At 67.6% G+C, this 54,635-nt stretch carries 53 protein-coding genes (1 of these 53 running past the window's edge); 32 read left to right on the top strand and 21 right to left on the bottom strand.

Annotated elements, in window-relative coordinates:
- Nucleotides 1-697: the 5' portion of a Tim44 domain-containing protein gene (locus tag FSV73_RS12640; RefSeq protein ID WP_145008215.1), read on the bottom strand. The gene continues 161 nt to the left of window position 1, outside the view; only the first 697 of its 858 coding nucleotides appear in the window; the start codon lies at nt 695-697; its stop codon lies off the left edge, out of view.
- Nucleotides 698-967: 270 nt separating this feature from the next.
- Between FSV73_RS12640 and FSV73_RS12635 the strand changes: the two genes are divergently transcribed.
- Nucleotides 968-2,728, top strand: coding sequence for a cation:proton antiporter (locus FSV73_RS12635; RefSeq protein WP_145008214.1), 1,761 nt, complete (start codon nt 968-970; stop codon nt 2,726-2,728).
- 381 nt (nt 2,729-3,109) lie between these two features.
- Here FSV73_RS12635 and FSV73_RS12630 read toward each other — a convergent pair whose 3' ends face one another.
- Together FSV73_RS12630 and uvrD are read right to left on the bottom strand one after the other, a co-directional pair.
- Nucleotides 3,110-3,538 carry an EamA family transporter gene (locus FSV73_RS12630; RefSeq protein ID WP_145008213.1) on the bottom strand — a complete coding sequence of 143 codons (429 nt, stop codon included), beginning with the start codon at nt 3,536-3,538 and terminating at the stop codon, nt 3,110-3,112.
- 2 nt (nt 3,539-3,540) lie between these two features.
- Entirely contained in the window at nt 3,541-5,709 is a 2,169-nt protein-coding gene (gene uvrD / locus FSV73_RS12625) for a DNA helicase II (RefSeq protein WP_145008212.1), read from the bottom strand.
- Between the two features lie 272 nt (nt 5,710-5,981).
- Between uvrD and hexR the strand changes: the two genes are divergently transcribed.
- Together hexR and FSV73_RS12615 are read left to right on the top strand one after the other, a co-directional pair.
- Nucleotides 5,982-6,851: a transcriptional regulator HexR gene (gene hexR, locus FSV73_RS12620; RefSeq protein ID WP_145008211.1), complete on the top strand. Its 870-nt coding sequence runs from the start codon at nt 5,982-5,984 to the stop codon at nt 6,849-6,851.
- Between the two features lie 74 nt (nt 6,852-6,925).
- Nucleotides 6,926-7,147, top strand: coding sequence for a PA3496 family putative envelope integrity protein (locus FSV73_RS12615; RefSeq protein WP_145008210.1), 222 nt, complete (start codon nt 6,926-6,928; stop codon nt 7,145-7,147).
- Here the strand turns inward: FSV73_RS12615 and FSV73_RS12610 are convergent.
- On the bottom strand, nt 7,077-8,051 hold the full coding sequence (locus FSV73_RS12610; RefSeq protein WP_186309222.1) for a LysR family transcriptional regulator: 975 nt from the start codon (nt 8,049-8,051) through the stop codon (nt 7,077-7,079). The genes FSV73_RS12615 and FSV73_RS12610 overlap by 71 nt on opposite strands.
- A gap of 138 nt (nt 8,052-8,189) precedes the next feature.
- On the opposite strand from FSV73_RS12610, the gene FSV73_RS12605 reads away from it, so the two are divergent.
- The 8 genes from FSV73_RS12605 (at nt 8,190) to FSV73_RS12575 (ending at nt 15,776) form a co-directional block, all read left to right on the top strand.
- Nucleotides 8,190-9,605, top strand: coding sequence for an acetyl-CoA carboxylase biotin carboxylase subunit (locus tag FSV73_RS12605; RefSeq protein WP_145008208.1), 1,416 nt, complete (start codon nt 8,190-8,192; stop codon nt 9,603-9,605).
- Between the two features lie 13 nt (nt 9,606-9,618).
- The gene (gene oadA / locus FSV73_RS12600) at nt 9,619-11,424 is read left to right on the top strand and encodes a sodium-extruding oxaloacetate decarboxylase subunit alpha (RefSeq protein ID WP_145008207.1); all 1,806 of its coding nucleotides are present in this window, start codon (nt 9,619-9,621) and stop codon (nt 11,422-11,424) included.
- A 159-nt stretch (nt 11,425-11,583) separates the two neighbouring features.
- Nucleotides 11,584-11,706 (top strand): hypothetical protein, encoded by a 123-nt coding sequence (locus tag FSV73_RS25790; protein ID WP_260856068.1) that lies wholly within the window; start codon nt 11,584-11,586, stop codon nt 11,704-11,706.
- Between the two features lie 206 nt (nt 11,707-11,912).
- Complete coding sequence (locus FSV73_RS12595) at nt 11,913-12,809, top strand: metal ABC transporter substrate-binding protein (RefSeq protein ID WP_145008206.1); 897 nt, start codon at nt 11,913-11,915, stop codon at nt 12,807-12,809.
- Complete coding sequence (locus tag FSV73_RS12590; protein WP_145008205.1) at nt 12,806-13,576, top strand: metal ABC transporter ATP-binding protein; 771 nt, start codon at nt 12,806-12,808, stop codon at nt 13,574-13,576. The genes FSV73_RS12595 and FSV73_RS12590 overlap by 4 nt, the downstream gene beginning before the upstream one ends.
- Entirely contained in the window at nt 13,576-14,430 is an 855-nt protein-coding gene (locus FSV73_RS12585; protein WP_145008204.1) for a metal ABC transporter permease, read from the top strand. The genes FSV73_RS12590 and FSV73_RS12585 overlap by 1 nt, the downstream gene beginning before the upstream one ends.
- Nucleotides 14,430-15,275, top strand: coding sequence for a metal ABC transporter permease (locus FSV73_RS12580; RefSeq protein WP_145008203.1), 846 nt, complete (start codon nt 14,430-14,432; stop codon nt 15,273-15,275). The genes FSV73_RS12585 and FSV73_RS12580 overlap by 1 nt, the downstream gene beginning before the upstream one ends.
- A 66-nt stretch (nt 15,276-15,341) precedes the next feature.
- The gene (locus tag FSV73_RS12575) at nt 15,342-15,776 is read left to right on the top strand and encodes a CBS domain-containing protein (protein ID WP_145008202.1); all 435 of its coding nucleotides are present in this window, start codon (nt 15,342-15,344) and stop codon (nt 15,774-15,776) included.
- A gap of 66 nt (nt 15,777-15,842) precedes the next feature.
- On the opposite strand, the gene FSV73_RS12570 is transcribed toward FSV73_RS12575, so the two are convergent.
- Genes FSV73_RS12570 through FSV73_RS12555 form a run of 4 tightly spaced genes read right to left on the bottom strand, consistent with a single transcriptional unit; the run spans nt 15,843 to nt 18,096 of the window.
- Nucleotides 15,843-16,523, bottom strand: coding sequence for a GNAT family N-acetyltransferase (locus FSV73_RS12570; protein ID WP_145008201.1), 681 nt, complete (start codon nt 16,521-16,523; stop codon nt 15,843-15,845).
- Nucleotides 16,520-16,969 carry a GNAT family N-acetyltransferase gene (locus FSV73_RS12565; RefSeq protein ID WP_145008200.1) on the bottom strand — a complete coding sequence of 150 codons (450 nt, stop codon included), beginning with the start codon at nt 16,967-16,969 and terminating at the stop codon, nt 16,520-16,522. Before FSV73_RS12565 ends, FSV73_RS12570 begins: the two co-directional genes overlap by 4 nt.
- A gap of 18 nt (nt 16,970-16,987) precedes the next feature.
- Entirely contained in the window at nt 16,988-17,449 is a 462-nt protein-coding gene (locus FSV73_RS12560; RefSeq protein ID WP_186309221.1) for a GNAT family N-acetyltransferase, read from the bottom strand.
- Nucleotides 17,450-17,463: 14 nt separating this feature from the next.
- Complete coding sequence (locus FSV73_RS12555; RefSeq protein WP_145008411.1) at nt 17,464-18,096, bottom strand: FMN-binding negative transcriptional regulator; 633 nt, start codon at nt 18,094-18,096, stop codon at nt 17,464-17,466.
- A gap of 91 nt (nt 18,097-18,187) precedes the next feature.
- Here FSV73_RS12555 and FSV73_RS12550 point away from each other — a divergent pair, with 91 nt between their 5' ends.
- Entirely contained in the window at nt 18,188-19,603 is a 1,416-nt protein-coding gene (locus FSV73_RS12550; RefSeq protein ID WP_145008198.1) for a PLP-dependent aminotransferase family protein, read from the top strand.
- On the opposite strand, the gene FSV73_RS12545 is transcribed toward FSV73_RS12550, so the two are convergent.
- The gene (locus tag FSV73_RS12545) at nt 19,600-20,406 is read right to left on the bottom strand and encodes an amino acid ABC transporter permease (RefSeq protein WP_145008197.1); all 807 of its coding nucleotides are present in this window, start codon (nt 20,404-20,406) and stop codon (nt 19,600-19,602) included. The two genes, FSV73_RS12550 and FSV73_RS12545, sit on opposite strands and share 4 nt — an antisense overlap.
- The gene (locus FSV73_RS12540; protein ID WP_145008196.1) at nt 20,403-21,224 is read right to left on the bottom strand and encodes an ABC transporter substrate-binding protein; all 822 of its coding nucleotides are present in this window, start codon (nt 21,222-21,224) and stop codon (nt 20,403-20,405) included. The genes FSV73_RS12545 and FSV73_RS12540 overlap by 4 nt, the downstream gene beginning before the upstream one ends.
- A 100-nt stretch (nt 21,225-21,324) precedes the next feature.
- On the opposite strand from FSV73_RS12540, the gene FSV73_RS12535 reads away from it, so the two are divergent.
- The 4 genes from FSV73_RS12535 (at nt 21,325) to FSV73_RS12520 (ending at nt 26,676) form a co-directional block, all read left to right on the top strand.
- Nucleotides 21,325-22,227, top strand: coding sequence for a homocysteine S-methyltransferase family protein (locus FSV73_RS12535; protein WP_145008195.1), 903 nt, complete (start codon nt 21,325-21,327; stop codon nt 22,225-22,227).
- Nucleotides 22,228-22,639: 412 nt separating this feature from the next.
- Nucleotides 22,640-23,974 (top strand): CitMHS family transporter, encoded by a 1,335-nt coding sequence (locus tag FSV73_RS12530; RefSeq protein WP_145008194.1) that lies wholly within the window; start codon nt 22,640-22,642, stop codon nt 23,972-23,974.
- Nucleotides 23,975-24,087: 113 nt separating this feature from the next.
- Nucleotides 24,088-24,840, top strand: coding sequence for a TerC family protein (locus FSV73_RS12525; protein WP_145008193.1), 753 nt, complete (start codon nt 24,088-24,090; stop codon nt 24,838-24,840).
- Nucleotides 24,841-25,005: 165 nt separating this feature from the next.
- Complete coding sequence (locus FSV73_RS12520; RefSeq protein ID WP_145008192.1) at nt 25,006-26,676, top strand: Na/Pi cotransporter family protein; 1,671 nt, start codon at nt 25,006-25,008, stop codon at nt 26,674-26,676.
- 218 nt (nt 26,677-26,894) lie between these two features.
- Here the strand turns inward: FSV73_RS12520 and ampC are convergent, their stop codons facing one another.
- Nucleotides 26,895-28,055 (bottom strand): class C beta-lactamase, encoded by a 1,161-nt coding sequence (gene ampC / locus FSV73_RS12515; protein WP_145008191.1) that lies wholly within the window; start codon nt 28,053-28,055, stop codon nt 26,895-26,897.
- Between the two features lie 169 nt (nt 28,056-28,224).
- On the opposite strand from ampC, the gene FSV73_RS12510 reads away from it, so the two are divergent.
- A complete protein-coding gene (locus FSV73_RS12510) occupies nt 28,225-29,127 on the top strand; it encodes a D-hexose-6-phosphate mutarotase (RefSeq protein ID WP_145008190.1) in 903 nt (300 codons plus the stop codon).
- A 588-nt stretch (nt 29,128-29,715) separates the two neighbouring features.
- Here FSV73_RS12510 and FSV73_RS12505 read toward each other — a convergent pair.
- Both FSV73_RS12505 and FSV73_RS12500 read right to left on the bottom strand, forming a co-directional pair.
- On the bottom strand, nt 29,716-30,699 hold the full coding sequence (locus tag FSV73_RS12505; protein ID WP_145008189.1) for an asparaginase: 984 nt from the start codon (nt 30,697-30,699) through the stop codon (nt 29,716-29,718).
- A 161-nt stretch (nt 30,700-30,860) separates the two neighbouring features.
- A complete protein-coding gene (locus tag FSV73_RS12500; protein ID WP_145008188.1) occupies nt 30,861-32,315 on the bottom strand; it encodes an alanine/glycine:cation symporter family protein in 1,455 nt (484 codons plus the stop codon).
- A 271-nt stretch (nt 32,316-32,586) separates the two neighbouring features.
- Here FSV73_RS12500 and FSV73_RS12495 point away from each other — a divergent pair, with 271 nt between their 5' ends.
- Complete coding sequence (locus FSV73_RS12495) at nt 32,587-33,375, top strand: helix-turn-helix domain-containing protein (RefSeq protein WP_145008187.1); 789 nt, start codon at nt 32,587-32,589, stop codon at nt 33,373-33,375.
- Here FSV73_RS12495 and FSV73_RS12490 read toward each other — a convergent pair.
- The 6 genes from FSV73_RS12490 to FSV73_RS12465 all read right to left on the bottom strand — a co-directional run bounded on the left by FSV73_RS12490 (nt 33,372) and on the right by FSV73_RS12465 (nt 39,933).
- Nucleotides 33,372-34,580 carry a GGDEF domain-containing protein gene (locus FSV73_RS12490; protein WP_145008186.1) on the bottom strand — a complete coding sequence of 403 codons (1,209 nt, stop codon included), beginning with the start codon at nt 34,578-34,580 and terminating at the stop codon, nt 33,372-33,374. The two genes, FSV73_RS12495 and FSV73_RS12490, sit on opposite strands and share 4 nt — an antisense overlap.
- 143 nt (nt 34,581-34,723) lie before the next feature.
- Nucleotides 34,724-35,824, bottom strand: a complete 1,101-nt coding sequence (locus FSV73_RS12485) for a polyamine ABC transporter substrate-binding protein (RefSeq protein WP_145008185.1) — start codon at nt 35,822-35,824, stop codon at nt 34,724-34,726.
- Nucleotides 35,825-35,847: 23 nt separating this feature from the next.
- The gene (locus FSV73_RS12480) at nt 35,848-36,879 is read right to left on the bottom strand and encodes a histone deacetylase family protein (RefSeq protein WP_145008183.1); all 1,032 of its coding nucleotides are present in this window, start codon (nt 36,877-36,879) and stop codon (nt 35,848-35,850) included.
- Between the two features lie 114 nt (nt 36,880-36,993).
- Nucleotides 36,994-37,353: a cupin domain-containing protein gene (locus tag FSV73_RS12475; RefSeq protein WP_145008181.1), complete on the bottom strand. Its 360-nt coding sequence runs from the start codon at nt 37,351-37,353 to the stop codon at nt 36,994-36,996.
- A 45-nt stretch (nt 37,354-37,398) separates the two neighbouring features.
- On the bottom strand, nt 37,399-38,400 hold the full coding sequence (locus FSV73_RS12470) for an AraC family transcriptional regulator (RefSeq protein ID WP_145008179.1): 1,002 nt from the start codon (nt 38,398-38,400) through the stop codon (nt 37,399-37,401).
- Nucleotides 38,401-38,499: 99 nt separating this feature from the next.
- Nucleotides 38,500-39,933, bottom strand: coding sequence for an aspartate ammonia-lyase (locus FSV73_RS12465; protein ID WP_145008177.1), 1,434 nt, complete (start codon nt 39,931-39,933; stop codon nt 38,500-38,502).
- A 154-nt stretch (nt 39,934-40,087) separates the two neighbouring features.
- Between FSV73_RS12465 and FSV73_RS12460 the strand changes: the two genes are divergently transcribed.
- The 11 genes from FSV73_RS12460 (at nt 40,088) to FSV73_RS12410 (ending at nt 49,659) form a co-directional block, all read left to right on the top strand.
- Complete coding sequence (locus FSV73_RS12460; protein ID WP_145008175.1) at nt 40,088-40,990, top strand: LysR substrate-binding domain-containing protein; 903 nt, start codon at nt 40,088-40,090, stop codon at nt 40,988-40,990.
- Between the two features lie 110 nt (nt 40,991-41,100).
- Complete coding sequence (locus tag FSV73_RS12455; RefSeq protein WP_145008173.1) at nt 41,101-42,039, top strand: 4-hydroxyproline epimerase; 939 nt, start codon at nt 41,101-41,103, stop codon at nt 42,037-42,039.
- Nucleotides 42,036-43,151, top strand: a complete 1,116-nt coding sequence (locus tag FSV73_RS12450; protein WP_145008171.1) for an NAD(P)/FAD-dependent oxidoreductase — start codon at nt 42,036-42,038, stop codon at nt 43,149-43,151. Before FSV73_RS12455 ends, FSV73_RS12450 begins: the two co-directional genes overlap by 4 nt.
- On the top strand, nt 43,145-43,381 hold the full coding sequence (locus FSV73_RS12445) for a (2Fe-2S)-binding protein (RefSeq protein WP_145008169.1): 237 nt from the start codon (nt 43,145-43,147) through the stop codon (nt 43,379-43,381). The genes FSV73_RS12450 and FSV73_RS12445 overlap by 7 nt, the downstream gene beginning before the upstream one ends.
- Nucleotides 43,378-44,613: an NAD(P)/FAD-dependent oxidoreductase gene (locus FSV73_RS12440; protein WP_145008167.1), complete on the top strand. Its 1,236-nt coding sequence runs from the start codon at nt 43,378-43,380 to the stop codon at nt 44,611-44,613. The genes FSV73_RS12445 and FSV73_RS12440 overlap by 4 nt, the downstream gene beginning before the upstream one ends.
- A complete protein-coding gene (locus FSV73_RS12435; RefSeq protein WP_145008166.1) occupies nt 44,610-45,401 on the top strand; it encodes an AraC family transcriptional regulator in 792 nt (263 codons plus the stop codon). Before FSV73_RS12440 ends, FSV73_RS12435 begins: the two co-directional genes overlap by 4 nt.
- A complete protein-coding gene (locus FSV73_RS12430) occupies nt 45,398-46,318 on the top strand; it encodes a dihydrodipicolinate synthase family protein (RefSeq protein ID WP_145008164.1) in 921 nt (306 codons plus the stop codon). The genes FSV73_RS12435 and FSV73_RS12430 overlap by 4 nt, the downstream gene beginning before the upstream one ends.
- A 676-nt stretch (nt 46,319-46,994) precedes the next feature.
- Nucleotides 46,995-47,489, top strand: a complete 495-nt coding sequence (gene purE / locus FSV73_RS12425) for a 5-(carboxyamino)imidazole ribonucleotide mutase (RefSeq protein ID WP_145008162.1) — start codon at nt 46,995-46,997, stop codon at nt 47,487-47,489.
- Complete coding sequence (locus FSV73_RS12420; RefSeq protein WP_145008160.1) at nt 47,486-48,568, top strand: 5-(carboxyamino)imidazole ribonucleotide synthase; 1,083 nt, start codon at nt 47,486-47,488, stop codon at nt 48,566-48,568. The genes purE and FSV73_RS12420 overlap by 4 nt, the downstream gene beginning before the upstream one ends.
- A 129-nt stretch (nt 48,569-48,697) precedes the next feature.
- Nucleotides 48,698-48,946: a GlsB/YeaQ/YmgE family stress response membrane protein gene (locus FSV73_RS12415; protein WP_058762286.1), complete on the top strand. Its 249-nt coding sequence runs from the start codon at nt 48,698-48,700 to the stop codon at nt 48,944-48,946.
- A gap of 164 nt (nt 48,947-49,110) precedes the next feature.
- On the top strand, nt 49,111-49,659 hold the full coding sequence (locus FSV73_RS12410) for a DUF3299 domain-containing protein (RefSeq protein ID WP_145008158.1): 549 nt from the start codon (nt 49,111-49,113) through the stop codon (nt 49,657-49,659).
- A 117-nt stretch (nt 49,660-49,776) separates the two neighbouring features.
- Here the strand turns inward: FSV73_RS12410 and FSV73_RS12405 are convergent, their stop codons facing one another.
- On the bottom strand, nt 49,777-50,154 hold the full coding sequence (locus FSV73_RS12405; RefSeq protein ID WP_145008156.1) for a glutaredoxin family protein: 378 nt from the start codon (nt 50,152-50,154) through the stop codon (nt 49,777-49,779).
- 140 nt (nt 50,155-50,294) lie between these two features.
- Here FSV73_RS12405 and FSV73_RS12400 point away from each other — a divergent pair, with 140 nt between their 5' ends.
- Nucleotides 50,295-50,978 carry a uracil-DNA glycosylase family protein gene (locus tag FSV73_RS12400; protein WP_145008154.1) on the top strand — a complete coding sequence of 228 codons (684 nt, stop codon included), beginning with the start codon at nt 50,295-50,297 and terminating at the stop codon, nt 50,976-50,978.
- A 20-nt stretch (nt 50,979-50,998) separates the two neighbouring features.
- On the opposite strand, the gene radC is transcribed toward FSV73_RS12400, so the two are convergent.
- Nucleotides 50,999-51,673: a RadC family protein gene (radC, locus tag FSV73_RS12395; RefSeq protein WP_145008152.1), complete on the bottom strand. Its 675-nt coding sequence runs from the start codon at nt 51,671-51,673 to the stop codon at nt 50,999-51,001.
- A 137-nt stretch (nt 51,674-51,810) separates the two neighbouring features.
- Here radC and coaBC point away from each other — a divergent pair, with 137 nt between their 5' ends.
- Entirely contained in the window at nt 51,811-53,034 is a 1,224-nt protein-coding gene (coaBC, locus tag FSV73_RS12390) for a bifunctional phosphopantothenoylcysteine decarboxylase/phosphopantothenate--cysteine ligase CoaBC (protein WP_145008150.1), read from the top strand.
- Nucleotides 53,027-53,482, top strand: a complete 456-nt coding sequence (gene dut / locus FSV73_RS12385) for a dUTP diphosphatase (protein WP_145008148.1) — start codon at nt 53,027-53,029, stop codon at nt 53,480-53,482. Before coaBC ends, dut begins: the two co-directional genes overlap by 8 nt.
- Nucleotides 53,483-54,635 lie beyond the last annotated feature (1,153 nt).

Genomic DNA, 54,635 nt, shown 5'->3' with positions numbered 1-54,635 from the left:
CGACCCCATCCAGGCTGGCGTTCAGGTTCTCGATGTAGGTGGACTGGAAGCCTTCACCCAGGGCGGCGCGCTCGTCACGCAGCCACTGCAGCATCTGCGGGGTGACGAACTCGGCGATCTTGTCCATCTCGTTGGCATCCCAGTGCTGCTGGAGGCTCATGAAATGGTCGCGACCAGCGGCGACGAAGCGCTCGGCATTGAACCAGCTCGGTGCGTTGATCACCGGTGCCGCGCCTGCGGCGGCACCGCCGAACAGACCGCCGTTGCTGGGCTGGTTCGGCATCTCGCGTTGCATCGGCGCATGACCGGCGACGGCGGGTTGCGGACCGGCTTGCTGCTTGCGACGGGCGATGAGGCGGAAGATCACGAAGGCGATGAGCGCCAGGATCAGGAAGTCGAAGAACTGGAAGCCTTCGAAGCCGTCACCCATGAACATGGAGGCCAGCAGGCCACCGGCGGCGATACCGGCCAGCGGGCCGAGCCAGCGCGAGGCGCCACTGGGACGGGCAGCGGCAGCGGCGCCAGCACCGGCGGCGGGTGCGGCCATGCCCGGCTGCTGCGTCGGCGCAGCCTGGCGGGTCTGGTGGATGGGCGCGGCGCCAGCGGACTTGCCGGCGCCCATGCGTTTGGCATTGGCATCCAGGCTGAGCGTGAGGCCCAGGCACAGGATCATGAAGATGCTCATCAGGCGTTGCATGTGGTGTTCTCTCTGTGAAGAGTCTGGTGTTGGATACATCTTGCGCTGCCCGGTCAAGTACAGCCAGCGTGAATTGTTTCGGTATTTTGCCCTGTCACGACCCCGGCGAAACGCTGGAAGAGTCTGCCAAGCGCTGGAAATTTTCCAAGCACATCAATCTATTACAGATTTTTGCAAAATCCGTCACAAGAGTGTGCAGCTGCTAGTCTTGGACTCCAGTCAGCGCAGGTGTCGGGAGAGTGCCCGGCCCGTCATAGGAGGGCCCGGCCGATGCATGCTCTAGCTTTCATCCAGGACATGGCGGTCATCATGCTGGTGGCCGGGGTGGTGACCATCCTCTTCCACCGCCTCAAGCAGCCCGTGGTCCTGGGTTACATCCTCGCCGGCTTCATCATCGGACCCCACACCCCGCCCTTCGGTCTGATCCACGACGAAGAAAGCATCAAGACTCTCGCCGAGGTGGGGGTCATCTTCCTGATGTTCAGCCTCGGCCTGGAGTTCTCCCTGCGCAAGCTGTTCCGGGTCGGCGCCACGGCTTTCATCGCCGCCTTCCTGGAAATCAGCCTGATGCTCTGGCTGGGCTATCAGGTGGGCCAGCTGTTCGGCTGGTCGCACATGGATTCGCTGTTCCTCGGCGCCATCCTGGCCATCTCCTCGACCACCATCATCGTCAAGGCGCTCAACGAGCTGAAGATGAAGCACGAGCGCTTCGCCCAGCAGATCTTCGGCGTGCTGATCGTCGAGGACATCCTCGGCATCGGCATCATTGCCCTGCTGTCGGGCCTGGCGGTGAGCGGCTCGGTGGAGCCGGGCGCGGTGGCCGCGACCCTGGGCAAGCTGAGCCTGTTCATGATCGTCGCGCTGGTCATCGGCATCCTGCTGGTGCCGCGGCTGCTGGCCTACGTGGCGACCTTCGAGAGCAACGAGATGCTGCTGATCACGGTGCTGGGACTGTGCTTCGGCTTCTGCCTGCTGGTGGCCAAGCTGGAGTACAGCGTGGTGCTGGGCGCCTTCCTGATCGGCGCCATCATGGCCGAGTCGCGCCAGCTGCTGAAGATCGAGAAGCTGGTCGAGCCGCTGCGCGACATGTTCAGCGCCATCTTCTTCGTCGCCATCGGCCTGCTGCTCGATCCCAAGGTGCTGATCGAGTACGCCTGGCCGATCACGGTGATCAGCGTTGCCGTGGTGCTGGGCAAGATCCTCGCCTGCAGCCTGGGTACCCTGATCGCCGGCAACGACGGTCGCACCTCGCTAAGGGTCGGCATGGGCCTGGCGCAGATCGGCGAGTTCTCCTTCATCATCGCCACCCTGGGTATCACCCTGGGGGTCACCAGCCACTTCCTCTATCCGGTGGCGGTGGCCGTCTCGGCGATCACCACCCTGCTGACGCCCTACCTGATCAAGGCGGCCGATCCCCTGGCCCTGTGGATCGGTCGCTGGCTACCGCAGCCCCTGCAGCGGGTGCTGGGCATCTATGGCGAATGGCTGCGCAGCATCCAGCCCCAGGGCGAGAAGGCGGTGCTGGCGGGCATGATGAGGCGCATCCTGCTGCAGGTCGGCATCAACCTGTCGCTGGTCATCGCCATCTTCCTCGGCGGCGCCTACTTCGCCAGCGGCCTGGCGAGCTGGCTCAGTACCTGGATCGCCGACCCCGACCAGCAGAAGGCCTGCATCTGGGGCGGGGCGCTGCTGCTGTCGCTGCCCTGCCTGATCGCCGCCTATCGCAAGCTCAAGGCGCTGGCCATGCTGATGGCCGAGCTCAGCGTGCGGCAGAACCAGGCCGGTCGCTATACCCAGCCGGTGCGGCGCCTGGTCAGCGAACTGATCCCGCTATTGTCGCTGGCCGGCATCCTGGTACTGCTCGCCGCCCTGAGCAGCAGCATCCTGCCGCGCGGGGAATGGCTGCTGCTGATCGGGCTGGTCGCGGTGGGGGTGATCGCGGTGCTGTGGCGCTGGTTCATCCGGGTGCATTCGCGGTTGCAGATCGCCTTCATCGAGACCCTGGAGCAGGACAAGGGCGGACAGCACTAGGCCGCGTTTCCGGGATCCGAACATTGCCGTGCCGGGGTCGACACGGCAGAATCGCTCTAAGTCGGCCGTTTGCATCAGACGGGTCGATGGCAAGGGACTGCACTATGCAGGAAATGGGCTTGGCCGCTTTCTGCCGTCCGGCAATCTCCCACCGGTGGCCAGGCCCGTTTCCTGCGCCCTTTTCAGAGTCTATTCAACGTTTCGCGAGCTAGAGCAAAACAAGGCGAAACGACCAGCGGGAGTAACAGCCAACGGCTGGCCCAAAGGGTGAGCGCTAGCGAATCAAAGACCCGAAGAAGCGGAGTTTACGAGTGGTAAATGAGCATCCGAGGGGCTTTTCAACGCAGTTTGGCCGACGCGCAGCAAACTTTGTATAGGCTCTCAGGGCTTCCAGGCCAACAGCAGCACGCCCCCGCCGATGGCGGCGATGCCGCACCATTGGCGCAGGTCCAGACGCTCGCCCAGCAACGCCACGCCGAAGATCGCCACCAGCACCACGCTGAGCTTGTCCACGGGCGCCACCAGCGAGGCCGGGCCCAGCTTGAGCGCCCGGTAATAGCACAGCCAGGACAGGCCGGTGGCCACGCCCGACAGCAGCAGGAACAGGTAGGTACGGCCACCGATGCTGGCGAGGGGTTGTGCCTGGCCGGTGGCCGCGACGATGGCAGCGAGCACCACGACCACCACCAGGGTACGCAGCAGCGTGGCGAAGTCGGCGTTGACGTGCGCCACGCCCAGCTTGCCGAAGATGGCGGTGAGGGCGGCGAAGCCCGCCGCCAGTAGCGCCCAGAACAGCCAGGAGGTGGTCATGGCTAGAGCGGTTCGAGCTTGGCGTAGCTCACCATCAGCCACTTGCTGCCTTCGGACTTGAAGTTCACCTGCACCCGCGCATGGGCACCGGAGCCCTCGTAGTTGAGGATGACGCCCTCGCCGAACAGGGCATGCCGCACCGGCTGGCCGAGGCTGAAGGTGGTTTCCGGGACCGGCGCCTGGGCGAAGGGGCTGGGGCGGCTGCCGGCGAAGGGTTGCTTGACCGCATTGGACAGCCGCACCTCCTGGATCAGGCCGTCCGGTACCTCGCGCACGAAGCGCGAGACCTTGTTGTAGGTCTCGCTGCCGTAGAGCCGACGGGTCTCGGCATAGCTCATCACCAGGCGGCGCATGGCGCGGGTGATGCCCACGTAGGCCAGGCGGCGCTCCTCTTCCAGGCGGCCAGGTTCTTCCAGGCTCATCTTGTGCGGGAACAGGCCTTCTTCCAGGCCGGCGAGGAACACCAGCGGGAATTCCAGGCCCTTGGCGCTGTGCAGGGTCATCAGCTGGACGCTGTCTTCATGGCTGTCGGCCTGGGTGTCGCCGGATTCCAGGGCGGCATGGTCGAGGAAGGCCGCCAGGGGCGTCATCTCCTCGTCGCCGCTGAAGTCGAAGGAGCGCGCAGCGCTGACCAGTTCCTCCAGGTTTTCCACCCGGGCCTGGCCCTTCTCGCCCTTTTCTTCCTTGTGGAAGGTGACCAGGCCGGTCTGCTCGATGATCTGCTGCACCAGGTTGTGCAGGGACAGGTCCTCGGCCTTGAGCGCCAGGGTATCGACCAGCTCGACGAAGGCGTTGAGCGCCGAGGCGGCGCGACCGGAGACCGCGCGGGCGCCGACCAGGTCGTGCAGGGCCTGCCACAGCGAGGTGTTCTGGGCGCGCGCGGCGCTGCGCAGCGCTTCCACGGTCTTTTCGCCGATGCCGCGCGGCGGCACGTTGATCACTCGCTCCAGGGCGGCATCGTCGTGGCGATGCTGGATCAGCCGCAGGTAGGCCATGGCGTTCTTGATCTCGGCGCGCTCGAAGAATCTCAGGCCGCCATAGATGCGATAGGGGATCTTCTCGCGCAGCAGGGCCTCTTCCAGCACCCGCGACTGGGCGTTGGAGCGGTAGAGGATGGCCATCTCGCTGCGCCGGATGCCCTTCTTGAATTCACTCTCGATGGTCTCGACGATATAGCGCGCCTCATCGTGCTCGTTGAAGCCGGCATAGAGGGTGATGGCGTCGCCTTCGCCGGTGTCGGTCCACAGCTCCTTGCCGAGCCGGCCGAAGTTGTGGGCGATCAGGCCGTTGGCGGCCTTGAGGATGGTGTCGGTGGAGCGGTAGTTCTGCTCCAGGCGGATGATCTCGGCCGAGAAATCCTCGTTGAACTGCTGGATGTTCTCGATCTTGGCGCCGCGCCAGCCGTAGATGGACTGGTCGTCGTCGCCCACCACCATGAGGCTGGCGCCGTTCTGGGCGAGGTGCTTGAGCCAGGCGTACTGGACGGCGTTGGTGTCCTGGAATTCGTCCACCAGCAGGTGCTGGAAGCGCCGCTGGTAGTGCTCCAGCAGGCTGGGGTTGTTGCGCCAGAGGTCCAGGGCGCGCAGCAGCAGCTCGGAGAAGTCGATCACCCCGGCCCGGGCGCAGGCCGCCTCGTAGGCTTCGTAGATGCTGCGCATGGTGCTGAGGAAGAGGTCACCGACCGCCTGGATGTGCTGCGGGCGCAGGCCCTCGTCCTTCTGGCCGTTGATGAACCACTGCGCCTGGCGCGCCGGCCAGCGCTGCTCGTCGAGGCCCAGCTCGCGGATCACCCGCTTGACGATGCGCTGCTGGTCGTCGCTGTCGAGGATCTGGAAATTCTGCGCCAGCCCCGCTTCCTGCCAGTGGGCGCGCAACAGCCGGTGGGCCAGGCCGTGGAAGGTGCCGACCCACATGCCCTGCGGACTCATGCCCAGCAACTGCTCGATGCGGTGGCGCATCTCGGCGGCGGCCTTGTTGGTGAAGGTCACCGAGAGGATGGAGTGCGGCGAGGCGCGCTCGACCTGGATCAGCCAGGCGATGCGGTGCACCAGCACCCGGGTCTTGCCCGAGCCGGCACCGGCCAGGACCAGTTGGCGACCCAGGGGCGCGGCCACGGCCTGGCGCTGGGCATCGTTGAGGGAATTGAGCAGCAGGGAGATGTCGTCGTTCATCACCGCATTCTACCGATGCGGCGAAAGGAGCGCCAAACCAGACGGATAGGAGGCGAGGGCGGGACGGGACGGCTGGGCGCCACCGCCCAGGACCTTGCGCACCTTGGCCAGGCGCTATTCCTGGCCCGGGTAGTCGGTGGTGTGGACGACTACCGAAAAGCCTTGGAAAAGGTCGAAAAAGCCGTGCTGAATCGTAATGACCAAGAGCCTAGCCAACCGTTATGTAGTATAAGTACGACGCACTACATCCGCCCGCTAGCCGAGATACGCCTGTGAACCTCATGCAACACATTGCTCAATCCCGCCACCTGCTGCGCAAGTCGGAGCTCAAGGTCGCCGAGCAGGTCATGGTGGATCCGGCAGCGGTCATGCACAGCTCCATGGCCGATCTCGCCCACAACGTCGGGGTGAGCGAGCCCACCATCGTGCGGTTCTGCCGGGCGATCGGCTGCGATGGCTTCCAGGATCTCAAGCTGCGCCTGGCGCAGAGCCTGGCGGCGGGCGCCAGTTTCGGCCAGTTCGCCATCCATGAGAACGATGCCGTGGAGGACTTCAGCCTGAAGATCTTCGACACCACCCTGCATACGCTGATGGACGTGCGCGAGCGGCTGGACATGCGGGCGCTGGAGACGGCCATCGAGGCGATCGCCAAGGCGCAGCGGGTGATGTTCTACGGCTTCGGCGCCTCGGGCTCGGTGGCCAACGATGCCCAGCACAAGTTCTTTCGCCTGCAGCTGAGTGCCACGGCCTATTCCGATCCGCACATGCAGGCCATGTCGGCGGCGACCCTGACGCCTTCCGACGCCGCCATCTGCATCTCCCAGTCGGGGCGCTCCAAGGACCTGCTGATCACTGCCAACCTGGTGCGCGACAATGGCGCCGCCCTCATCACCATCTGTCCGGGACAGACGCCCCTGGCCGATCTGTCCACGGTGAACATCGCCATCGACGTCCACGAGGACACCGACATCTATGTGCCCCTGACCTCGCGCATCGCCCACCTGGTGGTGATCGATGTCCTGGCCATGGGCGTGGCCATGTCGCGCGGGCCGGCGTTGGTCGAGCACCTCAAGAGCGTCAAGCGCAGCTTGCGCAGTCTGCGGCTGTCGTCGAAGTCGACCAAGCACAACGACACCCAATAGTCGTCGGGCTGTCGCCAAACCGTCACCTGTTAGGGGGAAGCTGCCCATTCCGATCCCAGCCCGGAGGAATAGGCATGACCGCTCTCGTCCAGGAATCCAGCGCCCGTCTCGACAGCAAGACCCGCAGAAAGCTACAGGATCAGCGGCGGATGAAATTCCGTCGCGCCATCGAGGCCCGTGCCGAGGAGCAGCGGCTCGCCGTGGAACTCGATGAACTGCTGTTCCTCAACCAGTTGCTGGACGAGCGCCAGGCGCAGCGCCTGCAGCAGGTTCCAGGGCGATACCTAACGCATTGATCAGGCTGCGCTGGCTACGCAGGTAGTCGACGAAGGCCTGGGCCACCGGCGACAGCGGCTTGCCGCGCGGGTGGACCACGCACCAGGAGCGGCGCAGCGGCAGCTCGGCGACGTCCAGTTCGACCAGGCTCCCGGCGACGAGCTCGCTGCGAATGGCCTGGCGTGGCAGCAGGGCCAGGCCCAGGCCGGCACGGACCGCCTCGCGCTGCGCCTCGAAGGCGCCGATCTCCAGCTGCTCGGCGAAGTGTGCCCGCTTCTGCTTGAGATAGTCCTCGCAGGCCTGGCGGGTACCGGAGCCCACCTCGCGTACCAGCAGCGGATAGCGGGTCAGGTCGCGCAGGCTCAGGCCGCTGCATCCCGCCAGGGCATGACCGGGGCGCGCCACGGCGACGATGGCGTTGTCCAGCAGGGGCAGGAACTCCAGGTCCGCGTTGCCCGGCACCCCGGACATCAAGGCCACGTCTTCGCGACTCTCCGTCAGCCGCCGCAGCATCCGGGCATGGTTGCCCACGGTCAGTGCCAGATCGACCTGGGGGTGACTGCCACGGAACTGGCTGAAGAGGTGCGGCGCCAGGTACTGGGCGCTGCTCTCCACTCCCAGGCGCAACTGGCCGTGCAGGGCGCCGCGCAGATTCGACAGCTGCATGTCCAGGCTGCCCAGGCGGGCGAAGAGATCGCGCCCGGTCTGGCGCAACGCCTCGCCGGCCTCGGTGAGGTAGAGGGTGCGATTGAGGTAGTTGAACAGCGGGGCACCTACCACCTCTTCCAGCTGGCGCACCTGCAGGCTCACCGCGGGTTGGGTCAGCGCCATGATGTCGGCGGCACGGCTGTAGGAGCGGGCTTCGCAGACGGCCTCGAATACCTGCAGTTGGCGAAAGGTGAGCCGCATCAAGGGCTTGCGCATGGGTATCGACCGCGTCCATAAGTGATTACTTATGGAGTATCCAACAATTATTTATTTTCCATAAGGGAGACCCTGGCGTAGCGTCGAGACACCGGCAATAACAAGCGGCTGCGGGCTGCAACAGACAAGGAGCCAGGTGTGATCAAGAAGATACTCATCGCCAACCGCGGCGAAATCGCCGTGCGTATCGTCCGGGCCTGTGCCGAGATGGGCATTCGTTCGGTGGCGGTCTATTCCGATGCCGATCGCCAAGCGCTCCACGTGAAACGTGCCGACGAGGCCCATGGCATCGGCAGCGATCCGCTGGAGGGCTATCTCAACCCGCGCAAGCTGGTGAACCTCGCCGTGGAGACCGGTTGCGACGCCCTCCATCCCGGCTATGGCTTCCTCTCGGAGAACGCCGAGCTGGCGGAGATCTGCGCCCAGCGCGGTATCCGCTTCATCGGGCCGTCCGCCGACGTCATCCGGCGCATGGGTGACAAGACCGAGGCCCGGCGCAGCATGATCGCTGCCGGCGTGCCCTGCACCCCGGGCACCGAAGGCAACGTGGCGGATCTCGCCGAGGCCCTGCAGGAAGGCGACCGCCTCGGCTACCCGGTGATGCTCAAGGCCACCTCCGGCGGCGGTGGGCGCGGGATCCGCCGCTGCAACTCGCGCGAGGAGCTGGAACAGGCCTATCCGCGGGTGATCTCCGAGGCGACCAAGGCCTTCGGCTCGGCCGAGGTGTTCCTCGAGAAGTGCATCGTCAATCCCAAGCACATCGAGGCGCAGATCCTCGCCGACAGGCACGGCAACACCGTGCACCTGTTCGAGCGCGACTGCTCCATCCAGCGGCGCAACCAGAAGCTGATCGAGATCGCCCCCAGCCCCCAGCTCACCCCCGAGCAGCGCGCCTACATCGGTGATCTCGCCGTGCGCGCGGCCAAGGCGGTGGGTTACGAGAACGCCGGCACCGTGGAATTCCTGCTCGCCGAGGGCGAGGTGTATTTCATGGAGATGAATACCCGGGTGCAGGTGGAGCACACCATCACCGAGGAAATCACCGGCATCGACATCGTTCGCGAGCAGATCCGCATCGCCTCCGGGCTGCCGCTGTCCTTCGCCCAGGAAGACGTCCAGCACCGCGGCTTCGCCCTGCAATTCCGCATCAACGCCGAAGACCCGAAGAACAACTTCCTGCCGAGCTTCGGCAAGATCACCCGCTACTACGCGCCGGGCGGCCCGGGGGTGCGCACCGACACCGCCATCTACACCGGCTACGTGATCCCGCCGTACTACGACTCCATGTGCCTGAAGCTGATCGTCTGGGCGCTGAGCTGGGAAGAAGCCATGGATCGCGGCCTGCGCGCCCTGGACGACATGCGCGTGCAGGGGGTGAAGACCACCGCGCCCTACTACGAGGCCATCCTGCGCGATCCCGAATTCCGTAGCGGGCGCTTCAACACCAGCTTCGTGGAAGGCCATCCGGAGCTGACCCAGTACTCGATCAAGCGCAACCCGACGCACCTGGCCATCGCCATCGCCGCCGCCATCGCCGCCCACGCCGGTCTGTAAGGACGACAGAACAATGAAAAGCATCCAGATCACCGACACCATCCTGCGCGACGCCCACCAATCGCTGCTGGCGACCCGCATGCGCACCGAAGACATGCTGCCGATCTGCGCCAAGCTCGACCAGGTTGGCTACTGGTCGCTGGAAGTCTGGGGCGGCGCTACCTTCGACGCCTGCGTGCGCTTCCTCAAGGAGGATCCGTGGGAACGCCTGCGCCAGCTGCGCAAGGCCTTGCCCAACACCCGCCTGCAGATGCTCCTGCGTGGCCAGAACCTGCTGGGTTACCGGCACTATAGCGACGACGTGGTCGAGGCCTTCGTCGAGCGCGCCGCGGCCAATGGCACCGACGTCTTCCGCATCTTCGATGCCATGAACGATGTGCGTAACCTGGAAACCGCCATCCGCGCGGTCAAGGCCACCGGCAAGCATGCCCAGGGCACCCTCTGCTACACCACCAGCCCGGTGCACAGCGTGGCGGCCTTCGTCGACCAGGCGCGGCGGATGGCCGACCTGGGCGTGGATTCCATCGCCATCAAGGACATGGCCGGCCTGCTCACGCCCTATGCCACCGGCGATCTGGTCAAGGCGCTCAAGGAGGCCCTGGCACTGGACGTGGTGGTGCATTCCCACGACACCGCCGGGGTGGCCTCCATGTGCCAGCTCAAGGCGGTGGAGAACGGCGCCGACCGCATCGAGACGGCGATCTCCAGTATGGCCTGGGGTACCAGCCATCCGGGCACCGAATCCATGGTCGCCGCCCTGCGTGACACGCCCTATGACACCGGGCTGGACCTGGAGCTGTTGCAGGAGATCGGCCTGTACTTCCATGCGGTGCGCAAGAAGTACCACCAGTTCGAGAGCGAATTCACCGGCGTCGACACCCGGGTGCAGGTCAACCAGGTGCCGGGCGGCATGATCTCCAACCTGGCCAACCAGCTGCGCGAGCAGGGTGCCCTCAATCGCATGAACGAGGTGCTGGAAGAGATCCCGCGGGTGCGCAAGGACCTGGGCTATCCCCCCCTGGTCACCCCGACCTCGCAGATCGTCGGCACCCAGGCGTTCTTCAACGTGCTGGCCGGCGAGCGCTACAAGACCATCACCAACGAGGTGAAGCTCTATCTGCAGGGCCGCTACGGCAAGGCGCCTGGCGCGATCTGCGAGCAGCTGCGCAAGCAGGCCATCGGCCAGGAAGAGGTCATCGACGTCCGTCCCGCCGATCTGCTCAGCCCGGAACTGGCGCGCCTGCGCGCCGACATCGGCGACCTGGCCCGGAGCGAAGAGGACGTGCTGACCTTCGCCATGTTCCCCGACATCGGCCGCAAGTTCCTCGAGGAACGCGCCGCGGGCACCCTGGTGCCGGAAGCCTTGCTGCCCATCCCCAGCGCGGATGGCGTGGCGGCGGTGGGCGGCCAGGGTGTGCCGACCGCCTTCAGCGTCGACGTGCATGGCGAGACCTACCAGGTGGACATCACCGGCATCGGTCTCAAGACCGAAGGCAAGCGGCACTTCTACCTGTCCATCGACGGGGTGCCGGAAGAGGTAGTGTTCGAGGCCAGTGGCGACTTCGTCGCCGAGGGCGGCCAGCGGCGGCGCCAGGCGGAGCGTCCGGGCGACGTCAGTACCACCATGCCGGGCAACATCGTCGAGGTGCTGGTGAAGGAGGGCGAGCAGGTCAAGGCTGGGCAGGGCGTGCTGGTCACCGAGGCCATGAAGATGGAAACCGAGATCCAGGCGCCCATCGCCGGTACCGTCACCGCGGTACGGGTAGCCAAGGGCGACCGCGTGAATCCGGGCGAGGTGTTGATCGAAATCGAAGGCTGAGATCACTTCGATTTCCCTCGGGGGCCGATAGGCCCCCTTTTTTATGGGGACTCTCTATCCGTTCGATTGAGAAAAAGCACTAACACCTTCCGATAGGGTCTGCTATTTAATATAGCCATGGCTATAACGATCCCCGGAGGATTCGCGATGCTCAAAGACATGAAGAGACGTGCACTGCAGGGCCTGCTGGACAAGCTGCTCGACCAGCATGCGGAGCGTCGCGTGGTAGACGCCCCGACAGAACGACCGGTCGCCGCGCCGCGTCGCGCCCTGGCCTTCTGAGCCACGCCGCCGCCTGCCCATGGGCGGCTGGATCATTCCCTCTCCACTGACGACGTCCAGGTCCCGCTGGACGTTGTCACGCCTGTTTCCACTCCTGCTTGCACCGCGAACCCGTCTCATCCGAGGTTACAAAGTCTCCGCGCATTCTCAATAGGTTGTGCTATCTAATTTAGCCAAGGCTATACATTTGGCGAGAGGCGGAGCGGATGCTGAAGAACACGAGACGCTGGGCACTGGCAGGTCTGCTGGGCATGCTGCTCGGCCAGGCCCAGGCCCAGGCCGCCGAGCCCTTCAAGGTGGTCACCACCTTCACGGTGATCGCCGACATGGCGCGCAACGTGGCGGGCGATGCCGCCCAGGTGGAGTCCATCACCAAGCCCGGTGCCGAGATCCATAACTACCAGCCGACCCCGGGAGACCTGCTCAAGGCGCGGGATGCCCAGCTGGTGCTGTGGAACGGCCTGAATCTGGAGCTGTGGTTCGAGCGGTTCTTCGGTCGCCTGAAGGACGTACCCCGCGCCGTGGTCTCCCAGGGCATCACGCCCATCGCCATCGCCGAGGGCTCCTACGCCGGCAAGCCCAACCCCCATGCCTGGATGTCGCCCACGGCGGCGCTGGTCTACGTCGACAACATCCGCGATGCCCTGGTCGAACACGATCCGACCCATGCCGACAGCTACCGACGCAACGCCGAGGCCTACAAGGCGCGCATCACCGCGACCCTCGAACCCCTGCGCCAGCAATTGCAGGCGATTCCCGCGCCGCGCCGCTGGCTGGTGTCCAGCGAGGGCGCCTTCAGCTACCTGGCGCGCGACCTGGGGCTCAAGGAGCTCTATCTATGGCCGATCAACGCCGATGGGCAGGGCACCCCGCAACAGGTGCGGCGGGTGATCGAGACGGTACGCGCCGAGCGGATCCCGGCGGTGTTCAGCGAGAGCACGGTGTCCGCCGCGCCGGCCGAGCAGGTGGCGCGGGAGAGCGGTGCCCGCTATGGCGGGGTGCTCTATGTGGATTCCCTCAGCGCCGCCGACGGTCCGGTGCCCACCTACCTGGAGCTGCTGCGGGTGACCACCGCGACCCTGGTGCAGGGGCTGGCGCCATGATCGCCCTCGACCGGGTCAGCATGACCTATCGTAACGGCCATGCCGCCTTGCGCGACGCCAGCCTGGTGGTGCCCGCTGGCTCCATCACCGCCCTGGTCGGGATCAATGGCAGCGGCAAGTCCACCCTGTTCAAGGCGATCATGGGCTTCGTGCCGGTGCGCGCCGGCCAGGTGCGGGTCGACGAGCTGCCGGTGGCCCAGGCACTCAAGCGCAACCTGATCGCCTACGTACCCCAGAGCGAAGACGTGGATTGGGATTTTCCGGTGCGGGTGGAGGACGTGGTGCTCATGGGCCGCTATGGCCGGATGAATGTCCTGCGCCTGGCGCGCGCCGCCGATCACCAGGCGGTGGACGCCGCCCTGGCCCGGGTCGGGCTGACCGAGCTGCGCAAGCGGCAGATCGGCGAGCTCTCCGGAGGGCAGAAGAAGCGGGTCTTCCTGGCCCGCGCCCTGGCCCAGGACAGCCGGGTGATCCTGCTGGACGAGCCCTTCACCGGGGTGGACGCCACCTCCGAGCGCGCCATCATCGAGTTGCTCCAGGCGCTGCGCGCCGAAGGTCGCGCCATGCTGGTGTCGACCCACGACCTGGCCAGCATCGAGCGCTTCTGCGACCGCACCGTGCTGCTCGACCGTACCGTACTGGCCCAGGGGCCGACCGCGGAGGTATTCACCCGGGAAAACCTGGAACGCACCTTTGGCGGTGCTCTGCGCCTGTTCGAGGGCGGGCACCCGGCCGCGCCCTCGGCCCAGTGGCGGGAGCGGGCCTGATGGAAGGGCTGCTCGAACCCCTGGCCTATGGCTACATGAGGAATGCCCTAGGCGCCGCCGCCCTGGTGGGCGGTCTCTGCGCCTTTCTTTCCGCCTACCTGATGCTCAAGGGCTGGTCGCTGATCGGCGATGCCCTGTCCCATGCCGTGGTGCCGGGCGTGGCCGGCGCCTACCTGCTGGGGCTGCCGCTGGCCTTGGGCGCCTTTGTCGCCGGCGGCGCGGCGGCCGGGGCCATGCTCGGGCTACGGCACTACACCCGGCTCAAGGAAGACGTCATCATCGGCCTGATCTTCAGCGCCTTCTTCGGCGGTGGCCTGTTCCTGGTGTCCGTGGCGCCGGTAGCGGTGGACATCCAGACCATCGTCTTCGGCAACATCCTGGCCATCACCCCCGAGGCCAGTCGCCAGCTGCTGATCATCGCTACCGTCTCCCTGCTGGTGCTGCTGCTCAAGTGGCGGGACCTCTTGCTGGTGTTCTTCGACGAGGGCCAGGCGCGCGCCTGTGGCCTGAACCCCACCCTGTACAAGCTACTGTTCTTCACCCTGCTGGCGCTGAGCACGGTGGCGGCCATGCAGACGGTGGGCGCCTTCCTGGTCATCGCCCTGGTGGTGACGCCCGGCGCCACCGCCTATCTGCTCAGCGACCGCTTTTCGCGGGTGGTGCTGATCAGCGTGGCCATCGGCGTCGGCAGCGGCCTGCTGGGGACCTATCTCAGTTACTTCCTCGATGGTGCCACCGGTGGCTGCGTGGTGGTGCTGCAAACCCTGGCCTTCCTGCTGGCCTTCGTCCTGGCGCCGCGCCATGGCCTGCTGGCTAACCGGCGCCGTGCGCGGCAGTTGGCGGAGCAGGGCTGATGGACTGGCTGCTGCTGACCCTGGAAATCGACTTCATGCGCCAGGCGCTGCTGATGGCCGTGCTGGTGGCGGTGCCCACCGCGTTGCTGTCGTGCTTTCTGGTGCTCAAAGGCTGGGCGCTGCTGGGCGATGCCATCGCCCACGCGGTGTTTCCCGGCCTGGTGCTGGCCTCGGCGCTGGGCGCTCCGCTGGTGGCCGGCGCCTTCGTCGCCGGCTTGGGCTGCGCCCTGGCCACCGGTTATTTGAAGCGCCACAGCCGGGTGAAGCAGGACAGTCTGATGGGGGTGGTCTTCTCCGGCATGTTCGGCCTGGGGCTGGTGCTGCACGCCAAGCTGTCCACCGACCTGCACCTCGACCATATCCTGCTCGGCGATCTGCTGGGGGTGACGCCAGCGGCCTTCTGGCAGATGGCGGTGATCGCCACCCTGGTAGTGCTGGCCCTGGCCTGTCGCTGGCGCGATCTGCTGGTGCTGGCCTTCGATGCGGCCCAGGCGCGGGCCCTGGGCCTGCGGGTGGGGCTGCTGCACTACGGTCTGCTCGGCCTCATCGCCCTGACGGTGGTCGGCGCGCTGCAGGCGGTGGGCATGGTGCCGGTGGTGGCGCTACTGATCGCGCCGGGCGCCACGGCCTTTCTGTTGACCCGCTCCTTCGGCCGGATGCTGCTGGTGGCGACGGCGCTGGCGGTCACGGCCGCGCTGGGCGGGGTGCTGCTGAGCCTGGCCTGGGACAGCGCGCCGGCGCCGACCATGGTGCTGCTGCTGACGACAGGCTTCGTGCTGGCCCTGGCATGGCGCCTGTGGCGGGATCGACGTCGCTCGGGCGATAAGGGTGTTCAATCGGCCTGATGTAATCGGCTGACTGGCCCTGCCAGGCGTTCCCGGTCACGCTCGCCTTCCCCCAGGAGAACACTCATGAAAACCGTCGCCCAGTTGCTCGCCGCCAAAGCCCAGCAAGACGTCTACACCACTACCCCGGAAGCCTCGGTGCTCGAGGCGCTGCAGCTGATGGCGGCCAAGAACGTCGGGGCCCTGCCGGTGGTGCGGGGTAACGAATTGGTCGGCATCGTCAGCGAGCGCGACTATGCGCGCAAGATGGTGCTGCAGGGACGCTCCTCCTATGCCACCCCGGTGAGCGCCATCATGACCGCCGCGGTGATCATCATCCTGCCGTCGCAGAGCGTCGCCGACTGCCTGGCGCTGATGACCGAACACCGCCTGCGTCACCTGCCGGTAATGGGCAACGGCCAACTGATCGGCCTGCTGTCCATCGGCGACCTGGTCAAGGAAATCATGGTCGAGCAGGCCGCGCTGATCCGCCAACTGGAAGGCTATATCCGCGGCGAGTGATCCTGCAGCGGTCCAGGGACTCCGCTACGGGGCGACCGGCTCGCCCCGTAGCGATCCTGTCGCGGCCTAGCGCTCTGCCGCGGCGGCTACGGCCAGGGCACTGCGTTGCCGGCCCTCGGCATCGAAATTCTCCGCCGCCAGCCAGCGCTGGAAGCCGGCAGCCACCGCTGGCCATTCGTGGTCGAGCAGGCTGAACCAGGCGGTGTCGCGATTACGACCCTTGACCACCCGGTGCTGGCGGAACAGGCCTTCGTAGCGGAAGCCCAGGCGTTCGGCGGCCCGTTTCGAGCGGGTGTTGGCGTTATCACATTTCCATTCCAGGCGGCGATTGCCCAGGGCGAAGGCCTCCTGCATCAGCAGGTAGAAGGTTTCGGTCGCCAGCGTCGAGCGTTGCAGGCGCGCACCCAGGGCCACGCTGCCAATCTCGATGCAGCCATTTTCAGTATCGATACTCATCAAGGCGAGCACGCCCAGTGCCGCGTCGTCACCTGGATCTACCACGGTGAAGAAGAGCGGATCCCGGGAGGTCAGCAGTTGTGCCAGCCACGCATCGAACGCCCCTGGATCGGCAAAGGGGCCATACCGCAGGTATTGCCAGAGCAGGGGGTCGGCGTCGGGACCAGCCTGTAGCTCCTGCCACAGAGAGGCGCCGTGACGCGCCGGATCGAGGGGCTCCAGGCGGACGTAGCGCCCTTGGAGTGGGCGCGGTTGCGGTGCGCGGGCGGGGGTCCAGGTGAGGGTGGTCATGGGCGCTCTCCCAAGAGCTGGCGGTACTGGATGAAGCCGGAACGGGCAGCGATGCGGTCGTAGAGCTGGCGCCCCGGATAGTTGGTTTCCTGGGTCAGCCAGTGCACCCGGTCGCAGCCGTCCGCTGCGGCACGGGCATAGACGTATTCGATGAGCTTGCGACCCAGGCCACCGCCACGATGACCCGCGGCGACATAGAGATCCTGCAGGTAGCAGTAGTCGGTCTCGGTCCAGCAGGAACGGTGATAGATGAAGTGCACCAGCCCCAGCGGCCGCTCCCCCTCCCAGGCGAGGGCCCCGTGGATGGGCTCGCGCGGATCGAGCAGGCGCTGCCAGGTACGGGCGTAGGTGGCTTCCGGCAGGACGGTCTCGTAGAAGGCCAGGTAGGCCTGCCAGAGGTCGTGCCAGACGGCGTGGTCATGCGGGGTGAGGGGGCGAATGGTCATGGGGCGGCTTCCACGGGCTCAGCGTTGGTCAGGAGTAACGGGGGTACAGGGGTGCTGGTATTGGAGAAAGCCGGAACGCTCGGCTAGCCCATCGTAGAGTCGCTGGGCGTTGTGGTTGGTCTCGTGAGTGAGCCAATGCACCCGGTCACAGCCAGCCAGGTCCGCCTGGCGATAGACGTCGGCGATCAGTTGCCCACCTATACCCTTTCCGCGGCTATCGGCTGCCACATAGAGATCTTCCAGGTAGCACGACGACCCTTGCGTCCAGCAGGAGCGGTGGTAGATGAAGTGCACCAGCCCCAGGGGGCGCTCACCGTCCCAGGCCAGGGCGCCATGGATGGGCTCGCGCGGATCGAGCAGGCGCTGCCAGGTACGGGCGTAGGTGGCTTCCGGCAGGACGGTCTCGTAGAAGGTCAGGTAGGCCTGCCAGAGGTCGTGCCAGACGGCGTGGTCGGCTTCGGTCAGGGGGCGGATGGTCATGGATGGCTCCAAGGTCAGGCGGGAGAGGTGATCAGGGCGGCCAGCGCCTGGTCGCCTGGTACAGGGCTGGCGGCCAGGCCCTGGCGGACACCCTCGCGGTCGGCGGCGTTGCGGTTCTGGCTGAGCTTGGCGATGCCCTGGAGGTCATCGATGGGCAGGCGCAGGCCGCGGATAGCGCGCAGCATGCCCTGCAGATAATCCGCCGGGGCATCCTGTACCCGCCAGGGTTGCGCACGGCCGGCTTCATGCTGGTCGGTGAGCCGTTCCAGCAGTGGCAACAGGCGCTCGGGGTCGTCGAAGACCTCGACCGTGCCGCGGGCGTGCACCGCCTGGTAGTTCCAGGTCGGGACCACCCGGCCATGCTCGGCCTTGCCGGGATAGAAGGAGGGGCTGACATAGGCCTGGGGACCCTGGAACACCGCCAGTACCTGTCCCTGCTCGACCAGCGCCGCGGCCTGGGGATTGCTGCGCGCCAGATGGCCATAGAGGGTGCCATAGCGGCCTTCGTCAGGATCCAGCCAGAGCGGCAGGTGACTGACCTGCGGACCGCTCGCACTCTGGCTCACCAGCAGCGCCAGGGCATGGGCCTGCAGGTGCTGGTGCAGGCTGGGCAGGTGATCGAGACGGAAGGCGGGATTGGGGTACATGGGGGTGCTCTCCAGCAAGCGTCTCGCCATGCTAAGGTCAGCTTTGGCTCCCTGTAAGAGCCAATTCCCGTGACTTTCAGGGTGCCAATCCATGCTGGAATTCGATCCCTCGGGCCTGGTGCTGAAACCCGGCCAGGGCCTGGCGCGGCAGCTTTACCTGGGATTGCGCGAGCGCATCCTGGGCGGGGAGCTGGCGGCCGGGGTGCGGCTGCCGGCCAGCCGCGAGCTGGCGCGGTTGCTGGGCCTCTCGCGCAATACAGTGACCGCCGCCTACGACCAGCTGCTGGCCGAGGGCTTCCTCGACAGTCGCCCGGGCGATGGGACCTATATCGCCCCCGTGGCCCAGGCGCTGGCCGGACCTGCTGCTGCCACCAGGACCGCGCCCCCGTCCCCGGCCAGCGTACCGCCCGGAGCGCCTTGCGCCTTCCGCGTCGGGCTGCCGGCAATGGATCTGTTTCCCTTCGCCACCTGGGCGCGGCTGCAGCAGCGCTTCTGGCGCCAGCCGGAACCGGCACTGCTGGGTTATCGCGAACCCGGTGGCGAGCCACGGCTGCGGCGGCTGCTCTGCGCCTATCTGCGCCAGGCGCGCGGGCTGGTCTGCACGCCCGAGCAGATCCTCATCACCAGTGGCGCCCAGCAGGCTATCGAACTCTGCGCCCGGCTGCTGCTGGCCCCAGGCGCCCTGGTGGCGATGGAGGATCCTGGCTATCGCGCCGCGGGCCTGGCGCTGCAGAGCGGCGGGGCACGGCTGCAGGGGGTGCCGGTGGATGCGGCGGGGCTCCAGGTGGAGCGCCTGGCTGACCAGCCGGACTGCCGGCTGGTCTATGTCACCCCTTCGCACCAGTACCCCACCGGCGCCGTACTCTCCCTGCCGCGGCGCCTGGCGCTGCTGGACTGGGCGCGGCAAGCGGATGGCTGGATCGTCGAGGACGACTACGATGGCGAGTACCGCTACCAGGGTGCGCCCCTGGCGCCCCTGGCCGCACTGGATCGCCACGGCCGGGTGCTCTACGTCGGTACCTTCTCCAAGATCGCCTTTCCCGGCCTGCGGCTGGGCTATCTGGTGGCGCCGCCAGCGCTGGTGCCGGAACTCCTGGCCCTGCAGCGGGCCGGCATCCGCCATCTCGACAGCGCCACCCAGACGGTCATGGCCGACTTCATCGAGCAGGGTCACTTCCAACGGCACATCCGCCGCATGAGACGCGCCGCGCGCAGCCGCCGCGACGCCCTCCTGGCCGGCTGGCCCCAGGTCGCCGGTTGCGCCGCGCCGGGCGTCCCGGTAGCCGGCCTGCACCTGTGCCTGCCGGTGTCAGGCCTGGCCCGCGAAGCCGAGCTGGTGGCCCAGGCGGCGGCGGTTGGCGTCGAGCTCAATCCCCTGTCGCGCTACTGGCTACCCGGAGGCCCGACCCCGCCCGACGCCCGCGCCGGCCTGGTGCTGGGCTTCGCGGCGGTGCCGGAGGCGCGGATCGTCGAGGCCTTGGCCAGGCTGCGGGAGGCCTGGGCCTAACGCCCCCGATACGCCTTCCCATAGTGCCTTTCCAGGCGCGACTGTAGGAACTCCATCGCCAGCGACAGCAGCCAGTAGAGCACTGCCGCGGTGGTCAGCATTTCCAGGTAGCGATAGCTGGAGCGGCCATAGGACTGGGCGAGGAACATCACCTCCCAGACACCCATCACCGAGACCAGCGAGGAGTCCTTGAGCATGGAGATGAACTGGCTGGTGGTGGGCGGGATGATGCTGCGCATGGCCTGGGGCAGGGTGACGCGCCAGAAGATCACCCGCGGCGCCAGGCCCAGGGCCAGGGCCGCCTCGCGCTGGCCGGGCGGCACGCCGAGCAGGCCGGCGCGGAAGATCTCGCTGAGGTAGGCGCCATAGTTGAGCGACAGGGCGAGGATGCCGGCGCTGATGGCGCCCGGTACCACGCCGATCTGTGGCAGGCCCAGGTAGATCAGCAGGATCTGGATCAGCAGCGGGGTGCCGCGGAAGAAGGAGGCGTAGAAGGTGGCGACGCCATAGGCCAGGGCGCTGGACGACAGCCTGGCCAGCGCCGCGGCGAAGCCCAGCAGCACCGACACCAGGATGGAGCTGAGGCTGAGGAACAGCGTCAGCGCCGCGCCCTGCAGGAAGCCGTTGGGACCCAGGCGCCAGCCCACCAGGTTGGGCAGGCGCGGCCAGACGCTGGCGAACTTGAGATCGAAACCGAGCACGAAGACCACGCCCCCGGCCAGCAGCGCCAGCCAGGTCAGCCAGACGCGGGTACGAAAGCTCAGCAGGGGGCGGCGCTGGTCTGGGGGTGGTAGCTCGCTCATTGGGTGATGTCGGCGCCGATCCACTTGTCGGAGATCCGCTTCAGGGTGCCGTCCTGGCGCAGGCCGTCGATGATCTCGCGCAGTTTGGCGGCGAATTCCGCATCCCCCTTCTCGATGGCCACGGCGTTGGGCTCGGCATAGAGCGGCGCGCCGGCCAGCTTGAACTTGCCGTCCTGGGCGATGCGCGGCTGGGCGGTCACCAGGTTGGTCAGCACGGCGTCCAGGCGCGTGCCGGCGCCCAGCGCCAGATCCTGGAAGGCGACGTTGTCGTCGGGGTAGGGCACCACCTGGACGTTATCGAAGGGATAGCTCAGCGGCTGGTCCTCCTGGCCCTCGATGGTCAGGTCCTTGTTCAGGTAGCTCTCGTAGGAGGAGGCACTGGTGACGCCGACCTTCTTGCCGGAGAGATCCTTGCCAGCGTGGATGCGATCATCACCACTGTTGACCACGATCACCGCTGGGGAGGCGTAGTAGTTGACCGGGAAATCGAATACCTGGGCGCGCGCCTGGCTCGGTGTCATGGAGCAGATGCAGACGTCGTAGCGACCGCTCCAGCGACCGGCGGCGATCACGTCCCAGGAGGGCGTTTCCAGGCGCAGCTTGACGCCCAGCTTGTCGGCCACCGCCTTGGCCACGTCCACGTCGAAGCCTTCCAGCTGGTTCTGGGCGTTGAGTTGGGAGAAGGGCGGATAGCTTTCCATGAGCACGTTGACCAGTTCGCCCTTGGCCTTGATGCGGTCCAAAGTAGCGCCGGCGGTGGCCGAGGTGGCGACCAGTGCCAGGGTCAGGCCTAAGGCCGATAGCAGAGCGGTTCTCATGGGGGCGTCCTTTGCAAAGGGAGACAGGGCCTGGTATTAGAGAGATATGAGAACCGATATTGAACTCTGTTTTAGTTATAAGGAAAAGTGAAATCCCTCTATGGCCAAGATGAATCTCGTTCTTCTCGACGGTGGCATGGGGCGTGAGCTACAGCGGCGCGGGGCCCCTTTCCGGCAGCCGGAGTGGTCGGCCCTGGCGCTGAGCGAGGCGCCGGAGCAGGTGGAGGCGGTGCATCGGGCCTATATCGAGGCCGGCGCCCAGGTGATCACCAGCAACAGCTATGCGGTGGTGCCCTTCCACATCGGTGAGGCACGTTTCGCCGCCGAAGGCGAGGCCCTGGCCGCGCGGGCCGGGCAACTGGCGCGGCAGGCGGTGGTGGCCAGCGGTCAGCCGGTGCGGGTGGCAGGGTCGCTGCCGCCGCTGTTCGGCTCCTATCGGCCCGACCTGTTCGAGCCGGCGCGGGTCGACGACGTCCTGCAACCGCTGATTCGCGGCCTGGCGCCCCATGTCGATCTCTGGCTGGCAGAAACCCAGAGCTCCCTGGCCGAGGTGCGTGCCATCGCCGCCGGGCTGCCGGACGATGGCAAGCCGCTGTGGCTGTCCTTCACCTTGAAGGACGAGGAGGTCGACGAGGTGCCACGGCTGCGTTCGGGCGAACCGGTGGCCGAGGCCGCGCGCCTGGCCGTGGAACTGGGCGCCGGCGCCCTGCTGTTCAATTGCAGCCAACCCGAGGTGATGGCCGCGGCGCTGGATACCGCGCGCCAGACCTTCGTCACGGCGGGAATCGAGATTCCCTTCGGCGCCTATGCCAACGCTTTCCCACCCCAGCCGGCAGAGGCCACCGCCAACGACGGCCTCGACCCCCTGCGCCCCGACCTCGATCCGCCCGGCTACCTGAGCTTCGCCCAGGACTGGCAGGCACGCGGGGCGAGCCTGATCGGCGGCTGCTGCGGCATCGGCCCGGAGCACATCGCCGTGCTCGACCAGCGGTTGCGCGGCTGAGGACGCCAGGACGCTGCGCCGCCGTGGCGTCCCGTCACCTGCGCCGGCAGGCGCCGGACGGGCATCACCTTCTCGAGGGTCGCCGGCCGCTCTCGCCAGGTGCGCAATGGGTGCCGGTCCGCGGCACCGAAGGCCACGTCGGCCGCCGCAACGACCGACGCCCCGAGTGACATCCCGCAACATCCCCTGGCCACCACGCAAGGCTGGCGAAAGGTTGACCTCTTAGGATCCAGGCAAGACCCGCCTCCGTGAGCGGGCGACGTGCCTACAAAAATAACCAGGATCCTTGCCATGTCGTACCTGTCCCCCCGGGCGTCCCTGCGCGCCACCGTCCCCTGGATTTTCGCCCTCACCGCGCCGCTGCGCCGCGGCTGAACCCTCCTTCCTTTCGCGAATATCCAGAGGTATCCCCATGCTGACTTTCCTCGGCTTCGCCATGGTCATGACCTTCATGTACCTGATCATGACCAAGCGCCTGTCTCCGCTGATCGCCCTGACCATGGTGCCGATCGCCTTCGCCGTGCTGGCCTGGGCGCTGTCCAGCGAATTCGCCAGCCTCGGCCACGTCAAGCTCGACGCCCTCGGCCCGATGATGCTCGACGGTATCCGCAAGCTGGCGCCCACCGGCGTGATGCTGCTGTTCGCCATCCTCTATTTCGCGGTGATGATCGACACCGGCCTGTTCGATCCGGCGGTGCGCTGGATCCTCAAGCTGGTCAAGGGCGATCCGCTCAAGGTGGCCCTGGGCACCGTGTTCCTCACCCTGGTGGTGTCCCTGGACGGTGATGGCTCGACCACCTACATGATCTGCGTGGCCGCCATGTTCCCGCTGTACAAGCGCCTGGGCATGAATCCGCTGATCATGACCTGCCTGATGCTGCTCGCCAGCGGGGTGATGAACCTGACCCCCTGGGGTGGTCCGACCGCCCGCGCCGCCAGTGCCCTGCACGTGGATCCGGCCGACGTCTTCGTACCCATGATCGCGCCCATGCTGCTGGCCATCGCCTGGCTGTTCTTCCTGGCCTACCTCTATGGCCGCAGCGAGCGCGCCCGTCTGGGCATCCTGCAGATCGGCGAGACCGAAGGCGCCGACGTCACCGTGTCCCAGTGCGCCGAGGCCCGTCGCCCGCACCTGCGCTGGTTCAACGGCCTGCTGACCCTGGCGCTGATGGCGGCGCTGATCGTCGGCGTGCTGCCGATGCCGGTGCTGTTCATGATCGCCTTCGGCATCGCCATGATCGTCAACTACCGCTGCCTGAACATGCAGAAGCAGCGCATCGCCGCCCATGCCGAGAACGTGCTGGCGGTGGTCTCGCTGATCTTCGCCGCGGGTATCTTCACCGGCATCCTCTCGGGGACCGGCATGGTCGACGCCATGTCCAAGGGCCTGCTGGCGGTGATCCCGGACGCCCTGGGCCCGTACATGGCGGTGATCACCGCCCTGGTCAGCCTGCCGTTCACCTTCTTCATCTCCAACGACGCTTTCTACTTCGGCGTGCTGCCGGTGCTGGCCGAGGCCGCCGCGGCCTATGGCATCAGCCCGGTGGAGATCGCCCGGGCCTCCATCGTCGGCCAGCCCGTGCACCTGCTCAGCCCCCTGGTGCCTTCCACCTACCTGCTGGTGGGCCTGGCCAAGGTGGAGTTCGGCGACCACCAGCGCTTCACCCTGAAGTGGGCCACCGTGACCTGCATGATCCTGCTGGCCGGCGGTTTGTTACTGGGTGTGTTTCCGCTGTACAGCCGCTAGAGTTTTAGCCACTGGACGACTAGCCTAGCCGGCTGTTCGAAAACGGCGCGTCGCCCGAGGCGCCTTTTCCACTAGAGCGTGCCCGAGACACGCCTTCCACGAGAGGATTTGCAATGGAGTGGTTGACCAACCCGGAAATCTGGGTCGCCTTCTTTACCCTGACGGCCCTGGAGATCGTCCTGGGCATCGACAACATCATCATGATCTCCATCCTGGTCAGCCGCATGCCCAAGCACATGCAGGCGCGGACCCGCTTCTTCGGCCTGGCCCTGGCCATGGTCACCCGCATCCTGCTGCTGCTGTCCATTACCTGGGTGATGCGCCTCACCGCCGATCTATTCTTCGTCTTCGGCCAGGGCATCTCCGGGCGTGACCTCATCCTCTTCTTCGGCGGCCTGTTCCTGCTGTGGAAGAGCAGCGCCGAGATCTACCACGGCCTGGAGGGCGAGGAAGAGCAGGACGAAGACGCGCCGGCGAAGAAGGGCAGCGGCTTCATCGGCACCATCATCCAGATCGCCATCATCGACATCGTCTTCTCGCTGGACTCGGTGATCACCGCGGTCGGCATGGTCAGCCATGTTCCGGTGATGGTGGCGGCGATCATCGTCGCGGTGCTGGTGATGATGCTGGCGGCCGGCGCCATCAGCAATTTCATCGACAAGCACCCGAGCCTGAAGATGCTGGCGCTGTCCTTCCTGATCGTGGTCGGTACCGTGCTGATCGCCGAAGCCTTCGAGGTCCACGTGCCCAAGGGCTACGTCTACTTCGCCATGGCCTTCTCGCTGGCGGTGGAAGCCATCAACATCCGCCTGCGTGGCAAGGCCAAGGCCCGCGAGGCGGTCAAGCTGCGCAAGGAACAGATCTGAACCCAGCGGCGGAACCCGACCGGGTCTCCGCCGCCTAATCCAGCAGGTCCCCCGCGAGCCCGAAGGTGCCTCATCTTCGGGCTCGCGCGTCTGTGCACAACGGTCATTACGATTTTGTGACAAGCTCGCCAGGAGCTCTTGGACACGCGCCGGGAGGGCGCCACGATGCTGACACTGCTCAACCTGCTATCCGCCGTGTCCCTGTTGGTCTGGGGCACCCATATCGTCCGTACCGGCATCCTGCGGGTATACGGCGCCAGCCTGCGCCGGGTGCTCAGCCGCAGCATGCAGCGCATGCCGCTGGCCTTCCTCTCCGGCATCGCCGTCACCGCCCTGGTGCAGAGCAGCAACGCCACCGCGCTGCTGGTGACCTCCTTCGTCGCCCAGGGCCTGGTACCGCTCACCCCGGCGCTGGCCATCATGCTCGGCGCCGACGTGGGTACCGCGCTGATGGCGCGGGTGCTGACCTTCGACCTGTCCTGGCTGTCGCCGCTGCTGATCTTTCTCGGCGTGGTGTTCTTTCTCGGTCGCAAGCAGACCCGCGCCGGCCAGCTCGGCCGGGTCGCCATCGGCCTGGGCCTGATCATCCTGGCGCTGCAGCTGATCGTTGAGGCGGCGTCGCCCATGACCCACGCCGCCGGGGTCAAGGTGCTGTTCTCCTCGCTGACCGGCGATGAACTGCTCGACGCCCTGACCGGCGCGGTCTTCGCCATGGTCTCCTATTCCAGCCTGGCGGCGGTGCTGCTGACCGCCACCCTGGCCGGCTCCGGGGTCATCTCGCTCAAGGTGGCGCTGTGCCTGGTGGTGGGCGCCAACCTGGGCAGCGGCGTGCTGGCCCTGATGGGCGCCGCCAAGCAGGGCGTGGAAGCGCGGCGGGTGGCGGTGGGCAGCCTGCTGTTCAAGCTCGCCGGTTGCATCCTGGTGCTGCCCTGGATCGGCCTGCTGGCCGACTGGCTGCAGGGCTACGACTTCAACGAGGCCGAGGTGGTGATCGGCTTCCATGTCGCCTATAACCTGGTGCGCTGCCTGCTGTTCCTGCCCCTCACCGGACCCCTGGCGCGCTTCTGCACCGCCATGCTGCCGGCCAAGGACAGCGCCGAGACCATCCTGCGCCCGCGCCACCTGGACACCGCGGCCTTGGATACGCCGGCCCTGGCGCTGACCAATGCGTCACGCGAGCTGCTGCGCATGGGCGACGTCATCGAGCAGATGCTGCAGCACCTGCTGGTGCTGATCAACGCCGGCGACAAGCAACTGGCGCGGGAGGTGCGCCGCCTCGACGACGACGTCGATGCCCTCTACACGGCGATCAAGCTGTACCTGGCGCGCATGCCCCGCGACGACCTGGACGAGCGCGACAGCCGGCGCTGGGCCGAGACCATCGAACTGGCGATCAACCTGGAGCAGGCTGGCGATCTCATCGAGCGCATGGCCAGCGACGTGGAGAGCAAGAAGATCGCCGCCCGCCGCTCTTTCTCCGCCTCGGGCGTGGACGAACTCGCGGCCCTGCACCGGCTGCTGGTCGACAGCCTCAAGCTGTGCCTGTCGGTCTACCTGTCCGGCGACCTGGACGCCGCACGGCGGCTGCGCCGGCTCAAGCAGCGCTTCCGCCTGCTGGAGCGGCGCTACGCCCATGCCCATGTCGAGCGGCTGCACCAGCAGGTGGTGGAGAGTTTCGAGACCAGCTCCCTGCACCTAGGCCTGCTCAGCGACATGCGTCGGGTCAATTCGCTGTTCTGCAGCATCGCCCACGGCGTGCTGGAAGCGGCCGACGCCGGTTATGCCACCGAGCACGAGCTACCGGTGGAAGGGCGGGAGGAGGCGGACGGGGTTTGAGGGTGCGGTTTGACGCGCGGGTTCGTGGATGAGGCTGCGCCGGCATCCACCCTACGGGTTGTTCGATTATCGCGGCCTTAGACCGTAGGTTGGGTTGAGACAGCGCCATCGTCGCAGCCCAACATCGCCTGGGTCCCGCGACGATGTTGGGCTTCGCTGCGCTCAACCCAACCTACGGCTGCCTCGGCAGAGCGCCATGGCTGCGACAACCTCTTCGCTTACTGCACCCGGCGATCGAGCTGCTGCAAAATCCGCCAGGCTGTCTCGATCCGCGCCGGGATCGGATAATTGCGGTTGGCCAGGATCACCAGGCCGAGCTGGCGCTCCGGGACGAACAGCGCATAGGCGCCAAAGCCGTTGGTGGAGCCGGTCTTGTTCAGCAGGCGGGCGCCGCTGGCGGGCAGTGGCGGGTGTTGCCAGTCCACCGGCTGTGGTTCCAGGGCCATCGCCGGGGTGTTGCCGGCCAGCAGCTGGGCCTTGGGCAGGGGATAGGCGTAGGCCTCCCAGCCCAGGCCCTGGGTCAGGGGGCCGCTGCGGTAGTAGCCCTGTTGGGTGGTGGTGAGCGCCTTGGCCAAAGGCGCCGGTAGACGTCCCGGATTCAGATGCGCCTCGACGAAGCCCAGCAGATCGCCCGCGGTGGTCTTGATGCCGTAGGCCTCTTCGGCATAGACCCCGGGATTGACCCGCAATCGCTCGCCATTCTTGCCATGGCCCCAGGCGTAGTGGCTCTGCATGGTCGAGGGAACCTGCAGATAGGTGTGGCCGAGGCCCAGAGGGCTAAGCACGAGGCGTTGTAGCGCCATGGCATAGGGGGCGTTCAGCCGCTGGGCGGCCAGGGCACCGAACAGGCCGATGCTGGCGTTGGAGTAAAGACGCCGGCTGCCGGCGGGGAAGGGCGGCTGGAAATCGCGGTAGAAGGCGGCGGCCTGGGCTTCGCTGGTGACGCTGTCGGGGAATTGCAGCGGCAGGCCGCCGGCGCTGTAGGTGGCCAGCTGCAGCAGACTGGCCTGGCCGATGGCGCTGCCGGCCAAGGCTGGACGCACCTGCGCGGCCGACTCGTCCAGCCGCAGGTGCCCGGTGACCGCCGCATAGGCACCCAGGGTGGCGGCGTAGGTCTTGCTCAGGGAGCCGATCTCGAACAGGGTGGCGGCGTCCACCGGCTGGCCGCTGCGGCGGTCGGCGGTGCCGAAATAGTAGAGCCGGCGCAGGCCCGGCGCGGTGACGCCCACCGCCAGGCCGGGGATGTCCTGCTCGGTCATGACCGCCTTGGCGGCTGCCCGCACCTCGTCGTCGAGGCTGGGAGCGGCCTGGGCCAGACCGGGCAAGGCCAGCCCGAGGAACAGACCGAAGGAGAGATGAGCGCGAGGGGTGCCCGACATGGCCGGTCAGTTCCTGAGGGAGGGGCCTGACAGTCTAGCCGGCACGGCGCTCGCGGCGTGAGACGCAGGTAGCTGTGCGAGATTTTGCCCAGGGCGCGGTCTATGCCTGGCTGGAGCCCGGTCATGGACTGGACTACAGTCGCCTCTTCCCTTTTCCAGGAGTCATCCCATGTCCGCTGCCCCCCTCGTCGAACAGATCCAACTGGGCCAACTGCCCGTCTGGCGCATCCGCGTCGGTCAGGCCGAAGCCCTGGTGGCCTGCCAGGGCGCCCATGTGCTGCGCTACGGCTTCGACGGCGAGCCGGACATCGTCTGGGGCAATCCGGAAGCCGTGTTCGAACCCAGTACCCCGATCCGCGGCGGCATCCCGGTCTGCTGGCCGTGGTTCGGCGACCTGCTGAAGAATCCGGCCGCGGTCCAGGCCATGTGCACCACCACCGCGGATGCCCCGGCCCACGGCCTGGCGCGGCAGGTCGCCTGGCAGGCCGGCGGCGTCGAGGTGGACACCGATCGGGTGCGTCTGGACTTCCACCACCGCACCTCCGCGGAGACCACCCCCGGCTGGCCCCATGCCACCGAGCTGAGCCTGAGCCTGAGCGTGGGCGAGCGCCTGGAGCTGACCCTCAGCGTGCGCAACCTGGAGGATCAGCCGCTGGTGCTGAGCCAGGCGCTGCACACCTATTTCGCCGTGAGCGACGTGCGCGAGGTGGGCATCGAAGGCCTGGCCAATGCTGACTACTACGACTGCCTCGACGGCTGGACGCGCAAGCGGCAGAACGGCGAGCCGACCATCACCGGCGAGACCGACCGGGTCTACGTTGGCCTGCCGGCACGCCTGGCGATCCGTGATGCCCAGTGGCAGCGCCGGCTGTTCGTCGAGACCCGCAACAGCCATTCGGCGGTGCTGTGGAATCCCTGGATCGACAAGGCCGCGCGCCTGAGCCAGTTCGCCGACGACGCCTGGCCCGGCATGCTCTGCATCGAGACCGCCCGGGTGATGGACGACGTCCTCACCGTGGCACCGGGCGCGACGGCCGAGATGGCGGTGAGTCTGTGGCGCGAAGCGCTGTAGGAGACTGAGCGGGCGCCTGGGGCGTCCCTCACCCCGACCCTCTCCCAGGGGGAGAGGGGGCGTTCAGGCGGGATTCCGGTGCGGTGAGCTTTTCGCTGTCAGGCGTCAGGCGGGCCCTCACCCTGGCCCTCTCCCTTAGGGAGAGGGGATGCTCATAGGGACTCCGGTGCGATGAGCTTTTGGCTGTCAGGCATCAGGTGGACCCTTACCCCGGCCTCTCCCGGAGGGAGAGGGGGCATTCAGAGGGGCTCCGGTGCGATGAGCTTTTGGCTGTCAGGCGGACCCTCACCCCGGCCCTCTCCCTGAGGGAGAGGGGGCGCTCGGGGGACTCCGGTGCGGTGAGCTTTTGGCTGTCAGGCATCAGGCGGGCCCTCATCCTGGCCGTCTCCCAGAGGGAGAGGGGATGCTCCGATAGAGGTTGGCGCGGGGGTGATGATCCTGTCGAGGGCAAGCCTGGATCCAGGCCAGGATAAAGCAGGCTAGCGGGCGGCAGAGGTCACACAGGATCCCGCCCGAAGCCGACCCAAACGCCCCCTCTCCCCCTGGGAGAGGGCCGGGGTGAGGGAGCAGCCACCCCTCAGCCGATGATCACAACTCCTCGCACAGATTCCGCCCGATCCACTCGGCTACCACCGCGCGCTCCAGGCCGCAGCCGAGCAGGGCGTGCAGCTTGCCCAAGGCGGCTTCGCGGGTCATGCCGCGGCCGGAGATGACCCCGGCGTCGGCCAGGCCGCTGCCCGCGGCGTAGGTACCCAGTTCCACGGTGCCACGGGCACCCTGGCTGAGGGCGACCACGGGAACCCCGGCGTCGCGCAGTTCAGCGAGGGCGGCGAGAAAGTCGGCGTCGTCCGCTGGCCCCGTGCCGCTGCCGTAGCATTCCAGCACCAAGCCCTGCACGCCACTGCCCGCCAGACCGCGCAGGACCGCGCCATCGACACCCGGGAACAGCGGCAGCACCGCCACCCGTACCGGCTGGCGCGGCTGGTCGCAGCGCAGGGCAGCGGGAGTCGCCACCAGGGCCTCGCCACTGCGTGGCCGAGCACTTTCCACGAAGGCCTTCCAGCCGCTGCTGGCCTGCTTGGTGCAGCGCGCCGCGGGTAGGCGTTCGCCATGGAATTGCACCTGCACGCCGGGGGCGAGGCCCCTGGCGAAGGCAGCGAAGCTGTCGGCCAGGTTGCCGTCGGCGTCGCTGTCCGGCACGCCGGCCGGCAGCATGGAGCCGGTCAACAGCACCGGAATGGCCAGGCCCAGCAGGCGGAAGGCCAGGGCGGCGGCGCTGTAGGCCAGGGTATCGGTGCCGTGCAGCACCAGCACGCCGCGGCAGGCCGGGTCCGCGGCGGCGGCGAGGATGGCCTGGGCCATGCGCTCCCAGGCGACGGGGGTCATGTTGGCGCTGTCGATCAGCGGCAGCAGCTCCTGCAGCCGCCAGGCCGGGGCGCCCAGCGCCGGACGACTCGCCAGCAGGGCCTCGATACGGGCCTCGAAACCGGCGGCGGGGGCCAAGCCGGCGCTGGTCTCTTGCATGCCGATGGTGCCACCGGTGTAGAGGATGTGCAGGTAGGGTGAGCTCATGCGGGACTTCCTGATAGGACTGCCCCCACACGAGGTGGGGGCAGACGAGCGAATCTTGGTTCGGGGCCGTTGGGCTTCGGCGATGGAGCCGCCTCAACCCAACCTACGGGTGACGTAGGTTGGGTTGCGCGCAGCGAAGCCCGACGTGGCCGCCGCGGCGATCAGTGCGCCTGGCGCGGCTGGGCGGCGCGGGCTTCGGCGACAGTCTCTTCCAAGCGTTCCAGCGCCGGCCAGGCCTGGCGATCCAGGTCCAGGTCGCGGAACTGGTCGGCGTCGAACACCGGCTGGTCGACCCCGGCACGGCGCTGGGCGTCGTAGTCGTTGAGGATACGCATGCCGACCTTGATCAGCATGGCCAGGGCGATCAGGTTGACGAAGGCCAGGCAGGTCATGGTGATGTCGGCGAAGGCGAACACGGTGGTCAGGTTCTGCATGGAGCCCCAGCAGATCAGCACCAGCACCAGGCCGCGATAGCCGAGCAGCACGGCCTTGCCGCGGCCGAGCAGGTAGCGCAGGCCGTTCTCGCCCAGGTAGATGTTGTAGAGGATGCAGGTGAAGACGAACAGCGACAGGGCGACGCTGATGAAGATGCGCCCCCAGTCACCGACCACCGCAGCCAGGGAGTTCTGGGTCAGGACGATGCCGTCACCCTCGAAGCCGGGGGTGTAGAAGCCCGACAGCAGGATCAGCAGGGCGGTGCAGGTGCAGATGACGAAGGTGTCGAGGAAGACGCTGAAGGCCTGCACCACGCCCTGGGCAGCCGGGTGCTTGACCGCGGCCACCGCGGCGACGTTGGGCGCCGCGCCCAGGCCGGCTTCGTTGGCGAAGACGCCGCGCTTCACGCCCATGGTGATGGCAGCGCCGAGCAGGCCGGCGAAGGCCGGTTCCAGGCCGAAGGCGCTCTTGACGATGGTCAGCAGGGTGCCGGGGACCAGCTCGATCTGGGTGACGATCACATAGAGGGTGACGGCGATGTAGGCCAGGGTCTTGACCGGCACCAGGATGTCGGAGACCGCGGCGATGCGCTTGATGCCGCCGATGAACACCAGGCCCAGCAGGATGGCGAGGGCGATCCCGGTGTACTGCACCGGCAGGCCAAAGGCGTTTTCCAGCGAATGGGTCACGGTGAAGGACTGCAGGCCGACGAAGGCGAAGCCGTAGGTCACCAGCAGCAGGGCGGAGAAGGCCAATGCCATCCAGCGCTTGTTGAGGCCGTGCTGGATGTAGTACGCCGGACCGCCCACGTAGAGGCCGTCGCCGTCGGCGCGCTTGTAGACCTGCGCCAGGGTGCACTCGAAGAAGCTGCTGGCCATGCCGACCAGGGCGGTCACCCACATCCAGAACACCGCGCCCGGGCCCCCCAGGGTCACGGCCAGGCCCACGCCGGCGATGTTGCCGGCACCCACGCGACCGGCCAGGCTCAGCATCAGGGCCTGGAAGGAACTCAGGCCATCGCCGCTGTTGCGCAGGGAGTCCTTGAAGACGGTGAACATGTGCGGGAAATGACGGACCTGCACGAACCGCGAGCGCAGGGTGAAATAGCTGCCCAGGCCGACGATCAGCACGATGAGCACGTGGCCGGACAGGAAGTCGTTGAGCATTTCTAGGTAGTGCATGGAGAATCCTCGAGCATGCTAGTGATGCCCCAGGGCCGGCTCGCACGCCGTGGGGCTATTATTGTGGGATACCCCTGCCAGAGCCGTCCCCGTCATGGGGATACGACAGGAACGGGCTCTGGCAAGGATCGGTCCGCGCGGATCGGGCAGTGAATCGGACCGGACGCCTAGGTTCGGCTATCCCACCGGCGTGGACAATTCCGCGCCTCGCTTCAAAATGGCGCGACTTGATGCTAGTTTTCCGGCCGTCTGTCAAGTTCGGGCAGGGTTCATGAGCGACTTTTCCGCCAATCTACAGCTGCTCTGCCAGCATCACCGCTCGATTGCCGCCGTCTGTCGCGCCGTCGGCATCAACCGCGCCCAGTTCAACCGTTACCTCAACGGCCAGAGCCGCCCATCGCCCTACAACCTCCAGCGACTGGCCGCGTTCTTCGCCTTGCCGGTGGCCGATCTGCAGTTGCCGCACCGCCAGTTCGAGGCGCGGCTGGGCGAGCCGGCCGGCCGCGAGGCGAGTTGGGCCGGACAGACCCTGGCGCTGCTGGCGAGCCGCCAGGAAGGCCTGGCGCGCTACCAGGGCTACTACCTCGAGTACTATCCCTCGTTGTCCACCCCGGGCATGGTGCTCTGCGGCCTGGTGCGGCTGTTCGAGGAGCAGGGGGTCTTTCGCTACGTGCGCTTCGAGCGGCTGCGCCGCCAGGGCGAGGCCACCAGCCAGGCGCGCTTTCGCTACCTGGGCCTGGCCATGAGCCTGGAAAGCCGGCTGTTCTTCACCGATTACGAGTCCCTCACCGGCAACGAGCTGTCGCAGACGGTGCTGCTGCCCAGCGCGCGCAACCGTATCGACCGGCTCAACGGCCTCAAGCTGGGCGTCAGCGCCTCCGACCGGCGCGAGCCGGCCTGCACCCGGGTGGTCTGGGAGTACCTGGGAACCCGGCCACAGCGCGGCCAGGCCTATGGCCGGGTCGGCCTGTACGACTGGCAGGATGCCCGGCTGGACGAGGACCTGCGCCAGCGCCTGGGCAGCGCCACGCTGGTCGAGCGGGTCTATCGCCTGGGCTAGGACCGCTCGGCGAGCCTGGTCGGCCGTCGATCGCCGTTCTCCAGGCAGGCGCGGTCGCGACCCGACTGCTTGGCCCAGTAGAGCTGCCGGTCGGCGGCCTCGATGAGGATCCCGGCGCCTTCCTGGCCCAGGCAGCCACAGGCGCCGCCGATGCTCACGGTCACCCGGGCACCGCCGTCGACGTTGCCCGGGTGGGGAATCTCCAGCTGGCGTACCGCTTTCAGCAGCCGCTGGGCCAGGCGTTCGGCGCTCTCGTCGCACGGATGCCGGCAGAGAATGGCGAACTCCTCGCCGCCATAGCGGGCCAGGCAGTCGCCCGTGCGCAATTCACCGCCCAGGGCGGTGGCGACCTGCTGCAGGCAGCGATCCCCGGCCGGATGCCCGTAGTTGTCGTTGAACGCCTTGAAATGGTCGACGTCGATCATCAGCAGCAGGGCTGGCTGAGTCTGGTTGCGGGGCGGCGCCGTGGTGAGGGCCTGCATCAGCGCCCGGCGATTGGCCACCCCGGTCAGGGGGTCGGTGGCGGATTGCTGCTCCAGGAAGCGATTGGCGGCGGCCAGCTCCTCGTTGCGCAGCCGATCGCGCAGGATCAGCAGATAGCCCTGGCGGCGGGCCCTTTCCATCCAGAAGTTGGCGAGCAGGGTGAAGACCACGGTGGCGAAGGCGAGGGTGAACACCAGCGAGGCTTCCTCCGCGTTCAGCCGGTGTACCTGGGTCGCCGCGCCGATGGCCAGCAGGGCGACGGCGCTGTGCACCGTGGCCTGGCGCAGGGGGGGCGCGATGCAGCTGTTGGTATAGAGGGTCATGAGCGGCAGGGTCGCCAGCCAGAGCGCGCGGTGGGCGGCGTCGGTGGTGACGATCTCGAACAGCGGCGGTGCATAGGCCAGCAGACTGGGCAGGATGCCCAGCCACTCGCGCGACGGATGCTCGGCCGGCATCAGCTTGAGGGCCAGCAACACGGCGCCGCCACCCACCACGACCAGGGCGCTGAGCAGGCTGATGATCCAGAAGGCATCGGTCATCAGGATCCAGTCCCAGACCGAGAAACTGGCATAGGCCAGGATGGCGACCGTCAGGCTGATGCGCAGGTGACGCCGACGCGAGCGGGCGATGTCGCGCTGGTAGTGGCGTTCCAATAGCGGCTCGAAGCGCAGTGCCCAGAAAGGGCGCGTCAGCGCTCGGTCCAGCGAGAGAATGAGGGGCATCGTGCCGTACCTGGCAGAAGGATCCGATGGATCACTTGACCACAATCAGTCTCTTAGTGCGATAGATGGTTCCCGGAAGGAAAAGGGGAGGCGCCGAATGGTAGCCCTTGGCTACCATTCGGTCTATTGTGGACCTCCTGCCTTCAACCACCGGACTTGATGCGACTCCAGGCCCGGGTCCGGACCCGCTCGATGGGCTGGGGTAGCGGCTGCACCACATAGAGCTTCTTGCGCATCTCGGCGGTAGGCACCAGGTCGGGATTGTCGCGGATGGCGGCGGTCACCAGGGGCATGCCCGGCCGGTTGGCGTTGGGATAGCCGAGGTAGTCGCTGATCCCGGCGATCACCTTGGGTTCGAGCAGGTAGTTGAGGAAGGCATGGGCCTGGTCGACGTTCGCCGCGCTGGCGGGAATGGCCCAGGTATCGAACCAGATGGGTGCGCCCTCGCGCGGCAGGCGCCAGTCCACCACCACGCCATTGCCAGCCTCCTTGGCGCGATTGCCGAACTGGTAGAAGCTGCCCGAATAGCCCACCGCCACGCAGAGGTCGCCGTTGGCGATGTCGGTCATGTACTTGGTGGAATTGAAGTAGGCCAGGTAGGGACGGATCTTCAGCATCAGCGCCGTCGCCTGTTCGTAGTCCTTGGCATTGGTGCTGTTGGGGTCCAGGCCCAGGTAGTGCAGCACCACCGGCAGGATGTCCGAGGGCGAATCCAGCATGGCTACGCCGCAGCTCTTGAGCTTGGCCATGTTTTCCGGCTTGAACACCAGGTCCCAGCTGTCCACCGGTGCGTCCGCCCCCAGCGCCGCCTTGACCTTGGCCGGATTGAAGCCGATGAGGATGGTGCCGTACATATAGGGCACGCCGTACTGGTTGCCCGGGTCGTTGACCTCCAGCAGCTTGAGCAGCTCGGGATCGAGATTCTGCCAGTTGGGTAGCTTGCTCTTGTCCAGCTTCTGGAACACCTTGGCCTTGATCTGGGTTTCCAGGAATTGGTTGGAAGGGATCACCAGGTCGTATCCGGAGTGCCCGGTGAGCAGCTTGGCCTCCAGCGACTCGTTGCTGTCGAAGGTATCCCAGGTGACGCGGATGCCGGTCTGCTTGGCGAAGTCCTTGGGCGTTTCGGGCAGGATGTAGTCGGCCCAGTTGTAGACCCGCAGTTCGCCGGGATCGGCGGCCTGGACGGCGGTGGCGAGCAGGGCGCCGCCGAGCAGGGCGGTGAGCGGACGCAGGAGGCTGTGCATGGTCGGATTCCTCGCGATAGGGATCAGGCGCCGTCGAAGGCGGCCAGTACGTTCACCGTGTTGATGCCGATCTCCGCCACGGCGTAACCGCCTTCCATGACGAACAGGGTCGGCAGGCCGAGCCGCGCCAGGCGTTCGCCCAGGCGCAGGTAGTCGTCGCTCTCCAGCTTGAACTGGGAAATGGGATCGGCCTTGAAGGTATCCACGCCCAGGGAAACCAGCAGCAGGTCCGGGGCATAGTCCTGCACGCGCGCCAGCGCTACCTCAAGGGCGGCGCTCCAGCTGTCCCAGGCGCTGCCGGCGGGCAGCGGCAGATTAAGGTTGAAGCCCTGGCCCGCCCCGCTGCCGGTCTCGTCGGCATAGCCGAGGAAGAAGGGGAATTCGAAACCGGGATCGCCGTGCAACGAGAGGAACAGCACGTCGTCACGCGCATAGAAGATGTCCTGGGTGCCATTGCCGTGGTGATAGTCCACGTCGAGGATGGCCACCCGCCGGGCGCCGCCGTCGAGGGCGGCCTGGGCGGCGATGGCCGCGTTGTTCAGATAGCAGTAGCCGCCCATGACGTCGGCCGCGGCGTGGTGGCCCGGCGGGCGACAGAGGGCGAAGGCGCTGTGCGCGCCTCCGGCGACCTCGGCCCCGGCACTCAGCGCCACCTGGGCGGCGCTGTAGGCGGCCTGCCAGGTGCCGGCGGTGATGGGCGCGCCGCCGTCGAAGCTGTAGTAGCCCAGGCGGCCATGCAGGCTGGTGGGTGGCAGTACCTGGCGCAGGGTGCGCGCCGGCCAGGTATAGGGCAGCAGGTCCACTGTCTCGCCGCGAGCCGCCCATTCGTCCCAGGCGCCGGCGAGGAAGGCGAGATAGGGGGCACTGTGGATACGGGCCAGGGGCGCCCGGCCGAAGTCGTGGGGCGCTACCACCTCGCCTAGCTGGCGGCGCTGACATTCGGCGAGGATGAATTCGACGCGCTGGGGCTTCTCGAAGCAGGGCTGCAACTGGCCATCGATCAGTTCGCAGCGGCCGTGGTGCAGGGCGTGATCGAGACTGTGGTGGATGCGCATGGCGACTCCGGGCGGCGGGCTCTCCCCTGATTCTTGCCAGCCTGGCGCCCCGCGACGAGAGGCGTAGCGGCCAAAAGGGGATAGATCCGGCCAGATTGCACCCGGCGCCGGTCCTCAATTGCCCTTGGCTTCGTACACCACGAAACGCTTCAGGGTCGGCTCCAGCACCTCCCAGGTGCCCTGGAAGCCGCGTGGTATGACAAAGCTGCTGCCGGGCCCGAGACGGGTAGCGTAGCCCTGGTCATCGGTGACCAGACTCACCCCTGCGAGGATCTGGCAGTACTCCTCTTCGGTGTAGTTCACCCGCCAGGTGCCCACGTCGCTATGCCAATGGCCGACGGCGAAGACGCCACTGGCATCCTCGTATTCCAGCCAGAGGCTTTGCAGCGGATCGCCTTCCAGGCGCTTTTCCGCCGGCAGTCGGTATTGGGCGGTGGGTTGGCCGCGTTCCGCGAGCAGCTTCAGTGAAGGCATGGAGCATCCTCCTGGGGAGTGGAGCGGCTCGGCATACGCCGACCGCTAGAGCCGATAACCCCGCGGCGATTGTCCGCTCCAGCGGCGGAACGCTTGGCGGAAGCTGGCGGTTTCGCTGAAGCCCATCACCTCGGCGATGCGGTAGATGGGCAGCCGCTCCTGGGCCAGCAGGTCGCGCGCGCGCTCGAAGCGCAGTTCATCGAGCAGCTGCTGATAGCCACTGCCGGCGGTCTGCAGGTGGCGGCGCAGGCTGCGCGGGGCCATGCCGAGATGGCTGGCCAGGGCCTCGAACGAAGGCGGCGCGGCCAGATCGGCGTTCAGCAGGGTGCGGATGCGCGCGAGCAGGGCGCGCTGGCGATCCTGCTCGGGAGCCAGGCGACCGCACTGCGCCAGGGCATCGCGGTGGGTCACCGGATCGGCCAGTGGCAGGGAACGCTCCAGCCAGGCGGCCGGAAAGGCCAGGCTGTTGCAGGGCGCGGCGAAGGCCAGGGGCGTGGCGCCGAAGCAGTCGGCATAGCGTGCGCGGTAGGCGGGCTCGGGGTGCCGAAAGGCCACCTGCACCAGGGGCAGGGGCGTACCCAGGAGGTCGCAGCAGATCGCCAGGAGCGAGGCCAGGCAGCATTCGGCGTTGCAGCGCTCCAGTTCCGGCGCGAAGGGATGGTCGTCGGCCCTGAGCCAGGCCAACTCGCCGTGGCGCTCCAGGCGCAGGGTGAAATAGGCGCCCAGCAGGCTCTGGTGGGCCATGGCTACCTGGAGCGCCGCGCCCAGGGTCGGGGCGCTGAGCAGGGCATAGCCGAGCAGGCCGTAGCCGGAGACGCGCAGCCGCCAGCCCAGCAGCAACCCCAGCTCCGGCGGGGCGGCCGGCAGGGCATTGGCGATGACCCGTTGTTCCTGGGCCAGGGTGATGAGGTGCTGGGGGCGCTCCAGGTCGTCCAGCCGCAGACCGCTGCCTAGCAGCAGGGGAGCGGCCCGGGCGGGCGTGTCGGCACCCAGCTGCTGGAGCACCAGGGACACCAGGTTGAGGTTGATCAGGCCGGACTGACGCATGCGAACACTCCCCGGGGCGATGGCAGCCTTCCAAGCAAGAAGGATACCGCGCCCGCGGGGAGTTGCCGTGGGTTGGCGCTCAGGTCTGGCGTAGTGGGCTCAGACCTTGGCTTTCAATGGTACGAGCCGCGGCGCGATCATGTTTTCCGGGCGCAGGATGTCGTCCAGGGTCGCCTCGTCCAGGAGGTTCTCCTCGCGCACCAGCTCCAGTACGCCGCGACCGGTTTCCAGCGCCGTCTTGGCGATGCGGGTGGAGGTCTCGTAGCCGAGGTAAGGGTTGAGCGCGGTGACCAGGCCGATGGAGTGCTCCACCTGGCGGCGGCAATGCTCGACGTTGGCGGTGATACCGGTGATGCAGTGCTCGCGCAGCATGTCCATGGCGCGCTGCAGCAGGCGGATGGAGTCGAAGATCTTGTAGGCGATCAAGGGCTCCATGACGTTGAGCTGCAGCTGGCCACCCTCAGCCGCCAGGGTCAGCGCCAGGTCGTTGCCGATGATCTCGAAGGCCACCTGGTTGACCGCCTCGGGGATCACCGGGTTGACCTTGCCCGGCATGATGGAGCTGCCCGGCTGGCGCGGCGGCAGGTTGATCTCGTTGATGCCGGTGCGCGGACCGCTGGAGAGCAGGCGCAGGTCGTTGCAGATCTTAGACAGCTTCACCGCGGTGCGCTTGAGCATGCCGGAGAACAGCACGAAGGCGCCCATGTCCGAGGTGGCCTCGATCAGGTCGGCGGCGGGCTTGAGCGGCTGGCCGCTGATGTCGGCCAGGCGCTGCACGGCGAGCAGCTGGTAGCCGGGATCGGCATTGATGCCGGTGCCGATGGCGGTGCCGCCCAGGTTGACCTCGGTGAGCAGCTCCGGGGCCAGGCTCTTCAGCCGCGCCAGGTCTTCGCCCAGGGTGGTGGCGAAGGCATGGAATTCCTGGCCGAGGGTCATGGGCACCGCGTCCTGCAGCTGGGTGCGGCCCATCTTCAGTACTTCGGCGAATTCCACGCCCTTGGCGGCGAAGGCGGTGATCAGGCTGTCCAGGCTGGCGAGCAGGGCGTCGTGGCCGAGCAACAGGCCCAGGCGGATGGCGGTGGGGTAGGCGTCGTTGGTCGACTGCGCCATGTTGACGTCGTTGTTCGGGTGCAGGTGGCGATACTCGCCCTTGGCGTGGCCGAGGATCTCCAGCGCCACGTTGGCGATCACCTCGTTGGCGTTCATGTTGGTCGAGGTGCCGGCGCCGCCCTGGATCATGTCCACCACGAACTGGTCGTGGAATTCGCCGCGGATGATGCGCGAGCAGGCCTCATTGATCGCCTGGTGCTTTCCCGCCGGCAGGTGGCCGAGACGGTGGTTGGCGTCGGCCGCGGCCTGCTTGACCATGGCCAGCGCCACCACCAGCTTCGGATAGTGCCCGAGCGGCACGCCGGAAAGGCGGAAGTTCTGCACGGCGCGCAGGGTCTGGATGCCGTAGTAGGCCTCGGCGGGGACGTCGAGGGTACCGAGAAGATCTTTTTCGAGGCGGACGGGTGATGCAGAGTCGGACATGATAGCGTTGGGCTTCGATCAGGCGGCGGGCGCCGCGATGCCCTAGAATCTAGGCCTGCCAGCTGATCTCGGCCAATGCCGATCCGCCAAGCCTCATGCCGGATCGGCATAACTTCCGTTGTGACCTCGTGAGATCCGACGACGTATGGGTGCCATGAACATCGAATTCAAATGGCTGGAAGACTTCGTCGCCCTGGCGGCCACCTATAGTTTTTCCCAGGCCGCCGAGAAGCGCTTCGTCACCCAGCCGGCCTTCAGTCGGCGCATCCGCGCCCTGGAGGAAAGCGTCGGCCTGACCCTGGTGGACAGGTCCCATACCCCGGTCAGTCTCACCGAGGCCGGCCAGCTGTTCCTGGTCACGGCGCGCAGCGTGGTGGAGCAGTTGGGCGAGACGGTGCGCCACCTGCACCACCTGGAAGGCGGACAGGGCGAGGTGCTGCAATTCGCCGCCGCCCACTCCCTGGCCCTGGGCTTCTTCCCCCAGTGGATCGCCGGCCTGCGCGGCCAGGGCCTGGCGCTGGCCAGTCGGCTGGTGGCGACCAACGTCGGCGACGCCATCCACGCCCTGCGCGACGGCGCCTGCGACCTGATGCTGGCCTTCCACGATCCCGACGCCGCCCTGCAGATGGACCCGGAACTCTTCCCCTCGCTGCACCTGGCGCACACCGCCATGCTGCCGGTCTGCGCCACCGACGGCGAAGGCCGGCCGCTGTTCCAGCTGGACGGGGAGGGCAGCGTGCCGCTGCTGGCCTACAGCGCCGGCGCCTTCCTCGGCCGCTCGGTGAACCTGCTGTTGCGCCAGCGCAAGCTGCGCGCCGTCACCCTCTACGAAACCGCCATGGCCGACAGCCTCAAGACCATGGCGCTGCAGGGCCTGGGCGTGGCCTGGGTACCGCAGCTGTCGGTGGCGGCCGAGCTGGCCCGGGGCGAACTGGCCATCTGCGGCGACGCCGCCTGGCAGGTCGGCCTGGAGATCCGCCTCTACCGTTGTGCCCTGTTGCGCAAGCGACTGGTACAGCAGGTCTGGCGCCATCTGGAGAATCAGGGCCGCAGCTGAGGTTGCAGGCGTAATGATTGTGCTGATTTCGGCATTTCAATCGCCGACGTCCTGCAAGCCTTTTCGCCACGCCTGAGCCACACTGAGGACCTCTCTCACGGAGGTCCGCCATGCAGCGCATCCGCGTCATCGACTCCCACACCGGCGGTGAACCCACCCGCCTGGTGCTGGAGGGTTTCCCCGATCTCGGCCAGGGCCGCATGGCCGAGCGCCGCAGCCGCCTGGCCAGCGAGCACGATGCCTTCCGCCGCGCCTGCATGCGCGAACCGCGCGGCAACGAGGTGCTGGTGGGCGCATTGCTCTGCGCGCCGGTATCGCCCGCCGCCAGCGCTGGCGTGGTGTTCTTCAACGAGGTCGGTTACCTCGGCATGTGCGGCCACGGCACCATCGGCCTGGTGGTGTCCCTGGCCCACCTGGGCCGGATCGGTCCGGGCGATCACCTGATCGAGACGCCGGTGGGCGACGTCACCGCCACCCTGCACGAGGACGGCAGCGTCAGTGTGCGCAACGTCCCGGCCTATCGTTTTCGCCAGGGCGTGCAGGTGGAGATCCCCGGCCACGGCCCGGTCAGCGGTGACATCGCCTGGGGCGGCAACTGGTTCTTCCTCTGTGCCGATCACGGCCAGCGCATCGCCGCCGACAACCTCGACGGCCTGCTCGCCTTCAGCCTGGCGCTGCGCGGTGCCCTGGAAGCCGCCGGCATCACCGGCGCCCGGGGCGGCCACATCGATCACATCGAGCTCTTCGCCGACGACCCGGACGGTGCCGACAGTCGCAGCTACGTGCTCTGCCCGGGCCGTGCCTACGACCGCTCGCCCTGCGGCACTGGCACCAGCGCCAAGCTGGCCTGCCTGGCGGCCGACGGCGATCTGGCGCCCGGCGCCATCTGGCGCCAGGCCAGTGTCATCGGCAGTCGCTTCGAAGCCCACTACCAGCCCGGTGACGAGGGCCGCATCCTGCCGGTGATCCGCGGGCGCGCCCATGTCATGGCCGAGGCGACCCTGCTGCTGGCCGAGGACGATCCCTTCGCCTGGGGTATCCCGGGGTGAAGCCGGTGGCGGACGTCCTCGTCGTCGGCGCCGGCATCATCGGCGCCAGCTGCGCGGCAGCCCTGGCCGCGCGCGGCTGCCGGGTGCGAGTGCTGGACGCCGGCCTGCCCGGCGCCTCCGGCGCCGGCATGGGCCACCTGGTGGTGATGGACGACGATCCCGCCGAACTGACCCTGAGCGCCCGCTCCCTGGCGCTCTGGCGCGAATTGGTGCCCCAGCTGCCCGCTGCCGCCGACTACCGCAACTGCGGCACCCTCTGGCTGGCCCGCGATGCCGCCGAGCTCGATCTGATCGAGGCGAAGCGCCAGCGCCTGGATGCTCAGGGCGTGGCCAACCAGCCGCTGAACGCTGCGGCGACTGCTGCCGCGGAACCGGCATTGACCGCCCTGGCTGGTAGCCTGGAGGTGCCTGGCGACGGCCTGCTCTATGCACCCGTGGTGGCCGCCTGGTTGCTGCAACGCTCGCCATTGATCGAATTCCAGCGTGCCCGGGTAAGCACCGTCGAAGGCACACGGGTGCGCCTGGACGACGGGCGCTGGCTGACCGCCGACGCCGTGGTGCTTGCCGCCGGCCTGCAGGCCGCCACCCTGTGCCCCGATCTGCCGCTGGTGCCCAAGAAGGGCCATCTGCTGATCACCGACCGCTATCCCGAGCAAGTCCGCCACCAGCTGGTTGAGATCGGCTATGGCGCCAGTGCCCATGCCAGCAGCGGCGCCTCGGTAGCCTTCAATGTCCAGCCACGGCTCACTGGCCAGCTGTTGATCGGCTCGTCGCGGCAATTCGAACGTCCGGATAGGGACGTGGAACCTGCGGTGGTCGGCCAGCTGCTGCGCCGCGCCCTGGACTTCCTGCCCGGCCTTGCGCATACCTCGCTGATCCGCGGCTGGACCGGCCAGCGCGCCGCCAGCCCTGATGGCCTACCGCTGATCGGCGCCCATCCCGATCAGCCCGGCCTGTGGCTGGCGGTCGGTCACGAGGGCCTGGGCGTCACCACCGCACCGGCCACCGCCGAGGCCATCGCCGCCGGAATCTTCGGTGAGCAGCCCGGGTTCCACGTGGAACCCTTCGCCCCCGATCGCTTCATGAACGCCCCGAGGAGCCAGGCATGCTGACCCTCTTCATCGACGGCGAACGCCTGGACGTCCGCTCCGGCAGCCTGCTCACCGCTGCCTTGGCCAAGAGCAGCAACCCGGCAGCCCGCCGCTCGGTAAGCGGCGAAGCCCGCGCGCCCTTTTGCGGCATGGGTATCTGCCAGGAGTGCCGGATACAGGTCGACGGCGTCCGGCGCCTGGCCTGCCAGACGCCTTGCCGCGAGGGCATGCAGGTGGAGCGACTGCCATGACGCCTGATCACTGCGACTTGCTCATCGTCGGCGCCGGTCCGGCCGGCCTCGCCGCGGCGCGGGCTGCCAGTGGCCGCGGTCTGACCCTGGTGTTGCTGGACGACAATCCCCTGCCCGGTGGCCAGATCTGGCGCGCCCGGGCGGGTCAGGTCGCCGCTGAAGTCGGCCAGCTGCCGGCGGACGTCACCCTGCTCACCCAGACCCGCGTCGCTGCGGTCCTGGGGACCCGCCAGTTGCTGCTGGAAGAGGCCAGCGGCAGTCGCACCCTCAGCTTCGACACCCTCATCCTCTGCACCGGCGCCCGCGAATTGCTGCTGCCGTTCCCTGGCTGGACCCTGCCCGGCGTGACCGGCGCCGGTGGTCTGCAGGCGCTGATCAAGGGCGGGGTCGAAATCGCGGATGAACGTATCGTCATCGCCGGCACGGGGCCGTTGCTGTTGGCCAGCGCCGCCACCGCACGCCAGGCCGGCGCCCGGGTCGCCCTGGTCGCCGAACAGGCCAACCGCCGCACGGTGCTCGATTTCGGCCTTGGGCTCTGGCGCTGGCCGAACAAACTCCGCCAGGCGCTGCCCCTGGCCACCCCCCGCTACCGTCCCGGCACCTGGGTGGAGGCTGCGCTCGGTAGCGACCGCCTCGAAGCCGTCCGCCTGCGCCAGGGCGACCGTCGCTGTGAAGTGGCTTGCGACCGCCTGGCCTGCGGCTATGGCCTGGTGCCCAATGTCGAGTTGGCCCAGAGCCTGGGCTGCGCCACCCTGGACGGCGCGGTGGCGGTGGACGAGCACCAGCGCACCGACCAACCCCATATCCTGGCCGCCGGCGAATGCACCGGCGTCGGCGGCAACGAACTGGCCCAGGTCACCGGCCGCATCGCCGGGCTGGTCGCCAGCGACCAGCTCGATGCCGCCCGCGCCGCGCAGCCGGAAGCCCGTGCCTGGCGCTGCTTCGCCGCCCAGCTGGCGCGAACCTTCGTCCTGAATCCCGCCATCGCCCGCCTGGCCCAGCCGGACACCCTGGTCTGCCGCTGCGAAGACGTCGCCCTCGGCGCCCTGGTCGGCCATGCCGACTGGACCCAGGCCAAGCTGCGCAGCCGCTGCGGCATGGGCGCCTGCCAGGGCCGCATCTGCGGCCAGGCCACCCGGGTCTTGCTCGGCTGGACACCGCCAGCCCCGCGCTTTCCCCTGCAACCCACCCGTATCGATAGCCTGCTGGCCCTGACCGAGGACGAGAGATGAACGCCGCCGCCCACCTGGACGCCCTGAGTCGCGCCCGGCCCGCCGACCTGCCCGCGCTGCTCGCCAGCCTGAGCTTGGTGGCGCCGCTGCTCGACGCCATCCCCGGCGTGGTGTTCTTCGTCAAGGACCTGGAAGCGCGCTATGTGCTGGTCAACCTGACCTTGGCCCAGCGCTGCGGCTACGAGAGCGTCGCCGAGTTGCTCGGCAAGACCGCCGAGGAAGTCTTTCCCGCGCCCCTGGGCGGTGCCTATGCCGAGCAGGACCGCCGCGTACTGCGCGAAGGCCTGGCGCTGGACGACCAGCTGGAATTGCACCTCTACGCCGGTCGCACCCCCGGCTGGTGCTTGACCCGCAAGCTGCCGCTGCACGATGCCCAGGGTCGGCTGATGGGCATGGCCGGCATCTCCCACGATCTGCAGGCGCCGGCCGCCGATCATCCGGCCCACGCCAAGGTGGCCGAGGTCGACCGCTACCTGCGCGAACACTATGCCCAGCCGCTCTCGGTGGGCGAACTGAGCCAGCGGGTGGGCCTGTCGGTCTCCCAGCTGGAACGCCAGTGCAAGCGCATCCTGCGCCTCACGCCCCAGCAGCTGCTGCACAAGGCCCGGCTCGACGCCGCCTCGCGGCTGCTGGCCCGCGACCTGCCCGTCACCGAGGTGGCCCTGGCCTGTGGCTACACCGACCACAGCGCCTTCAGCCGCCAGTTCCGCCGTCTCACCGGCCTGTCGCCCCGGCAATACCGCGACTCTCTCAAGCCCCGTTCCCGTCTGGAGGAAACCCCCGCATGAGCACTCCCCGCGTCAACTGGAGCGGCGTCTTTCCCGCCGTCACCACCCAATTCAACGACGACTTCTCGGTCAACCTGGAGAAGACCCACGGCGTGATCGCCAACCTGGTGCGCGATGGCGTCTCCGGCCTAGTGATGTGCGGTACCGTGGGCGAGAACACTTCCCTGACCCTGGAAGAGAAGATCTCCCTGGTGGAAGTGGCCAAGGACGCCGCCGGCGGTCGCGTGCCGGTGATCTGCGGCGTGGCCGAATTCACCAGCCTCAATGCCACCCGCACCGCCCAGGCGGTGGGGCGCGCCGGCGCCGACGGCATCATGCTCATGCCGGCCCTGGTCTACTCGGCCAAGCCCCACGAGACCGCCGCCCACTTCCGCAGCGTGGCCAGCGCCCTCGACCTGCCGCTGATGGTCTACAACAACCCGCCGATCTACAAGAACGACGTCACCCCGGACATCCTCATCTCCCTGGCCGACGTCGATAACATCGTCTGCTTCAAGGACTCCTCCGGCGACACCCGTCGCTTCATCGACGTGCGCAATGAAGTCGGCGACCGCTTCGTGCTGTTCGCCGGTCTCGACGACGTGGTGCTGGAAAGCATCGCCGTGGGCGCCGAGGGCTGGGTCTCGGGCATGTCCAACATCTTCCCCACCGAAGGCGAAACCATCTTCCGCCTGGCCAAGGCTGGCCGCTTCGCCGAGGCCATGCCGCTCTACGAATGGTTCATGCCGCTGCTGCACCTGGACGCCCGCCCGGACCTGGTGCAGTGCATCAAGCTCTGCGAAGAACTCGCCGGCCGCGGCAGCGCCCTGACCCGCCCGCCGCGCCTGGCCCTGCCGGAAGCCGACCGCACCTTCGTCGAACGCCTGATGGCCAAGGCCCTGGACACCCGCCCGCCGTTGCCGGACGTGGGGATCTGAAGCAAGGCCTTATCGCGGCTGTGGCGGTCCGCTGCTGCGACCGCTCCTACGGACGCATCGGACCTTGTAGGAGCGGTCGCAGCGGCTAACCGTCATGACCGCGATAAACCGTAGGTTGGGTTGAGACGGCTCCATCGTCGAAGCCCAACATTGCCCGCGTCCCGAGACACTGTTGGGCTTCGCTACGCTCAACCCAACCTACGGTGGTCTAGTAGGAACGGTCGCCGCGGCGAAGCGTCATGGCCGCGATAAACCGATATGCCTCCACCTGCGCCGATCCGCCCCCTCTCCCGCTTGCGGGAGAGGGCTGGGGTGAGGGCGCTCTTCAAAACGATCCCACCTCAATCGTCCCGGCATCTAGCCCGCACCTCTCGCCCCACACCACCACCCGTCTCCCGAGCGCCACATCCTGTCCTCCAACCGACAGGCGATATCCGGCGCAGGAGCACGCTCCGCGCCGCTTTCGTCTATACTGTGCCGCTCATTTCCCAAGCCACGTGGTAGAACATACGAAAGCTACTGCGCTCGGCCGAGCGGCGTTGAAAATCGTCTCAAAATGCTCATTTACCGGGCGTAAACTGCGCTTTTTCGACGATTTTCGCCTAGCTCGTCCTTCGCTCGCGACGCTTTCGTACGCCCTACCTCCGCGTGGCTTCTTCATTTCAGAGGCACGACGATGAGCGCACTCGTAGGCGTGATCATGGGCTCCAAGTCCGACTGGTCCACCCTGAGCCACACCGCCGACATGCTGGACAAGCTGGGCATTCCCCACGAAGTGAAGGTGGTCTCCGCCCACCGCACCCCCGATCTGCTGTTCCAGTACGCCGAAGAGGCCGCCGGGCGCGGCATCGAGGTGATCATCGCCGGTGCCGGTGGCGCCGCCCACCTGCCGGGCATGTGCGCCGCCAAGACCCACCTGCCGGTGCTGGGCGTGCCGGTGCAGTCCTCCATGCTCTCGGGCGTCGACTCCCTGCTGTCCATCGTGCAGATGCCCGCGGGCGTGCCGGTCGCCACCCTGGCCATCGGCAAGGCCGGCGCCATCAACGCCGCGCTGCTCTCCGCCAGCATCCTCGGCGGCAAGTACCCCGAGTACCACGAGCGGCTGAACGCCTTCCGCGAAGCGCAGACCCGTACCGTGCTGGACAATCCCGATCCGAGGGACCAGGCATGAAGATCGGCGTCATCGGTGGCGGCCAGCTGGGCCGCATGCTCGCCCTGGCCGGCACGCCGCTGGGCATGAACTTCGCCTTCCTCGATCCGGCGCCGGACGCCTGCGCCGCCACCCTGGGCGAGCACCTGCGTGCCGACTACGGCGACCAGGATCACCTGCGCCAGCTGGCCGACGAGGTCGATCTGGTGACCTTCGAATTCGAGAGCGTTCCGGCCGAGACCGTGGCCTTCCTGTCGCAATTCGTACCGGTCTATCCGTCCGCCGAAGCCCTGCGCATCGCCCGTGACCGCCTGTTCGAAAAGTCCATGTTCCGCGACCTGGGGATCCCCACGCCGGCCTTCGCCGACGTCCTCTCCCAGGCCGACCTGGACGCCGCCGTGGTCCGCATCGGCCTGCCGGCGGTGCTCAAGACCCGCACCCTGGGCTACGACGGCAAGGGCCAGAAGGTCCTGCGCCAGCCGGAAGACGTTACCGACGCTTTCGCCGAACTGGGCAGCGTGCCCCTGCTGCTGGAAGGCTTCGTGCCCTTCACCGGCGAGGTCTCCCTGGTGACCGTGCGCGGTCGTGATGGCGAGGTGGCCTGCTACCCGCTGGTGCACAACACCCACGAGAGCGGCATCCTGCGCCTGTCGGTGGCCAGTTCCGACCACCCGCTGCAGGCGCTGGCCGAGGACTACGCGCGGCGCGTGCTGGAACAACTCGACTACGTCGGGGTGCTGGCCTTCGAATTCTTCGAGGTCGAGGGTGGCCTCAAGGCCAACGAGATCGCTCCGCGGGTACACAACTCCGGGCACTGGACCATCGAAGGCGCCGAGTGCAGCCAGTTCGAGAACCACCTGCGCGCCGTGGCCGGCCTGCCGCTGGGCTCCACCGCCAAGGTCGGCGAGAGCGCCATGGTCAACTTCATTGGCTCGGTACCGCCGGTGGCGGCCGTCACCGCCCTGGAAGACTGCCACCTGCACCACTACGGCAAGGCCTTCAAGGCCGGCCGCAAGGTTGGCCATGCCACCCTGCGCAGCGCCGATGCCGCGACCCTGCAGTCCCGCATCGCCGCCCTGGAAGCCCTGATCCAGGATTGATGCCAGACGGCTTCCGCAGCCGGAAGCCGTTTTCCCCTGAACCTCGGCGGATCACCGGTGGTCGGAGAGTACAACGACGCCTTCTGACCGGCGTCGTCCTTACCAGCACTCAAACAGGGGATTTTTCATATGGGCATCATCGCAACCATCATCATCGGTCTCATCGTCGGCCTGGTTGCCCGCTTCCTCAAGCCGGGCGACGACAGCATGGGCTGGATCATGACCATCATCCTGGGCATCGTCGGCTCCGTGGTCGCCACCTACCTGGGCCAGGCCCTGGGCATCTACCAGGCCGGCCAGGGCGCGGGCTTCATCGGAGCCGTGGTCGGCGCCATCATCGTGCTGTTCATCTACGGCATGATCACCAAACGCCGCTAAGCAGCGGCTTCGCTACGGCGAAGCCCCAGCAGCACAGCGTTTCCGCCCTCGGCGTCGCCTGTCGACCCGGGGGCCTTTTTATGGGCGTTGCCCAGGCGGGCATCGCCGGGCTGGACCCCCGGGCCGCCGCGCCGCACACTCGGCCTTTTGCGCCGTACCCGACCATGCCCAGACTGCTCATCACCCTGCTGCTCGCCAGCCTGCCGTTGCTGACCCACGCCGCCAAGGGCGAACCCCCGGAAACCAACTGGCTCGACCTGCTCACCGCCGAGGATCGCCACGCCCTGGAAACCATGCCCGAGATCAGCCACAACAGCCCCGAGGCACCAGGCGGTTTCGGCGCACCAGGCGGACTCAAGCAGAAGGACAGTGGCCTGCCCGCGGTGATGCATTCCACCCGTACCGTGGCCGCCCTGAACGGCAAGGCGGTGCGCCTGGGCGGTTTTCCGGTACCCCTGGAAAACGACGCCAAGGGCAACTTCCACGAATTCTTCCTGGTGCCCTATCCGGGCGCCTGCATCCACGTCCCGCCGCCGCCGCCCAACCAGATCGTGCTGGTGCGCTACCCCAAGGGCGTGCCGCTACCGGACATCTACGAACCCTACTGGGTCATCGGTACCCTGCACACCGAGGCGGTCGACAACGCCCTGGCCGAGGCGTCCTACACCCTGGACGCCAGCAAGGTGCGCAAGGTCGAGGAAAGCGATCTCTAATGCCGTAGGTTGGGTTGAGACGGCTCCACCGTCGAAGCCCAACAAACCTGCCGCCGTACGTAGCCCCGTAGGCTGGACAACGGCGCAGCCTCGTCCACCAACGATCACACGCAGATCCTAGGCCGACTGCCGCTCGCCGTAGCGCTGCTCCAGATAGGCGATGATGTCGTCCGATTCGTACATCCAGACGCTCTGATGGCCTTCGTCGATGCGCAGGCAGGGCACCTTCACCCGGCCACCGCCCTGTTCCAGCTCGGCGCGCAGCTGCGGGTCCTGCTTGATGTCCTTGAGCCGGATCGGCAGATTCAATCGATGCAGCGCCCGGCGCGTCTTCACGCAGAAGGGGCAGGCCTGGAATTGATAGAGCGACAGATTCGCCAGCTCCGCCTCGATGGCTGCCTGGGCCGGCTCGCTGCGCTTGAGCTTGCGTGGCCGGGTCAGCAGATCCAGGCCGACGATCACCTGGCCGAGGCCGTTGCGTAGCAGATTGATCAACGGGATTCACCTTGAGGGTCCTTCGAGCCGGGCAGTCTACCCTATCGCCCCCGGGCTGCCCTCCCGCCGGTCGTTACGGAACGTCACCTGCAGGGCAGGGCTCTACAGCAGGGATTAATTCCTCAATGGGGACCTGTTGCATGCCGTTGTCTTCCGCAGAGCGCGATGCCTTTCGCCAGCTGGCCGCCGATCTTCCAGGTATCGATCTTCCGGTCTATGCCCAATTCGCCAAGGACCCGCTGGATCCCATCATCGGCCTGGGCGATCCCGAGGCACCGCTGGGCTTCTTCGGTCGCGATCCGGGGCGCGACGAGGTGAAGTACGGCGAGCCCTTCATCGGCAGCGGCGGCCAGATCGCCCGCAAGGTCCTCTATACCCACCTGCACGGCCAGCCCCCGGCCGATTTCGACGCCAGCCGCAGCCTGAGCCAGCAATTCTTCTGGGCCAACACCGTGCCCTACAAGCCGCTCGGCAACAAAGCCTGGTCGGAACGGGTGAAAAAGACCTTCCATCCCCTGATGCGCCGCCTGCTGATAGAACACTGGCACGGCACCCAGCTCATCACCCTCGGCCGCGAAGCCTTCCTCTGGTTCGGCATCGACCAATCCAAGGACGAACGCGCCCGCCTGGAAGCCTTCTGGAAGCGCGAAGACCGCTTCGACAGCCGCCTCGAGGTCACCCTGGAAACCGAGGAGGGCGCCCGCAAGACGCTGACGCTCCATCCCCTGCCGCATCCGTCACCCCTGAACCAGACCTGGTACACGAGGTTTCCGGGATTGCTGGAGCGGCGCCTGGCGCAGCTGGAGGTCGGTCTCGGTCGGTGAGGCGAGCCCCGTCCGCCGCCTCACAACCAGCCGTATTCCGCCATCGATACGGGCTCTGCGTCGCCGACGATGAAATGATCCAGCACCCGCACATCCACCAGGGCCAAGGCTTCTCGCAATCGCGCCGTGAGCAGGCGATCGGCCTGGCTGGGCTCGGCGACGCCGGAGGGGTGGTTGTGGGTGAGGATGACGGCCGCGGCGTTGTGGGCCAGGGCGCGCTTGACCACCTGGCGGGGATAGACGCTGGCGCCGTCGATGGTGCCGTGGAACAGCGCCTCGAAGGCCAGTACCCGGTGGCGGGTGTCGAGGAACAGGCAGCCGAAGACTTCGTGGGGTTCGTGGCGCAGGCGCGCCTTGAGGTAGTCGCGGACCTGTTGCGGGCTTTCCAGCGCCGAGTCGCGCCTGAGGCCTTCGGCCAGGTGGCGGCGGGCCATTTCCAGCACCGCCTGCAACTGGCTGAATTTGGCTGGGCCGAGGCCGAGATGGGTACTGAAGGCGGCGAGATCCGCCTCCAGCAAGGCCCTCAGGCCGCCGAATTCACCCAGCAGCTGGCGGGCGAGGTCCACCGCGCTGCGACCGGCCACCCCGGTACGCAGGAAGATCGCCAGCAACTCGGCGTCGGTGAGGGCCTGGGCGCCCTGTTCCAGCAGTTTCTCCCGCGGCCGTTCCTGGGCCGGCCAATCCTTGATGCTCATGGGCGCTCCTTGTCTGGCGAGGCGCCTGCGTCCCGCAGGCGCTGTGCTATCTTAACCGGATCATTCGCGGGTGCACGCAGGCCTCGATTGGCCACGTGATTCCTGCTCTAGACGGTTCGAGAACGGAACAAGGCAATATGCAGCGGCTCCATCGTAAACGCATCGTGCTGGGCGTCGGAGGTGGCATCGCCGCTTACAAGAGCGCCGAGCTGGTGCGCCGACTCAAGGACCAGGGTGCCGAGGTGCGGGTGGTGCTGACCCGCGGCGGGCGCGAGTTCATCACGCCGCTGACGCTCCAGGCGCTGTCCGGCCTGCCGGTGCACCTGGACCTGCTGGACCCCGCCGCCGAAGCCGCCATGGGCCACATCGAGCTGGCCCGCTGGGCCGACCTGGTGCTGGTCGCGCCGGCCACCGCCGACGTCATGGCGCGCCTGGCCCAGGGCGTGGCGGACGACCTGCTCACCACCCTGGTGCTGGCCACCGATGCCCGGGTCGCCCTGGCACCGGCCATGAACCAGGCCATGTGGCGCGATCCGGCCACCCAGGCCAATGCCGAACTCCTGCGCCGCCGCGGCATCGCGCTGTTCGGCCCGGCCAGTGGCAGCCAGGCCTGTGGCGATGTCGGCCCTGGCCGGATGCTGGAGGCCACCGAGCTGGCCCAGCTCGCCGCCGACTGCTTCCAGCGCCTGGACCTGACCGGTCGCCACGTGGTGATCACCGCGGGCCCGACCCAGGAAAACATCGACCCGGTGCGCTACATCACCAACCACAGCTCCGGTCGCATGGGCTTCGCCCTGGCCGAGGCGGCGGCGGAAGCAGGCGCCCGGGTCAGCCTGGTGAGTGGCCCGGTGCACCTGCCGACGCCCGACCGCGTCGAGCGCATCGACGTGGTCAGCGCCCGCGACATGCTGGCCGCCTGCGAGGCGCTGATGCCCTGCGACGTGCTGATCGCCTCGGCGGCGGTGGCGGACTATCGCCCCGAGGTCATCGCGCCGCACAAGCTGAAGAAGGACCCCACCCGCGGTGACGGCCTGCTGCTGGAACTGGTGCGCAACCCGGACATCCTCGCCACCCTGGCGGGGCGCCCGGATCGGCCCTTCAGCGTCGGCTTCGCCGCGGAAACCCAGAATCTGCTGGAGTACGCCCAGCGCAAGCTCCGCGACAAGAATCTCGACCTCATCGTCGCCAACGACGTGGCCAATCCGGCCATCGGCTTCAACAGCGAAGACAACGCGGTCACCGTGATCGACCGGGGCCTGCACGAGATCCGCTTCGAGCAGACCAGCAAGGGCAAGATCGCCCGCCAGCTCATCGCCCTGATTTCCACCCATTTGAAAGACACCGCCCAGACCCATGCATAGCCTTCAAGCCAAGATCCTCGACCCGCGCCTGGGGCGCGATTTCCCGCTGCCGTCCTACGCCACCCCCGGCTCGGCCGGCCTCGACCTGCGCGCCATGCTGCAGGAGGACCTGGTGCTGGAACCCGGGCAGACCGCGCTGATCCCCACCGGGCTCGCCATCCACGTCGCCGATCCCGCGCTGGCGGCGCTGATCCTGCCGCGCTCGGGCCTGGGGCATAAGCACGGCATCGTGCTGGGCAACCTGGTCGGCCTGATCGACTCGGACTACCAGGGCGAACTCATGGTCTCCTGCTGGAACCGCGGCCAGACCACCTTCACCATGAGCGTGGGCGAACGTATCGCCCAGCTGATGCTCGTACCTGTGGTGCAGGCGCACTTCGACATCGTGGAGAGCTTCACCGAGACCGAGCGGGGCAGCGGCGGCTTCGGCCACTCCGGTACCCGCTGACGCCAGGCACGCAAGGCACGCCGTGACATAAAGGAGAAGAGCGGCATGGCAAGGGGCAAGAGCGGCAAGGATGTGCGTAAGGCGGCCCCGCGGGTCGCTGCGTTGCCCGGCATGGGGCCTGGTCTGCTGCTGGCGCTCGCCGGTCTGCTGCTGGCGGCGCTGCTGCTGTGGTTCCTGGTGCTGCAGCCGCAGGGCGTGCGCAACCAGGAGCAGCAAGTCGACCAGGCGTTGCAGACCCAGGCCACCTCGCTCAACCAGGTGCTGGTGGCCCTCACCCGGCGCCTGCAGGGCGTGGCCGGGGATGCCCTGGTCCTGCAAGCCCTGCAGGGCGACGATCCCGCCGCGCGTACGGCGGCGGAAACCCAGCTGCGCGAGCGGCTGGGCGTGGTCGACGTGCTGGTGGTGCCGGCCGGCATGCGCCAGATCGAGGACGATCGTCCCGGCCCCCTCAACTATGCCGTGCTCGACCTGCTCAAGCGCCTGGAAAGCGGCCAGCGCACCCCGCCCGAGGCCTATCGGCTGGGGGATCGCTGGCTGGTCTACAGCGCCCAGCCCATTCGCCGCGGCGATCAGCTGCTGGGTAGCGCCGTGCTGGTGGAAGAGCTCTCCGCCGTGCTGCAGAACTGGACCCCGCCGCCGGCCACCGTCGGGCAGTGGCGCCTGCTGCAGCAATTCCCCGGTGGCGGTATCCAGGTGCTGGCCAGTGGCGGCAACCCCGGCGATCCCGCCCTGGCGCGCCGCCTGGGCACCGGCAGCCCGCTCTGGACCCTGGAGCTGGCGCCCGCCGCCACGGCCGGCGCCGAGACACCGCTGGGTGTCCCGCTGGTCGCGCTGCTGCTGGCGCTGTTCGGCCTGCTGGCGGGCTTTTGGCTGTTTTCCCGGGAGCTGTCACGACGACTGCGTGACGACGTCCGCACTCTGGTGGCCTATGCCGAGGAACTTGAATCCAATCAGATAGCCAAAAGCCCGGCCTTACGCCTGACGCTAATGGACCCCCTGGCCATGGCGACGGCCCGATTGGCCAGCCAATCGGCCGGGTCGTCGCCGGACCTCTATGCCACGGCGCCCAGCGCTGCCGTAGCCAAGACCCTGGCGGAGTTTGCCGACAGAGGCCGCCCTACCCAGAGCGAGCCACTGTTCCAGACCACCGACA

It is taken from the genome of Pseudomonas oryzihabitans (assembly GCF_007665395.1).
Lineage (GTDB): Bacteria > Pseudomonadota > Gammaproteobacteria > Pseudomonadales > Pseudomonadaceae > Chryseomonas > Chryseomonas psychrotolerans_C.
Note: the sequence above shows the minus strand (reverse complement) of the source record. Positions and strands in the feature narration are given on the sequence as shown.

Bases quoted from the DNA above. Each gene is read 5' to 3' on its own strand.
- FSV73_RS12635 (WP_145008214.1), top strand. From the start codon at position 968: ATGCATGCTCTAGCTTTCATCCAGGACATGGCGGTCATCATGCTGGTG.
- FSV73_RS12630 (WP_145008213.1), bottom strand. From the start codon at position 3,538: ATGACCACCTCCTGGCTGTTCTGGGCGCTACTGGCGGCGGGCTTCGCC.
- uvrD (WP_145008212.1), bottom strand. From the start codon at position 5,709: ATGAACGACGACATCTCCCTGCTGCTCAATTCCCTCAACGATGCCCAG.
- FSV73_RS12615 (WP_145008210.1), top strand. From the start codon at position 6,926: ATGACCGCTCTCGTCCAGGAATCCAGCGCCCGTCTCGACAGCAAGACC.
- FSV73_RS12610 (WP_186309222.1), bottom strand. From the start codon at position 8,051: ATGCGCAAGCCCTTGATGCGGCTCACCTTTCGCCAACTGCAGGTATTC.
- oadA (WP_145008207.1), top strand. From the start codon at position 9,619: ATGAAAAGCATCCAGATCACCGACACCATCCTGCGCGACGCCCACCAA.
- FSV73_RS25790 (WP_260856068.1), top strand. From the start codon at position 11,584: ATGAAGAGACGTGCACTGCAGGGCCTGCTGGACAAGCTGCTCGACCAG.
- FSV73_RS12595 (WP_145008206.1), top strand. From the start codon at position 11,913: ATGCTGAAGAACACGAGACGCTGGGCACTGGCAGGTCTGCTGGGCATG.
- FSV73_RS12590 (WP_145008205.1), top strand. From the start codon at position 12,806: ATGATCGCCCTCGACCGGGTCAGCATGACCTATCGTAACGGCCATGCC.
- FSV73_RS12585 (WP_145008204.1), top strand. From the start codon at position 13,576: ATGGAAGGGCTGCTCGAACCCCTGGCCTATGGCTACATGAGGAATGCC.
- FSV73_RS12580 (WP_145008203.1), top strand. From the start codon at position 14,430: ATGGACTGGCTGCTGCTGACCCTGGAAATCGACTTCATGCGCCAGGCG.
- FSV73_RS12575 (WP_145008202.1), top strand. From the start codon at position 15,342: ATGAAAACCGTCGCCCAGTTGCTCGCCGCCAAAGCCCAGCAAGACGTC.
- FSV73_RS12570 (WP_145008201.1), bottom strand. From the start codon at position 16,523: ATGACCACCCTCACCTGGACCCCCGCCCGCGCACCGCAACCGCGCCCA.
- FSV73_RS12565 (WP_145008200.1), bottom strand. From the start codon at position 16,969: ATGACCATTCGCCCCCTCACCCCGCATGACCACGCCGTCTGGCACGAC.
- FSV73_RS12560 (WP_186309221.1), bottom strand. From the start codon at position 17,449: ATGACCATCCGCCCCCTGACCGAAGCCGACCACGCCGTCTGGCACGAC.
- FSV73_RS12555 (WP_145008411.1), bottom strand. From the start codon at position 18,096: ATGTACCCCAATCCCGCCTTCCGTCTCGATCACCTGCCCAGCCTGCAC.
- FSV73_RS12550 (WP_145008198.1), top strand. From the start codon at position 18,188: ATGCTGGAATTCGATCCCTCGGGCCTGGTGCTGAAACCCGGCCAGGGC.
- FSV73_RS12545 (WP_145008197.1), bottom strand. From the start codon at position 20,406: ATGAGCGAGCTACCACCCCCAGACCAGCGCCGCCCCCTGCTGAGCTTT.
- FSV73_RS12540 (WP_145008196.1), bottom strand. From the start codon at position 21,224: ATGAGAACCGCTCTGCTATCGGCCTTAGGCCTGACCCTGGCACTGGTC.
- FSV73_RS12535 (WP_145008195.1), top strand. From the start codon at position 21,325: ATGGCCAAGATGAATCTCGTTCTTCTCGACGGTGGCATGGGGCGTGAG.
- FSV73_RS12530 (WP_145008194.1), top strand. From the start codon at position 22,640: ATGCTGACTTTCCTCGGCTTCGCCATGGTCATGACCTTCATGTACCTG.
- FSV73_RS12525 (WP_145008193.1), top strand. From the start codon at position 24,088: ATGGAGTGGTTGACCAACCCGGAAATCTGGGTCGCCTTCTTTACCCTG.
- FSV73_RS12520 (WP_145008192.1), top strand. From the start codon at position 25,006: ATGCTGACACTGCTCAACCTGCTATCCGCCGTGTCCCTGTTGGTCTGG.
- ampC (WP_145008191.1), bottom strand. From the start codon at position 28,055: ATGTCGGGCACCCCTCGCGCTCATCTCTCCTTCGGTCTGTTCCTCGGG.
- FSV73_RS12510 (WP_145008190.1), top strand. From the start codon at position 28,225: ATGTCCGCTGCCCCCCTCGTCGAACAGATCCAACTGGGCCAACTGCCC.
- FSV73_RS12505 (WP_145008189.1), bottom strand. From the start codon at position 30,699: ATGAGCTCACCCTACCTGCACATCCTCTACACCGGTGGCACCATCGGC.
- FSV73_RS12500 (WP_145008188.1), bottom strand. From the start codon at position 32,315: ATGCACTACCTAGAAATGCTCAACGACTTCCTGTCCGGCCACGTGCTC.
- FSV73_RS12495 (WP_145008187.1), top strand. From the start codon at position 32,587: ATGAGCGACTTTTCCGCCAATCTACAGCTGCTCTGCCAGCATCACCGC.
- FSV73_RS12490 (WP_145008186.1), bottom strand. From the start codon at position 34,580: ATGCCCCTCATTCTCTCGCTGGACCGAGCGCTGACGCGCCCTTTCTGG.
- FSV73_RS12485 (WP_145008185.1), bottom strand. From the start codon at position 35,824: ATGCACAGCCTCCTGCGTCCGCTCACCGCCCTGCTCGGCGGCGCCCTG.
- FSV73_RS12480 (WP_145008183.1), bottom strand. From the start codon at position 36,879: ATGCGCATCCACCACAGTCTCGATCACGCCCTGCACCACGGCCGCTGC.
- FSV73_RS12475 (WP_145008181.1), bottom strand. From the start codon at position 37,353: ATGCCTTCACTGAAGCTGCTCGCGGAACGCGGCCAACCCACCGCCCAA.
- FSV73_RS12470 (WP_145008179.1), bottom strand. From the start codon at position 38,400: ATGCGTCAGTCCGGCCTGATCAACCTCAACCTGGTGTCCCTGGTGCTC.
- FSV73_RS12465 (WP_145008177.1), bottom strand. From the start codon at position 39,933: ATGTCCGACTCTGCATCACCCGTCCGCCTCGAAAAAGATCTTCTCGGT.
- FSV73_RS12460 (WP_145008175.1), top strand. From the start codon at position 40,088: ATGAACATCGAATTCAAATGGCTGGAAGACTTCGTCGCCCTGGCGGCC.
- FSV73_RS12455 (WP_145008173.1), top strand. From the start codon at position 41,101: ATGCAGCGCATCCGCGTCATCGACTCCCACACCGGCGGTGAACCCACC.
- FSV73_RS12445 (WP_145008169.1), top strand. From the start codon at position 43,145: ATGCTGACCCTCTTCATCGACGGCGAACGCCTGGACGTCCGCTCCGGC.
- FSV73_RS12440 (WP_145008167.1), top strand. From the start codon at position 43,378: ATGACGCCTGATCACTGCGACTTGCTCATCGTCGGCGCCGGTCCGGCC.
- FSV73_RS12435 (WP_145008166.1), top strand. From the start codon at position 44,610: ATGAACGCCGCCGCCCACCTGGACGCCCTGAGTCGCGCCCGGCCCGCC.
- FSV73_RS12430 (WP_145008164.1), top strand. From the start codon at position 45,398: ATGAGCACTCCCCGCGTCAACTGGAGCGGCGTCTTTCCCGCCGTCACC.
- purE (WP_145008162.1), top strand. From the start codon at position 46,995: ATGAGCGCACTCGTAGGCGTGATCATGGGCTCCAAGTCCGACTGGTCC.
- FSV73_RS12420 (WP_145008160.1), top strand. From the start codon at position 47,486: ATGAAGATCGGCGTCATCGGTGGCGGCCAGCTGGGCCGCATGCTCGCC.
- FSV73_RS12415 (WP_058762286.1), top strand. From the start codon at position 48,698: ATGGGCATCATCGCAACCATCATCATCGGTCTCATCGTCGGCCTGGTT.
- FSV73_RS12410 (WP_145008158.1), top strand. From the start codon at position 49,111: ATGCCCAGACTGCTCATCACCCTGCTGCTCGCCAGCCTGCCGTTGCTG.
- FSV73_RS12400 (WP_145008154.1), top strand. From the start codon at position 50,295: ATGCCGTTGTCTTCCGCAGAGCGCGATGCCTTTCGCCAGCTGGCCGCC.
- radC (WP_145008152.1), bottom strand. From the start codon at position 51,673: ATGAGCATCAAGGATTGGCCGGCCCAGGAACGGCCGCGGGAGAAACTG.
- coaBC (WP_145008150.1), top strand. From the start codon at position 51,811: ATGCAGCGGCTCCATCGTAAACGCATCGTGCTGGGCGTCGGAGGTGGC.
- dut (WP_145008148.1), top strand. From the start codon at position 53,027: ATGCATAGCCTTCAAGCCAAGATCCTCGACCCGCGCCTGGGGCGCGAT.